This window comes from Asticcacaulis sp. (assembly GCF_051954415.1).
Taxonomy (GTDB): domain Bacteria; phylum Pseudomonadota; class Alphaproteobacteria; order Caulobacterales; family Caulobacteraceae; genus Asticcacaulis.
Genome location: NZ_JBQCHT010000015.1, coordinates 1 through 45,024, shown reverse-complemented (window position 1 = coordinate 45,024; position 45,024 = coordinate 1). Strand labels below are relative to the sequence as shown.

Here is a 45,024-nt window from a genome sequence, read left to right as displayed (position 1 = left end):
GGTCGAACGCTTCTTCAATAAACTCAAGCAATTCAGAGGTATTGCCACTCGCTACGACAAAAACCCTCTGAATTTTCTGGCAGCCGTAAAGATCGTCGCCACCAGAATCTGGATCAAAGCGTTATGAGTCTACGGCCTAGGTTGGCGATGGAATCGAATGATGATGACCAAACCAGTGATGACCTATCTTAACTTCCATTCGACCTTGACGCTTGCAACCAAATAGCCTTCCCTGCGATTGTTAACCACTGGGAGGACTGGTCATGAAGTATCTGCTGACGTCTGCGGCCTGTGTGGCCTTGCTTACCGGGTGCGCCACCACGACAACGCCTTCCGCGCCTGCGGTGGTATTGGGGGGTAACACCGGCGCCTATACCGTGCCGGTCGAGCCTGCGCCGCTGACCCCCGCCATGCCGGCCAAGCCGACGCCGGAAGAGGCCACGGCCTTTATCACCGATGCTGAAGCGAAGCTGGCCGATCTCAACGAATATGATCAGCGCGCGCAATGGCTAGGCGCGACCTTTATCAATTTCGACAGCGAGTGGCTCCAGACCAAGGCCGATGCCGCCCTGAACGAGGCCACGGTCAAATACGCCATGGAATCGGCGCAGTATAATGATGTCGATGCCGATCCGGTGACGCGCCGCAAGCTGGATCTGTTGCGGATTTCGCAAACCCTGCCGGCGGCGGCCGAGCCCGGCGCCGCGGAGGAATTGTCGGCCGTAGCCGCCAAGCTGGGCGCCACCTATTCGACCGGCAAGTTCATCTGGAAGGGCAAGACCTATAATCTCGACGACGCCTCGGACGTAATGGCGAAATCGCGCGATCCGCTGACCACCCGCGCCATGTGGGAAGGCTGGATGAGCATAGCCGCGCCGATGAAGGACGATTATGCCAAGCTGACGGAACTTTCCAACAAGGGCGCGCAAGGGCTGGGCTTCAAGGATACCGGCGCCCTGTGGCGTTCCGGCTATGATATGGACCCGGACGCCTTCGCCGCCGAGACCGACAAGCTGTGGACCCAGGTCGCGCCCTTCTACAAGAACCTGCACTGCTATACGCGCCGCAAGCTGAATGAAAAATACGGCGATGCCGTCCAGCCGAAGACCGGCCCGATCCGCGCCGACCTGCTCGGCAATATGTGGGCGCAGGACTGGTCGAACATCTATGATGTGGTGGCGCCGAAAGGGATAAAATCCAGCTACAGCCTCGACAAGCTGCTGGTGAAGAAGAAGTACGACCCGTTGAAAATGGTCCATACGGGCGAGAACTTCTATACCTCGCTGGGCTTCAAGGGGCTGCCGTCGACCTTCTGGGAGCGGTCGCAATTTACCCGGCCGCGCGACCGCGAGGTGGTCTGCCATGCCTCGGCCTGGGATGTCGATAATAACGAAGACCTGCGCATCAAGATGTGTACCCAGGTCAATGGCGAGGACTTCTATACGGTCCACCACGAACTGGGGCATAACTTCTATCAGCGCGCCTATATGGACCAGCCCTTCCTGTTCAAGAACGGCGCCAATGACGGCTTCCACGAAGCGATCGGTGATTTCATCGGCCTGTCTTCGGTGACGCCGACCTATCTCAAGCAGATCGGCTTGCTGGATAAGGTGCCGGGTGAATCCGAGGATATCCCCTACCTGCTCAAGATGGCGCTGCAAAAGGTGGCCTTCCTGCCGTTCGGGCTGGAAATCGACCGCTGGCGCTGGGAAGTTTTCTCCGGTCAGATCACCGAGGCGCAGTATAATCAGCGCTGGTGGGAACTGGTGCGCAAATATCAGGGCATCCAGGCGCCGGGTCCGCGGCCGGAATCGGCCTTCGATCCGGGCGGCAAGTATCATGTGGCGGCCAGTGTGCCTTACACGCGCTATTTCCTGGCCGATATCCTGCAATTCCAGTTCCAACGCGCGGCGTGCGAACAGGCTGGCTGGAAGGGGCCGCTGCATCGCTGCTCGATCTATGGCGAACGCGCGGTGGGTGAGAAGCTGAACGCCATGCTGGAAATGGGGCAATCCAAGCCCTGGCCGGACGCCCTGGAAACCTTTACCGGCCAGCGGGAGATGGATGCCACGGCGATCATGGATTACTTCGCGCCGCTGAATGCCTGGCTGGAAGAGCAGAACAAGGACCAGCAATGCGGCTGGGATGGTGAGATATAGTTATGGGGTTTGGGGCCTGCGGCCCCAAGTCTTCTCTCTTTCCAAAGAAAAACCCGGTCCTAAAGACCGGGTTTTTCTTTGGAACAAGGTTAGGTTTGTGGGGGCGCGGACCCCACGCCCCGTAAGCTACGATCTCTGCCAGACTTGCGCGTTTTTAAAAGCTTGATGGAGAGGATGAGTTAGAAACGTGATCTGCGGGTCATCATAGCTTAGAACATTAACCAGATGATTTTCGGTTAGTATTTCAAAATGCTTTAATGGGCGTTCGCCAAAAATATCGTAGGGGCAACTGATTTTTTCTACTGCTTCCAACAAGTTTGATCGTTCATATTTTCGAATTTTCTTTCCAGTAAAAATCGCATCAGGTTCAATTAATCCATGTGACTCATTTATGATCGCATAGAAAACATAAGTCTCGAAAGAGACTTCAAAGTGCTGGCTTTTTTCTGTTACTTCTACTGCTCTGCAAGGTGCGTTTATGTTGGGATCGACAACGGTATCATCTGATAAGCACCCCGATGAAAGTGAAATACTTAATACATTGGAGTCAGGTTCGGATATCCCATTCAAAAAGAGGCTAAACGCTGTTTCCAAATTTTCGACAATCGGATCGCTCATGCCAGCTTGATCTCCCGCAGCCGCTGCATCAGGAAATCCTGCGCCGTGATCGGCTCCGCACCCAAATCCGGATGCTCGGCCGTGATGCAGTTCGGCAGGGTTTCGATCACATAGGGCGGCTCGAAATGCAGGAAGAAGGGCGTCGAATAACGCGCGAAATCCTTGCGCGCTTCGCCCGGATTGATCACCCGGTGCTGGGTGGACGGCAGAACGCCATTGGTCAGGCGCGACAGCATGTCGCCGATATTGCAGACAATGCAATCGGCCGGTGGGGTGATCGGCAGCCACTGGCCGTCACGATCAAGCAGTTGCAGGCCAGGCTCTTCGGCCCCCAGCAGCAGAGTAATGACATTGATGTCGCCATGCGCCCCGGCGCGGACAGACTCACCCGGCGTCGTCACCGGCGGATAGTGCAGCAGGCGCAGGACGCTGTTGCCCGCCTTCACCGGCGCCTCGAAGAAATCCGCGTCGAGCTTCAGATAGACGGCGATGGCACGCAGCACCTTCTTGCCCAGGGCGTCGAGCGCTTCATAGAGTGCATAGGTACTGGCGTGGAAGTCGGCGATCTCCTGCGGCCAGACATTCGGCGGCATATATTCCGTGTACGGATGACTGGCCGGAAGCTCGCGTCCGATATGCCAGAATTCCTTCAGGTCGTGGTGCGTCGCCCCTTTGGCGGTTTCGATGCCGAAGGGCGTATAGCCGCGCGCCCCGCCGATGCCGGTCTTGTATTTCCGCTTGGTTTCCTCCGGCAGGGCGAAAAAGGCTTTGGTGGCCGAAAGCGCACGTTCCAGCAGAGCCGGATCAAGCCCATGACCGCCCAGAACCGCAAAGCCATAGCGCTCGAAGGCCGCACCTAAACTTTCAGAAAACGCCGCGAAATCAGTCCCGTAAAGCGCCAGAGGCACGGGCGGTATGGCGGAAACGGGCGGCATAACGGAATCGGGCATGTCGGATACTTTGCGGGGAGGAAATCTAAGGCTCTTCTTAATCCGCAACTGCCTTTTCAGGCAATTCGTTTCTTGGCTTCCGTTTCGTTCCATTGGGATCAAAACAGAAGCCAAGAATTGATTGCGACGCGCATCTTTATCCAAAAAGTGCGTGACACTTTTTGGGATGCGCTCAAAATCCCACAACCGAGAATAAGCGCGTCGGCAGGGGTGATTTTTGCCACAAACTCGGTTATGACCCTTGAAGTTGCCGCGACTCGCAAGAGACCGTGGTGTTTTGTTTCGGCTATAAGGCAAAGTTCAGTGTTTTCGGGTACGGGCGCGGGGCGCCACATGCGGAAATGGGTGATGGGCACGGCGGCGCTGCTGGCGGCTGTCACGACACTTCTGTGTGTCCTGCCGCACCTGGCCGCCGCCCAGGACTCATCCTCCGCCAACCAGTCCCTGTCTGATCTGGTCGACAGCGATCTCCAGCCGGTCAATTCCACCAAGGCGCTGAAAACGTCCGAACAGTCGGTGGTGCGCGTACTGGTCGTCTATCGCGGCTATGGCGGCGTGCCGCTCGATACGGTCGGCATGGGCTCCGGATTCGTGGTCGCACCCGGTTATATCGTCACCAATTACCATGTGGTCGAGGTGCCGCCTGAGGCGTCGAGCGCCGATATCTATATCGTGCCGCATAAGGACTCCGGCGCTACCTACCAGCCGGTGCAACTGGTAAAGAAGTGGGTGGAAGGCGACCTGGCCCTGCTGGCGGCGCCCGGCCTTAAGGTGCCGCCGCTCAAGCTCTATCTGACGCCTTATAAAAACGAACGCGTCGTCACCATGGGCTACCCGGACGTGACGGATCACCTGTTGAACCGCTCCGGCACCGCCCTGCTGGAGCCGGCCGATGCCTATGTGACGCAAGGCTCCATCGCGCTGTTTGCCTCCACCAATCCGGATGGCAGCCGCGTCGAGACCCTGTTCCACACCGCGCCGATCAATCACGGTAATTCCGGCGGGCCGCTGCTCAATGAATGCGGCCAGGTGGTGGGCGTCAATACCTGGACGGCGCCCTCTTCCGTTTCGACCGCGGGCAATCTCGATGTCTCTGCCGGCCAGTATGTCGCCACGCATGTCTCAGCGCTGAATAGCTTCCTGAGCTCGGCCAGCGTCACTCCCACCGTAGTGACCACGCCCTGTTATGCCAAGAGCGAGGACGAGATCGTCAAGGACGACGCCCTGTCGCGTGTGCTTGCCGCCGCCGCCGAAGCCCAGGTTCAGCGCCTGGCCGAGCAGAAGAAGGCCGAGGCCGACCGCGCCGCTATGGAAATCTGGCAACTGGGCGCCATGATCGTGCTGTCCGTGCTGGTCCTGATCCTGATTGGCCTGATTATCCGCCGCGAAATCCGTCACCGTACCGAGATTCACAATAAGGAGCCTTTGGCGCCGACCGCTTTTGACGAACCCGCCAAGCCGGAAAAGGTAAAGCCGCCGAAGCCGGAAAAGGCAAAGGCGGAATGGGTGCCGCATGACCGCGTCAAGCTGCCCGGCATCAAGCATCCGATCCCCTGGGGCTGGATCGCGCTGGCCCTGATCATCATCGTGGCCGTGGTTGGCTTCCTGATCAAGGAACGCGAGATCGACAGCCGCCTGAGCAAGCCGAAGGTGGCCGCGCCCGTGGCGACCGCCGCCATCCAGCATATGTCGTGCGATGTCGACAAATCGATGTCCGCCAACCCGTTGCCGGATGCCGGCCATATCGAATTCGATTTCGACCTGGTTCATGCCTGCGTCAATGGCCGCACGCCCTATGAACGCCAGGCCGACGGCAACCTGCTGCGTTTCACCACGGGGGATGCCAATCCGGTGGCGGCGCGCATGGAACTGACGGCCGACGGCACCCTGTTCACGCGCTATGATTACCGCATCGATCCTGCGCAGTATAAGACCTTCGTGGCCCAAAAGGCCGCGCTCGGTTCGCTGCGCTGTTCGGCCAATGCCGATGCCGGGGCCTTGGCGGCACTGGGTGAAAACCTGGCCCGCATCCGGACTCTGTCCCAGTCCTACCTGACCATGGCGCCGGAAACCAAGACAGTCTGGCGCTGCAAGGCGGTTTAGGTTAATGGCGTCACACAGCCGCCTTCATCCTGTGTTCAGATGGCGATCAGTAAAGCTTAATCCGCGATCTTTTAAAGACTTGAGTGCTTTACAGGTTTCTAATGAGATCGCGCGGTGTTTCATTCAACCTCCTTATCCCGGCTATGTCATGGATAGGAGGCTGCCCTGATTTTCAGGCCCGGAAAGGGATGGTAATCAGGCCACTAATTCATCTGAGGAGTTTATTCATGCGTCGTTTTAATCTGTCCGGTCGTAAAATGATCCTGGCCCTGACCGGTGTGGCCTTCCTGATGGCCGGCTGTACCACGGTCGATACCAGCAATGGCGTCAGGACCAGCAGCAATACCAAGTCGGGCGCGCTGATCGGCGCCGGCGCCGGTGCGGTGCTCGGTGCCCTGTCCAACAAGAATGACCGCCGCAAGAATGCTGTCATCGGTGCCGGTATCGGTGCACTGGCTGGCGCGGGCGTGGGCGCCTATATGGACCGCCAGAACAAGGATCTGCGCGCCAAGCTGGAAGGCCGCGGCGTCTATATCACCCGTTCGGGCGATAATATCATCCTGAACATGCCGGGTGATGTCACCTTCTCGTCGGGCAGTGCTGACCTGTCGTCCAGCTTTATGCCAGTGCTGAATGACGTCGGCGTCATCCTCAACCAGTACCCCTCGACCTATATCGACGTGGTCGGCCATGCCGACAGCACCGGTAACGCCGCCAGCAATATGGAGCTTTCCGAGCGCCGGGCCAATGCCGTGGCGGGTTATCTGGTCGGCCAGAAGGTTAAGGCCGAGCGCATATATATTGCCGGCGCCGGCGACACCCAGCCGATCGCCAGCAACGCCACGCCGGAAGGTCGTGCCAAGAACCGCCGCGTCGAAATCACCCTGCGCCCGGTGGAATAGCTTAGCATAGCTCAAGCGCCGGACTAGGCGCCCCCCATGGCTTGCCTCGCAAAGGCTCGGGCGGGCGGTCGCCCTTGCCGCGCAAGCGCGGAGCACTTTGTTTACCTTCTCCTTTGAAGGAATATCAAGGTTAGTCCTGTAAGACAGGCGGCATGGATAAACCGTGCCGCCTGTTCTTATTGGGCGCCGAGGTTGATGTGATCACCCCGGCCGATGTCATGGATTTCGTCGGTCGTAAGGTGGCCGCGAAAGCGCGCGCCATCGTGGCCAATCACAATCTGCACAGCCTGTACCTGTTTCAGCGCCGCGCCGACATGCGCGCCTTTTACGATAAGGCCGACCTGATCGAGATCGATTCCACGCCGATGATCGCCTGGGCTAAACTGATGGGACACAAGGTATCGCGTACCCATCGCTGCACCTATCTCGATTTCCGCGAGGAATTCTGGGCACTGGCGCAAAAGAACGGCTGGCGGGTCTATCATGTGGGTGGTGAAGCGGCGCACAATGCGGCTTCCAAGGCGGCAATCCTGGCCCGCTATCCGCAGGTGCATCTCGACCTGCACACCGGCTTTTTCGATATCAATGGCCCGGCCAATGCGCTGCTGCTGGCCGATCTCAGGGACAAGAAGCCGGATGTTCTGCTGGTCGGGATGGGAATGCCGCGTCAGGAAACCTGGATACTCAACAATCTCGATCATATGCCTGACTGCGTCATCCTGCCGGTGGGGGCGGCCTTCGATTACGAGGCCGGCGTCGTGTATACCCCGCCGCGCTGGACCGGTCGGCTGGGTATCGAGTGGCTCGTCAGGTTCTTTCACGAGCCGCAGCGTCTCTTCGAGCGCTACTTCATCGAGCCGTGGTGGCTCATACCGCAGGCCCTTAAAGATGTATGGGCCTTACGCGATGTATGGCGGCTTAGGCGTACTGCCTGATCGATTTTTGATGTTCACCGGGTCTTAATGAGCGGCGGGCAGGGGCCTAGCAATTAGGTGATGTAACCCATGACGCCACTCGATTATCAGGACGAGGCGGAAGATACCGCCGCCGTCCAGCGCGCCCTGCAGGCGGAGCGCCGCCAGACCGACAAAAACCATCCGCTCGAAAAGCCGCACAAGGCCATGCAGGCTGGCGCACGCAAATACCCGGAGCCGCCCCTGCCGGATCAGACGCTGGACAAGCCGGGCAGCGAATCTGATATGGCGCTAAAGCCCTTATACGACGCCCCCTTCTATAAAGGTTCCGGAAAACTGGAAGGAAAAGTGGCGCTGATCACCGGTGGTGATTCCGGCATTGGCCGGGCCGTGGCCATCCTCTATGCCCGCGAAGGCGCGGATGTCGCCATTGTCTTCCTTGATGAGCATGAGGATGCCGAACTGACGCGCAGCCTGGTGGAAGCCGAAGGGCGGCGCTGCCTGCTGATTTCGGGCGATGTGTCGGATCGGACCTTTGCCCGCGAGGCCGTAGCGCAGACCGTGGCCATGCTCGGCAAGCTGGACGTGCTCGTCAACAATGCCGCCTTCCAGCTTCACGCCCGGTTTGAAGACATCAGTGAAGAACAATTCGACAGGACGTTGAAAACCAATCTCTACGGTTATTTCCAGATGGCCCAGGCGGCGGTCGAGCATCTGCCCTATGGCGGGGCGATCGTGAATACCGGCTCGGTGACCGGCATCGAGGGCAGCCCTTCCCTGGTTGATTATTCGATGACCAAGGGCGGCATTCACGCCTTCACGCGCGCGCTGTCCGGTCAGTTGCTCGAACGCGGTATCCGCGTCAATGCGGTGGCGCCGGGACCGGTGTGGACGCCGCTCAATCCGGCCGACAAGACGCCGGATGAGGTATCCCAATTCGGTGCCCAGACGGCGATGAAGCGCCCGGCCCAGCCGGAGGAACTGGCCCCGGCCTATGTCTTCCTCGCCTCGGCGCAGATGTCCTCTTATATCACGGGCGAAATATTGCCTGTGGTTGGCGGTTACTAAGCTCGCCCTGATGGTCTGCAAATAGCCGTCTTTTTGCGCGCTCTTCCTCGTGTACCTCAGTACACTTCGCGTCGAGTGCTCAAAAGCCAACTATTTTCGCCACATCATGCCGGCTTAGCCGTAACGGGGCAATTAGAAGCAGTTAACCTGCATTAAGAAACATGCTTAACGCCCCTTTAACCGGCTGAAGGCAACATGCGGGCCACGGACGGGTAATGTCCGGATTACCAATCGCAGGGCTGCATGACCGACCTTATTCATCGTGATTTTTCACCACAGACCGATCCGGTCAAGAACAAGGTCGTGCTGATCACCGGCGGCACCGGTTCCTTCGGCCGGCGCATGGTTCAGACCCTGCTGGAGCACTATGATCCGCGCAAGGTGATCATCCTGTCGCGCGATGAACTCAAACAGTATGAGATGAAGAACGAACTGGAGGAGCGCTTCGACAAGCTGCAACTCTCCAAACTGCGTTTCTTCCTGGGCGATGTGCGCGACCGTGAACGCCTGGTCATGGCTTTCCGCGGGGTCGATATCGTCATCCATGCCGCCGCGCTGAAACAGGTGCCGGCGGCGGAATATAACCCTTCGGAGTGTATCGCCACCAATATCAACGGCGCGGAAAATGTTGTGGCCGCCGCTTTCGCCACGCATGTCAAACAGGTGGTGGCGCTTTCGACCGACAAGGCGTGTTCGCCGATCAATCTCTATGGCGCGACCAAGCTGGCTTCGGACAAGATTTTCGTCGCTGCCAATAACATGTCGGGCGATATCGGCACACGTTTCTGCGTGGTGCGTTATGGCAACGTCGTCGGCTCGCGCGGTTCAGTGGTGCCGTTCTTCAAACGTCTGCTGGAAAAGGGCGCGACCGAACTGCCGATCACCGATCCGCGCATGACCCGTTTCTGGATCTCGCTCGATCAGGGCGTGGCCTTTGTGCTGTCCTGCATGGAACTGACGCAAGGCGGCGAGATTTTCGTACCGAAGATCCCGGCGACGCTCGTCACCGACCTGGCCACCGCCATGGCGCCGAAGGCGAAGCAGGCGGTCATCGGCATCCGCCCCGGCGAAAAGCTGCACGAAATGATGATCTCGGCTGATGATGCCCGCTCGACCTATGAACTGGACGATCGTTACGTCATTGAGCCGGAATTCGCCGAATATACCCGCAAGAGCTTTGCCAAGGTGCGCGGTATCAAGAAGGTGCCGGAAGGTTTTTCCTATGCCTCGGATAACAATGAGGAGCGTCTGGACGCGGACGGCATCAGGGCTATGATGCAGGCGTACTTAGGATGACAGTTGGTTCTCTTTGTCCTCACCAGTTTACAGAGAGCCATTGCATATGGCTTTCGACAGTAAGATTTTTCTTCCCCCTCTCCCAGCGTAGCGGGGAGAGGACGGGAAGCAAGCCGCGAAAGCGGCGCGGGTGACCGGGTGAGGGGCTTCTTCTCAACTCATGGCGGCTCTAGGGCACCACAGCCCCTCACCCGATCGACTTCGGAAGCTCGTCTCTCGTCCTCTCCCCATATTCATGGGGAGAGGGGGGAGCTACAGACGATAGCGTAAAAAGGCGATAATATGACCTTTCTCCCCTATGGCCGCCAGTCGATCAGCGAGGCCGATATCGAGGCCGTGGTCGAGACCCTGCGGTCCGATTTCCTGACCACGGGGCCAATGGTCGAACGCTTTGAAACGGCCCTTGCCGAGACGGTCGGCGCCAAGGAAGCGGTGGTGGTTGCCAATGGCACGGCGGCCCTGCATCTGGCCGTCATGAGCGAGGAACTGTCGCCGCGCTGTGCCGTCATTGTGCCGGCCATTACCTTTGCTGCCTCCGCCAATTGCGTGGCCTATTGCGGCGCGTCGGTGATCTTCGCCGATGTCGATCCGGTCACCGGCCTGATGACTGATGAGACTTTCGATGACGCGCTGAAGATTCTGGAGCGCGATTATCACGGCCATCGCCTGGGCGGGGTCATTCCGGTCCATTATGCCGGCCGGCCGGTTGATCTTTCACATATTCGGGAAGTGTGCGAGGAGCATGGCTCCTTTGTTATCGAGGACGCCTGCCACGCCATCGGCACGGTGGGGCCGCAAGGGCCGGTCGGTTCATGCCAGAGCTCGACGGCTGCCTGCTTTTCCTTCCATCCGGTCAAGACCCTGACCACCGGTGAGGGCGGAGCCATCACCACCAATGATCCGGTGCTGGCGCGTCGGCTGCGGGCCTTGCGTTCGCACGGAATTGAGCGTGATCCGGCGCACTTTGTCGGCCTGCGTTACGATGGTGAGGGGGATGAAGGCCCATGGGTCTATGAGCAGCAGTGCCTGGGTTATAATTACCGTCTGCCGGACATCAATTGCGCTCTTGGCCTGTCGCAATTGAAGCGCCTGCCGGAATTTGCCGCCCGGCGCAAGGCGCTGGTGGCGGCCTATCAGGCGGCGCTGGCTTCAGCGAATATTCCGGTAAACTGGAAATATTCCGAGTATGATACCGTCTTCCATCTGTTTGCGGTGAATATCGATTTTGCTGTCCTTGGTACGACCCGCACTACCGTCATGGCCGGTTTGCGCGAGCGCGGCATCGGCACGCAGGTGCATTACGCGCCGGTCAATCGTCAGCCATACTGGCAGACCCGCGCGCTTGCCCAGCGCGAGCTGCCGGGCGCCGACCGCTTCTATCAGAACACACTCTCTTTACCGCTCTATGCTGATATGGCGGATGACGACCCCGCGAGGGTCATTCAAGCCCTGAGCGAAGTATTATGAGTCTTGAAGTCACGATTGCCGGCCGCAAGATCGGCGCTGATCACGAGCCCTATATTATCTGCGAACTGTCGGGCAATCATAACGGCTCGCTCGATCGCGCACTGAAGATGATCGATGCCGCCGCCGATACCGGCTGTGACGCCATCAAGCTTCAAACCTATACCGCCGACACCATCACCATGAAATCCGACCGGCCGGAATTCCAGCTCAAGGGCGGACTGTGGGACGGCTATTCGCTCTATGATCTCTATCAGGAAGCCCATACGCCCTGGGACTGGCATCCGGCGCTTTTCGAGCGGGCGAAACAGCGTGGCGTGCCACTGTTTTCTTCGCCGTTTGATAATACGGCGGTGGACCTTCTGGAAAGCTTAGGGGCGCCGGCCTACAAGATCGCCTCGTTCGAACTGGTCGATCTGCCGCTGGTCGCCTATGTGGCGCAGCAGGGCAAGCCGATGATCATGTCCACCGGCATGGCCAATGCCAGTGAAATCGACGCGGCGGTACAGACCGCGCGCAAGTTCGGCTCCGGCGAAATCATCCTGCTGCATTGCGTCTCGGAATACCCGGCCAATATCGCCGATGCCAACGTCCGCACCGTGCCGGACCTCGGCAATAAGTTCGGCTGCGTGTCCGGTCTGTCTGATCATACCTTTGGTACTGCCGCGTCGGTCGCATCGGTAGCGCTGGGCGGCTGCGTGATCGAGAAACATTTTACCCTGGCTCGCGCCGATGGCGGACCGGATTCCGGCTTCTCGCTGGAACCAGCGGAATTCACGGCCCTGGTGCGTGACTGCAAGGATGCCTGGAAGGCGCTCGGCCGCGTCCATTACGAGACGCTTGGCACGGAGCAGGGCTCAAAAACCTTCCGCCGTTCGCTCTATGTGGTGAAGGATATCAAGGCCGGCGAGGTGCTGACGAATGACAATATCCGCTCAATCCGTCCGGGGCTGGGCCTGTCGCCCTCGCAGCTTTGGAACGTCATCGGCAAGACCGCCAGCCGCGATCTGGCGCGCGGCGAACCGTTGGCAATGGATATGATTGCATAGTCTCCTCCCTATCGCTTGCGATGGGGAGGTGTCAGCGCAAAGCCCGAAGGGCTGGTGTCGCTGACGGAGGGGCGCTTTTCCGGAACCTGCCATAACGCACCCGCTTCAATTTCTGAGCCGCGCCCCTCCGTCATTTGCTCCGCAAATGCCACCTCCCCATTTGAGAAATGGGGAGGAGAGCGTACCCCCACGTCCCGGCCTGCGAATCGGCATAGGCCTGGTGGATTTCCTGCACCGTATTCATCACAAATGGGCCATGCGCCACGATTGGCTCGTTGATCGTGTCGGCATGACCGAACAGCACCACGCTGTCCTTCACCGCCTCGATATCGATCAGACCGCCATTGCCGAACTCGACCAGATTCCAGTGCGGCACATCGGTGCCATTGACCGCCAGATCGCCGCGCACGACATAGAGAAACACATCGCGGCCTTCGAGATTATCAAAACTGATCCGCCCGCCGGCCTTCATTTCCAGCGTCGACATGAACACGCTGGTGAGCGACTCAATCGGCCCATCCAGTCCGCGCCAGTGACCGGAGATCAGGTTGAGCGTCACGCCATCGGCCTCACTGGTCGGGATTTCGCGCTTCTGCACGCCGGTATAGCGCGGCGCGGTCATTTTCAGCCGCGCCGGCAGATTGATCCATAGCTGCAAGATTTCCATCGGCCCGCCTGAGCGCTTGAAGGCTTCCGGCGAGACCTCCTCATGCACAAGCCCGCTGCCGGCCGTCATCCACTGCACGCCGCCGGCGTGGATGATGCTCTCATGGCCGCCGGTGTCGCGGTGGGCCAGATCGCCTTCCAGGATGAAGGTGACGGTTTCAAAGCCGCGATGCGGATGCGGGCCAAAGGGCAGCCCGCGATTATTCGGCGCATAGGTTTGCGGGCCGTGGTGATTGAGGAAGAGAAAGGCGCCAATATTGTTCAGTTGCCGCGAAGGCACCGGCCGGCGTGTCACCAGGTCGCCGATATCGTCACGATAGGCGCTGTGCAGGGCGATGACGGGTTTCATTTCGGACATTTCACGCGCTCCTTGGCTACACGCAGGCTTGAACCTCTGAGGTCATGCGGTCAAGCTTTTGGCCATGCACCGAACATAATTTTGAGGTAAAGAAGAGCCCACAGAGCGGAGTAAAGCGTCGATGAAATCCCTGATCACAAACACATGTCTGATTGCGGGCGCGGGCCTGATGCTGGCCCAGCCGGTGCTGGCGCAAACAAACGACAGGCAAGGCGACACTCTGCGGCCCTATAGCCAGCAGGAACTGCGCCGCGCCTATGAGCAGGGACGGGCTGATCAGGCGCGCGATAGTGGGTATCCGGCGCCGGTGCGCGAAGGCCGCGAACCCGTAGGTTATTGCTATCAGCGCCAGGCCAGCGCCCGCGCCACCGGCACCATTGTCGGCGCCGTGCTGGGCGGGGTGGTCGGCAACGGCCTGTCCAACCGCTGGAACCGCGGCGGCAATACCATCGGCGGCGCCATGGTGGGCGGTCTGCTCGGTAATGCCGTCGGGTCGGATAGCGTCCAGTGCTACCAGAACGCCTACTATGCCTATGATGATGGCTATTACGCGCCGCCGCCCCCGCCGCGCGGCTATGTCACTGTCTTTTTCTCCAGCAGCCCCGGCTATCGCTATGGCTACCATCATTATCGCGGCCGCCCTTACGGCTATGGGCGTCACTGGTAAGATATGATAAGGCGAGGTCATGGATACCCTGACCTCGCCGATTTCTCTGGCCCTTTTCTGGCTCGATTACGCCGCCGTGGCCGTCTTCGCCATGACCGGCGCACTGGCGGCGGCGCGCAAGAAACATGATATCGTCACCTTCGGCTTCTTCGCCGCCATCACCGGTGTTGGCGGCGGCACCATGCGTGATCTGCTGATCGGTGCGCCGGTGTTTTGGGTGCAGCGGCCGGGCTATGTCATGGCCTGCCTGGCGGCGGCGATAGGCGTATGGTTCTTCGCCAAACGCGGCTGGCGCTTCCGCGCGCTTTTGTGGCTCGATGCCGTGGGGCTGGCGGCTTATGCGGTGGTAGGGACCGGCAAGGCGATGGGGTTGGGCGTCCATCCTTTCACCGCAGTCATCATGGGGGTGCTGACCTCATGCTTCGGCGGCATTATCCGTGATGTGCTGGCGGGTGAGCCGAACCTGCTGCTGAGCCGAGAAATCTACATCACGGCGGCGTTATTGGGTGCAGCCGTCTTTGCCGGCCTGAAACTGATGGGGGGCGATTTCTGGCTGGCGGCGATCATCGGCTTTCTCGCCGCCTTTGCCCTGCGCGCCTGCGCTATCAAATACAATCTGCGTCTGCCGGGGTTTGCTCAGGGCGGCGGCGAGACGGAGTATTAACCCGCTTTCGGTTTGGCGACTTTTGCTGCCACCTTGGCTTTATTTTCAGATTCTTTTGGAGCAGATTCCAGACACTCGAACTGGGTACAGGCATCACGAAACGACTGCGGCGTATTGGCTTTTCCGAAACCATAAACCTTGAAACCACCTTGTCGTAGACGTAAGGCCAGTGGTGTGAAATCGCTATCGGAAGAAACAATACAGAAGCTGTCGACAAGGTACGTCTGCGCCATGTCGAGTGCGTCAATGACCATGGCGATGTCTGTGGCATTCTTTCCTGATGCACAGGCGGGCTGCTGTTTTATCTGCAGGGCATAACGCGCACGGGATTCCTGCCAGTTGGTAACATTGGATTCACGGCAATAAACATTGCGCACATTTGCCGTGCCCAATACGCTGAGCTTTCGCCAGGCGGTAATAGCTAACTGCGGGGGTATATTATCACCATCGATATAGACGGCCAGCTTTTGCGGTGTTTGTGTCATAGCAACAAACTACCACAGATTGCCTAACCGCCCTTTAAAACCCTATAGGTGACTTCGGCGACTTCCCAATCTTCTGGCGTATCGATATCCACCACCTGGGTGCGCGGCAGGATAACGGGCGCTGAAATGGGCGAGAAGGCGATCTCGCCGTTCAGCCAGGCATCACGCCAGCCCCAGTAGAACTGCGCGGCGTCATGATAGGCGGGTTCCAGATCCTGCGAGCGCTTGGTCAGGTTTTCCGGCCAGAACATATCGACGCTACCGTCGGGTGTCTGGCGCAGGGCGCGCTGGATCGGGAAGGGGAACGAGGTGACGCTGAAAGCAAAGCGCTTGCCTTGCAGTTTTTCCCAGCCTTCTTTCAGGCGTTCCGGATCGATCAGGGGGGCGGTGGCATAGATGCAGCAGGCGGCGTCATAAGTTATGCCGTGTTCCGCAAACCATTGCAGGGCGTGGATTACCACGGCGCCGGTGCCGGCATGATCATTGGCCAGGTCTGCCGGACGCATAAAGGGAATATCGGCGCCGAAGGATCGCGCCACCTCGGCGATCTCTTCATCATCGGTGGAGACGACCACGCTGTCGAACAGGCCGGACTCTAAAGCCGCCCGGATCGAATAGCTGATCATCGGCCGGCCGAAGAAGGGCTTGATATTCTTGCGCGGAATGCGTTTCGAGCCGCCGCGCGCCGGGATGATGGCGACGCGCTTCATGGCTTTAAAGGCCGACCAGGACCGCCAGGTCGTTCAGGGTTTTGGCGCCCTTGAGCTGTTCGCCATCGACAATCTGATCCATGTCGCTGTCGACCATGGCCACGAAGGAGATGACCGACAGGCTATCCCAGTTGCCGACATCGCTGATCAGTTCGTCGCCGGTCAGGCCCGCCGGATCGGCTTCGAGGATTTCGGCGACGGCGGCGAAGAAGGCGGGCTTATCCATGGTGTGCTCCTGATATACTGGCCTTAAGGAAATCCCGATTCCGTCAATATTCCCTTAAATTCTTGATGCGCAGGTTGTGATTGGTGGCGCCAAAGCGAATCACCGATAAGCGTTGCGTAATCGAGGAAGCGGTCATGACCGAAGCGACAATGAAAGGCGTCAGTATTCGCGGTATTCGCGCCTGCGTGCCGGCCGAGACGCGCGATCTGGCCGCTGAAAACCTGATCCCCGATGAAGCCGAACGCGAACGCCTGATCGGCTCGATCGGTGTGCGCTCGCGTCACATCGCCCGCCCGGATATCCTGACCTCCGACCTGTGCCAGAAGGCCGCCGATGGCCTGCTCGACGAACTCGGCTGGGCGCGCGATAGCATCGATGTTCTGATCATGGTGACGCAGAGCGCGGATTACGTCATTCCGGCCACGGCCTGCGCCCTGCAATCGCGGCTGGGGCTTGGCTCGTGCTTGGCATTTGATATCAATCTCGGCTGTTCGGGCTATGCCTATGGTCTGTGGACCGCCGCCTCGCTTATGCAGACGCTGAAGGTTTCTGGCCGTCCGGCGCGCGCATTGGTCCTGGCCGGTGATGTCTCGACGTCCAAGCTGCTGGAAGGTGACCGGGCGACGATTCCGCTATTTGGCGATGCCGGTTCGGCCACGGCGCTGGAAATTGATCCGAAGGCGGATGAGATGTTTGGCGTCTTCGGCACGGACGGTTCCGGCGCGGCCCATATCATGGTTGAAGCCGGTGGTTTGAAGCATCCATTGCTGCCGCCTAAAGAGCCGCACCCGCCGGAAAAGGCCGAGGCACTGTACCGCAAGTCGCGCCTGCATCTGAACGGTACCGAGGTCTTCAATTTCACCCTGAAAAATGTCCCGACGCTGGTGAAGGGCATATTGGAAACGGCCAACACGACGATCGATGAGGTCGACTATGTCCTGTTCCATCAGGCCAATGTCTTCATGCTCAATCACCTGCGCAAGAAGTCGGGGCTGCCGGAAGACAAGGTGCCGATCGCCATGGAGACCTATGGCAATACCTCCTCGGCCTCGATCCCGCTGACCATCGCCGCCAAACTGGCCGACAAGTTCGATAGACCGCAAAGTCTGGTGATGATGGGCTTTGGCGTCGGCTGGTCGTGGAGCGCCATCAAGATGACGGTCGGGCCGATACCGGCGCCGCAGGTCGTGGAACTGGCCTGATGTACCAGGAACGGCTTGGCCAGATACCGGCGGATCATTACTGGCGCGAGGATGTGCTCGCCGCCGAAATCGATCATGTCTTCAGGCCGTCCTGGCTGTGCGTCGGCTTTGTGCATGACCTGCAAAACGACAAGGATTTCATCACGGCGCAGATCGGCCCGCATTCAATCGTGGTGCAGAATTTCGGCGGCGCGTTGAAAGCGTTCCGCAATGTCTGTTCGCACCGCTTCTCGAAGATCCAGTGCGGCAAGGGCAATCGCGTCCTGCAATGCCCCTATCACGGCTGGACCTATGACGGGGCAGGCAAGCCGATCGGCATTCCGCTCAATAATCAGAGCTTCGGTTTCGATGAAACGGACAAGACCCGGCTGGCGCTGGAAGCCTATGAACTGGAAACCGTCGGCCATTTCGTCTTTGTGCGGATGAAACCGGGCGGGCCCTCGCTGGCCGAGTTTCTCGGCAGCTTTTATGATGATCTGAAACACGTCAGCGACATCTGTCCGGATCAGTTCGAGCAGGAAAGCTATGACTGGGCGGCCAACTGGAAGCTGGGCATGGACAATGCCGCAGAGGGCTATCACGTACCGCTGGTCCATGCCGACAGCTTCGGACTGATCCTCAGCATCGACCTGAAGATTTCGACTGATGGCGACCACAGCCGCTATGTCGGCAATCTTAAGGAGCGTTCGCTGAAATGGTGGGGCCAGGTAGCGAAAAGTATCAAACTGGAGGCATCAGAGCGCTATCCGCAATATGGCAACTTCCTGATCTTCCCTAATATTGTCGTCACTTTTTCGGCCGGCGCCTTCCTGACCTTCCAGACCTTCGAGCCGACTGGCCCGCAGACCTTGCGAATCCATTCGACCTCGTGGCTGGCGAAGAACAATGGCCGGGCGGCGCGCGGCATGGTGATTGATTCTTTGAAAAGTTTCTCTGAACAGGTGCGCAATGAGGACCGCGATATCTGCGCCACCGCGCAACTGGGCACCCGCGATGCACCGCCGCAGCGTCCGCCGGTGCTGGGTGAACTGGAAGGACGCATCGCGCATTTTCAGAAGGCGTATGCCAAGCGCATGAAGGGCGTCATATGACCGGTTTCAACCCCATGTCTTTGGCTGGCCGTACTATCCTGATTACCGGCGCCACCAGTGGCATAGGCAGGGCGACGGCCATCTATCTGTCGAAACTAGGTGCGCGTGTGGTTGCTTCCGGCCGCAACCAAGCGCGCCTGGATGAAACCCTGGCGGCGCTCGAAGGCGACGTCCATATCGGCCGCCTGTTCGATCTGGCTGACCTTGACGCCATAGTGCCGTGGCTGAAGGCACTATGTGCCGAAATTGGTCCTTTAAACGGCATCGCCCATTGCGCCGGCGTACAGGCCACCCGACCGATCCAGGCAGTGAAGCCCGATTTCGTCATGGATGTGCTGACGCAAAATCTTGGCGCGGCCCTGATGCTGGCGCAAGGCTTTCGCCTCAAGGCGTGTCATGGCTCACCGGCTTCCTTGGTCTACTGCTCGTCTTCTGCCGCGTTGAAAACCGCACCCGGCAATGTGGTCTATGCGGCTTCCAAGGGCGGTATTGTTTCGGCGGTGAAGGGGCTGGGTGTCGAACTGGTGCGCGATGGCGTAAGGGTCAATGCCGTGGCCCCGGCCATGGTCGATACGCCGATGTCGGACCAGTTTCGCACCATCCTCTCCGAAGAGAATTTCCAACGCGTGGTCGATATGCACCCGCTGGGCCTGGGCCGGCCGGATGACGTTGCCGCCGCCATCGCCTTCCTGCTGGCCGACACCTCGCGCTGGATCACCGGCTCGATATTATCCGTAGACGGAGGGTTTCTGGCGTGAATGCGGTTTCGCCGATCAAGCCCTCGCGCAAGATATCGCTGTCGATCAGCGAAACACATAGCCATGGGGCGCTCGGCTATCTCGAAATGGGCAATCCGGCGGGCGAAACCGTGGTTTTCGTCCATGGTTTCGGCGCCGACCTCCTGACCTGGCAATTCTGCCTGGTGCCGCTGGTGGCGAAATATCGTCTGCTCGCGCTGGACCTGCCGGGACATGGTCGAAGCACGCCCGATGTCGGGGCGGCGGACCTGGCGTTTATGATCCACTGGCTGGATGAAGCTTTTGGTGTGCTGGGCGTGAAGCAAGCGCATGTGATCGGCCATTCCATGGGGGCCAAAATCGCGTTGGGCTTCGCTGTCAGCCATGCGTCGCGCGTGAAATCCCTGTCGCTGATTTCACCGGCCGGCCTGGGCGGCGCGTTTCATCACGAAACATTGGACGCCTTCCTCAATCAGGGTGACGCCGAAGCCTTGGCCCGTCATCTGCTGGGGCCAAAAGGGCAGTCGCTGGGCGCGTCCCTGACGGCCTCGCTATCGAATGCCGTCGCCGATCCGGGGCGCAATGACGCCTTGAAAGCGCTACTCGGTAATGCGAAAATCTATGGTCTGGCGCTTTCGCCCGAAGGGTTCGACTGGTCTCGCGTGGTCTGCCCTGTCCAGATATTGTGGGGCGATCATGACCGACTGATCCCCATGCCTGAGGCGCATCGTCTGCCCCCGTCCGCGCCGGTTCATCTCATTGAAGGCGCCGGCCACTTGCCGCATATGGAGGCACCCGCCGCCGTTATTGCACATCTCAAGGACTTTCTGCCGTGACCGCTCTCGACCTCATCCGTGAAGAACTGACGCAAATCCTGATCGACAAGGGCGCGGCCACCGGCGATATCACTGCCGATACGCCGCTGCTCAATGGGCCGCTAGATATCGACAGCCTCGATCTGGCGACGCTCGTTGTCATTCTGGAGGAAAAGACCGGTCTGACGCCCTTTGCTGAGGGGTTTGTCCTCTTCCACACGGCCGGCGAACTGGCGGCGCTTTTCGGTGATGGTCATGACTGACGCGTCGCGCAAATGGGTGCTGGTGAGTGGAGTCAGCCGCGGCCTGGGCCTGGGCCTGGCGCGCGACCTGCTGGCTCAGGGTTACGGCGTGGCCGGATGCAGCACGACCTTTGGCGACGATTTGCAGGCGCTGAAGGCGGTTCATGGCGAGTGGTTTTTCTGGCAGGACGTCGATATGGCCGATACGGCGGCGATCGAAGCCTTCGTTTTGGCGGCGGTGAAATCCTTTGAAGGCCATCGTCTGTGGGGCGTGGTCAATAATGCCGGCATGTCGGTCGAGGGCATCCTCTCGACGCTTCCGGTCAGCGATGTCGAAAAGGTTTTGCAGGTCAACCTGACCGGGGCGATCTGCCTGGCACGGTCGGCCCTGCGCCAGATGATGAAGACGCGCAAGCCGGGCCGCATTATCAATATATCCTCCATCACCGGCCTGCGCGGTTATACCGGCCTGACCGCTTATGCGGCGTCGAAAGCCGGGCTGGATGGGTTTTCGCGGGCCTTGTCGCGTGAGGTCGGTCGCGTCGGCATTACTGTCAATTCGGTGGCGCCCGGCTATATGAAAACACGGCTTTCCGAAGGACTGGATGACAGGCAGCTCGATCAGATCGTCCGGCGCACGCCGCTGGGCCGGCTGTGCGAAGTGGCGGATATCGTCCACCTGGTCCGCTTCCTGCTGTCGGAAGAGGCCGGTTTCATTACCGGTCAGACCCTGGTGGTCGATGGGGGGCTTACCTCGTAATGGTCAGCTTTACCGCCCGTGCGCCGAAGCTTTGCGGCATCGTTACCGCCCTGCCGCAGGCCGTCAGTGAAAACGCCGACCTGGCGACCAGCTTCGGCGCGGAAACCATGGCCAAGATCATCGCTGCCACAGGGATCGAGCGCCGGCCGGTGGCCGATCGTCATACGGTCAGCCAGTTGGGCGTGGCAGCGGCGGAAGTCCTGCTCGAAAAGCTCAACTGGGCGCGCGAAACCATTGGCCTGCTGATCGTGGTGACGCAAACGCCTGACTACCCGCTGCCAAGCACAGCCTGCGTCATGCAGAATGCCCTCGGACTGGCGAAAGAGACGGCGGCTTTCGACCTGGGCCTGGGCTGTTCGGGTTATGTTTACGGGCTTTCGGTCGCCAACGCCCTGATGCAGTCGGGTGGCATTTTCCGGGCCTTGCTGGTGACCGGCGATATCACCACCCACATGATTTCCGACAGCAACCGTTCTCTGGCGCCGCTGTTTGGTGATGGCGTGGCGGTGACCGCGCTGGAATTGTCCGAAGGCGGATTAATTTCTTTTGACCTTGGCTCCGATGGCTCCGGCGCGCCTTACCTGATCTCGAAAACCGGCGGCCTCGCCGAGCCGGGGGTGGCTGAACTCTTTATGGACGGCACCCAGGTCATGGCCTTTTCTCTGAAACAGGTGGCGCCGTCGATCGAGCGTGCCCTGGCCTCGGCGGGACGGACGATCGCGGACGTTGATCATGTGATCCTGCATCAGGCCAATGCCATGATGATCCGGACCCTGGGCCACAAGATCAAGGCGCGCGACGATCAGATGGTCTATGCCGTGCGCGATTTCGGCAATACGTCTTCAGCGTCGATCCCGCTGGCCATCTGCGATCACCTGAACCGGATACGGCCCCAGCCGAATATGTCCTTTCTGTTGTGCGGCTTCGGTGTTGGCTGGTCCTGGGCCACGGCGGTCTGGCAGACCGAAGCGCCGGCCTGTCACGATATTATCCGGGTGGCGTAGATGCGCCTCTTCATCCGCACCGAAGCCTCATCGCAGATCGGCATGGGCCATTTCATGCGCTGTTTCGCCATTGCTCAGGAAGCAAGGGCGCAGGGCATTGAGGTGACGTTTCTGCTCAATGAGTTGGGCGCGGCAGTGAGCGCGCGGTTGGTGCAGATTGGTGCGAAGGGCGTGGCCATTGATGGCGCCCTGGGCAGCACGGCCGATTTCATGGCCCGGGGCGCGGTGGGCCTGATGGGGGAGGACTGGGTGCTGATCGACAGCTATGCGGCAAGCGAAGACTATATCTCGCTGCAGAGAAAAGCGGCGCGGGTGGCTGTAATTGATGATCTCAATGCGTTGGAACAGTTCGATTGCGATCTGCTTATCAATCCCGCTCAGGCGGCACGGCCGGTTGAATACGAACGCAAAACGAAGGCAAGGCTGCTGTTGGGGCCGGATTATGCCCTGATCCGCAGGGAGTTTCTTGAGGCGGGAAGCGCCGGTGGAGCGGCGATTACGGTCATGTTCGGCGGCAGCGATCCGACACAACTGACCGCGCGCTGCGCCGAAGCCGTTCATGCGGCACTGCTGGACATTGATATTCGTCTGATTGCCGGCCCGGCCAATCAGCATACGGATGATCTGGTCAGGCTGGCTCAAAACCGCGAACATATTCAGGTGTTTGCCTCGCCCGAAAGCGTAGCCGATGTGTTAGCCGGCAGTGCCCTTGTGATCACGGCGGCTGGCGGCAGTGTCGGTGAGGTGGCGGCCATGGGGCTGCCCGCCCTGGTTCTGGTGGTTTACGACAATCAGGCGGCTGCGCTAAAGGCCTGTCCTTTCCCGGTGATCGATGCCCGCGCGGGTCTGCCCGATGATCTGGGCGCGCGCGTCAAGACGCTGATGGATGATCCGGCCGCCCGCGCGGATATTGCGCGCAAGGGTCATGCCGTGGTCGATGGGCTGGGACCGAAACGTATCGTGGAGGCTTTGCGCCGTGTATGATTTCCTGTCCTATCGCCGGATCACGCCGGATGATGCCCGTCTGTTGCTGGACTGGCGGACGGCGCCGCATATCACAAAATATATGCTGACCGATGTGCCCTACGATATCGCGCGCCAGGTTGCGTGGATCGAGCGCTGCAATGCGCGCGAAGATTACCAGCACTGCATCATCCGGATCGAAGGCCGCGATGTCGGCTATGCCTCGATTACGGTGACCGACCAGCAATCCGGCATTGGTGAAATCGGTGTCTATATCGGTGATGCCGAGGCACCTAAGGAACTGACCATCTACAATTTCGTCGGCACGCTCAATCATGCCTTCTTCACTATGGGGCTGCACAAGATCGTCAATCATGTGGTGGCGTGGAATGACCGCACGGTGCGCCTGCAAGCCTTCAATGGTTATCGCGCGGTCGGGGTGCTAAAGGATCATACCCTTAAGGACGGCATCCGTCACGACCTGCATATTTTCGAGCAATCGGCGGCGCACTGGGCGGAATTTCGCAGGAAATTTAAAGATAACCGTAACTGGTGGGGCGAAGAGACCGTATATAGGGGTTGAAGGAGATATCTGATGACCAAATCTGCCCTTGGCTTTGATCTCACCCCGCCGACCGATGCGCAAAAGCAGGAACTGGCCGCGCGGCTCGATCCGGAAGCCCGCCGTATCCTGCTCAATGCCGGCACCGAGCCGGCCTTCTGCGGCAAGTTCGATGAATATGAAGAAGAAGGCGCCTATGTCTGCAATCTGTGCGACCTGCCGTTGTTCGACAGCCATGCCAAGTTCCATTCCGGTTCGGGCTGGCCGAGCTTCTATCAGGGCATAGATAAGGATCACATCCGCAATATTGTCGACCGTTCGCACGGCATGTCCCGGATCGAAATCCGCTGCGCGCGTTGTGACTCACACCTGGGCCACGTGTTTGAAGACGGCCCGCGCCCGACCGGCCTGCGCTATTGCCTCAATTCGGTGGCGATGGAATTCATTCCTGAAGGCCAGCCCCTGCCGGATCGCCTGCACCGCGGGGCACCAGAGGGCGAAGTGCTTACCTTACCGTCCGCGTAAGGAAGAAATTCACGATTTTACCGCATGATGCACCCCTTCACAGTGGGGCGCAAATGCAGAAGCTATTGCACGGAGTGATGAATCTGAAGGCCCGGACCCTGTTCGGGCTGGTATTTGCGGCGGGTTTTGGCCTGCTTCTGGCGATCCTTATTCTGCTGCATTCCTCGCTCGGCATGGTCGCTGAGAAGACCAATGAACTGGATACGCGCCGCGCCGAGGAAACCGCGCAGGCCGCCATTACCACCACCATCGACAATCTCACCGCCACACTGACCGACAATGCCGTATGGAATGGCGGCCAGGAGGAAATCTACAACAAGGGCATTGAGCCGGACTGGCTCTATTCGACCTGGGGCAACAAGGCCAGCGACCGGAACGCCTATGATGGGGCATTTGTGCTGGATTCGGATTATCGGATTCTGTGGGGCTATATCGATGGCAAGCCCTATCCCGGCGGCAGCCTTGCGCGCTTCGGCGCCGGCTTCAATACCCTGGTCAAGGCGGATCCGTCGCAGATTTCGTCAGGCGAACGTGTAGTGGTCGGCCTCTCCGAAACCTGGAAGGGGCCGGCCATTGTCGGCATCAGCCTGATCCGCCGTTCGGATTCCGGCATTGCCAGTCTGGGCACGACCCGGCGCTATCTGGTGATGACCCGCCACCTGACCCCGGCCCTCCTGAAACCCATCGGTACGACCTTCGGACTGGCCAATCTGCGCCTTGCGGCTTCCGGCGAAGCCGTGGCCCCGGCGAAAAGGCTGCGCAGCGCCGCCGGTGATATCGGTCAATTGACCTGGAGCGCGCGCAAGCCCGGCATGGAAGCGGCCCGCGCCGCCGCCTGGGGCATCCGCAAGGTGGGCCTGGTCACGGCTCTGCTCATCCTGCTGTTCACCGCCGCCAGCGCCTTCGGACTGTATCGCCTGTCCAAGAGCGAAAAGCTGGCGCGCAGTTTCGCCCTGACCGACGGGCTGAGCGGCCTGCCCAATCGTCGCGCCCTGTTTGAACTGGTCCAGAAGGCGAAATCCGGCCGTGGCCCGGTGCATAAGACCGTGGTCTATCTCGACCTCGACGGTTTCAAGGAAGTCAACGACATCTATGGCCATGCCACCGGCGACAAGCTGATCATGATCGTGGCGGCCATGCTGAAGGGCATCATGCCCGAAGGCGCTTTGCTGGCGCGCATGGGGGGCGACGAATTCGCCATGGTGCTGACCGGGCCGGAGGCCATGAAGCCGTGCCTCGATTTTGCCAGAGCCATTCTGGATTTCTTCGCCAAACCGGTGCGGATCGGTGAGCGCAGTTTGCAGGTGGGCGCCAGTATCGGCATCGCCGCGGCGGATATCAAAACGGTGCGCAGCCAGGAACTTTTCCGTCGCGCCGATATGGCGATGTATGAATCGAAAAGCGCCGGCAAGAACCGCATCACGCTTTATGACGCTGAGCTGGATGCCGAGCGCCTGCGCAAGGCCGCCATCGAGGCCGGTATCCGCAAGGGGCTGGAGGCGGACGAGTTCGATGTCGTCTACCAACCGATTGTCGAGGCGCGCAGCGGCACGATCAGCAGCGTAGAGGCCCTGGTGCGCTGGCCGCGCCGCCCGGAAGGCGCGCTGATGCCGGATCAGTTTATTGATGTCGCGGAGGCCAGTGGGCTGATTCATCCGCTCGGCCAGTTTGTGCTGAAAAAAGCGTGCAATGACCTGCGCGATGTGCCGGGCCTGCGCCTGAGCGTCAACCTGTCGCCGGCGCAGTTCCGTGATCCGGAGCTTGAGATCAAGGTGGCGAAAACCCTGGAAGAAACCGGCTTCCCGACCGACCGCCTCGAACTGGAAGTGACCGAAGGCTATCTGATCGAAAATCCGGCGCGGGCTGTGGCCGCCATCGGTAATCTCAAGGCGCTGGGGGTTTCCATGGCGCTCGATGATTTTGGCACGGGTTATTCGAGCATCGGCTATCTGAAGCGCTATGATTTCGACAAGATCAAGATCGACAAGTCGATGGCTGGCACGGTGGACCGCGATCCGCAGGCGGCGGCGCTGGTGGCCGGCACGGTGGCGATTGCCCAGGCGCTGAATATCTCGGTCACAGCCGAAGGTGTCGAAACCGAAGACCAGGCGCGTCTGCTCAGACTAGCGGGCTGTCAGTATCTGCAGGGCTATCTCTACAGCCGCCCGAAACCGCTGGCGGAGGTTATACAACGGCGCGAAACCGCAGCCGAAACCTCGGTGGCCTAGCTGTCGGCCGGCGCCGGATCATACATGATTTTCACCAGATCGGTATGGGGCGTGCCGTCCTTGATCGCTTTCAGCAGTGCCGTGGCGTGCCGGGCGCCCTCGCCGCCGTGCGGATTTTCAGCGATGACCTGAAGGACATCGGCGGCATCCGACACCCGATCTTTCTGGATCAGCAGGTAGACCGCCTGGAAGGCGAAAGCTGACACCGCGGGTTCAAGATTATAGGCCTGGATGGCGGCATTGAGGGCATTGTCATCCGGATAGCCGAGCTGGTCATAGCCGGCCAGGGACAGGTAATAGAGGGCGGAGGCATTGAGCGGATCGGCCTTATAGGCCGCGCCCAGCGCCTTGCGCGCCTTTTTCAGGACGCCGGACAAGTCGGCTTCATTTGTCGCATCGGAGATAGCGAGGCGATAATAAGCTTCTCCCAGCCGGAAGGCGGCTTCTGCATCGGCCGGATGCGCGGCTGTATAAGGCGTCAGCCAGGCAATGGCTTTTTGCGGATCGCCACCTATGACCTCGGCGCGGGCCAATATCAGTTGCGCCGCGTCGTCATCCGGGAATTTCGCGGCTTCGCGGCGAATGTTGGCGAGAGTCTTCGGAACCTGTTCGGAAGGCAGGCCCGAACTTATGCCGGCGTCGAGCAGAAGCAACTTGTTGAGAGATGCCGGCAGATACGTGGTCTTGATGACCGGCTCGGGCATGTCCTTGATGGCGTAAACCTTGGCCGGCATTTTATGAAAATAATCGTTCAGTTCGAAGGTTAGCTGTTTCATCGACAGGCCAAAACTGGCTTCAAACGCGCTTGCCGGATCTTCGCCCTGGCGATAGGCCTTGAGATAGGCGCGGAACTGCGTCATGCGCTCCGGCGCGGCGAAAATCCAGTGGGTCAGCAGCCAGGATTGAGCGTAATAGGCTTCGGTATCGGCGCTATTGCCCTGCCAGGACGTGGCGCTGCGCAGTAGCTTGTCATAGCGGATCGAGCTGAAGCCGTTCAGGGTGCGGGCGCGATCGCTCCAGAACAGGCCAACGGCGACCTGATCGTCATGCAGGCGCGCTGTGCCGTAATATTCGGCGAAGCCTTCGACAAACCATGGCGGATAGCGTTCCAGGTCGTGTTTGTACATGAAGTCGTGGGCGTATTCGTGAAACAGGATGATCTGGCTGGTGCTTTCCGGCTGATGCAGGGCATCACGGGCCGTCGATACCAGGCGGTCGGGAAAGACGGCCATGGCAGACGTGCCTTCGGTGTCGAAAATGAAGACGCCAGCGGCGCCGGATGGCAAGTCAGGACGAATAGTGGTCAGGGCTGGCCGGCTGGTCAGCAGATAGACCCGGAGCGGCGGCAGGCTTTCCATATCCTGGGAACCGTAGAAGCTGTTCAGAATAAAGCGGTACTGCTCCAGATTGCGCAGGTAGGCTTCTGTCGTTGAGGGGCCCATCTGGCTGTAGACGGTGAAATGCGCCGATTTCGCCTGCACCCAGTCGGCGGCCCGAACTGTAAGTGGTGTCAGAAGGCAGGTCAGAGCAGACAGCCACACTAACAGGCTGCGTGATTTTACAATGGTATGCACGATTTCCCCCAGTCCAGATTGTCTGCGACAATGAGTGTATTTAAGGGAGAGTTGCAATGCCTGTAAAGTGTAACCTGAGGTGGCGCGCGATTGTGAAACCATAAAAAAAGCGGTCCCTTTCGGGACCGCTTTCATTTTATCCGTGTTCGGACGGTTTAGCCGGCGAACTGGTAAGCCGTCTTCACGATCGTGTAGAATTCCTTCGCATAGGCGCCTTGTTCGCGCGGGCCATAGGACGAGCCCTTACGGCCACCGAACGGCACATGGTAATCCACACCGGCGGTCGGCAGGTTGACCATGACCATGCCGGCTTCTGAACGGCGCTTGAAGGTCTCGGCCGACTTCAGCGAGGTGGTGCAGATGCCCGCCGACAGGCCGAATTCGGTGTCGTTGGCCACCTTGATGGCTTCTTCCAGATCCTTGACGCGGATGACCGAGGCGACCGGGCCGAAGACTTCTTCACGGTTGATCGCCATGTCCGGGGTGGTCTTGTCGATCAGGGTGGGGGCGTAATAGTAGCCAGGCGTGCCGAAGGTCAGGTCTTCGCCGCCGGAGAGGACAACGCCGCCTTCGGCCTTGGCCTTGGCGACCGCGTCGCGGGCGATCTGCAGTTGTTCCTGCGACGCGATCGGGCCCATCTGGACGCCGTCAGCGCGCGAGTCACCGACCTTGATGGCCCTGGCGGCCTTGGCCAGTTCTTCGACGAACTTGTCGGCGATGCCTTCGGTGACGATGATGCGCGACGACGCCGTGCAGCGATGGCCGGTCGAGAAGAAGGACGAGTTCAGCACCGAATTGACGGCGACGTTCAGGTCGGCGTCATCGAGTACGACGACGGGGTTCTTGCCGCCCATTTCGGCCTGGATGCGCTTGCCCTTAGCGACGGCCTGGTCACGGACGCGGGTGCCGGTTGGGACCGAACCGGTGAAGGAGATGGCGTCGCAGCCGTCGATCAGCAGCGGGCCGGCGACGGAGCCACGGGCGAAGATCACGTTCAGCACGCCCTTGGGCAGGCCGGCGCGGTTGAGGATGTCGGCCAGTTCCCAGGCGCAGCCGGGCGTGAGTTCGGCCGGCTTGCAGACGACCGTGTTGCCGAACGCTATCGCAGGAGCCATCTTCCAGGCCGGGATGGCGATGGGGAAGTTCCACGGGCAGATCAGGCCGATGACGCCGACCGGCTCGCGGGTGATTTCCACCTTGACGCCCGGACGGACGGAATCGAGCACTTCACCGTGGGCGCGCAGGGCTTCGCCGGCAAAGAACTTGAAGATGTGGCCGGCGCGGGTGACTTCGCCGATACCTTCCGGCAGGGTCTTGCCTTCTTCGCGCGACAGAAGCGCGCCAAGCTCGGCCTTGCGGGCCAGGATTTCGGTGCCGGCATTGTCAAGCACGTCGAAGCGCTGTTGCGGTGTCGAGAACTGCCAGGTCTTGAAGGCTTCGCGGGCGGCGTCAATGGCGGCCTTGACCTCGGCTTCGCCGGCGGTTGAATAGGTGCCGATGATGTCGTTAGTGTCGGAGGGGTTGATATTGTTGAAGGTCTTGTCGATGACGACCCATTCGCCGTTGATCAGATTGCCTTTAGTGGTCATGGCCGAAGCTCTCCTGAGGGATGTGTGTGGCATTATTAAAAGCACTGGGACGGCTCTATAGGCCGTTATGTTAGCGCTCACAAGGGGGTGTTGTGCGCCTCTATATAGTCAGACAATAGGGCTTTGTCACCGGCGCGGGCCGAAGATTCTGAAAATATCATGTGCTCGACCTGAGCGCCCGCAACCACCGGCAGGGCGGCAAGCCGGTCGGTCATGCGCCGCGCTTCTCCCGGCGTCAAGCCCGTCAGGCGGAAGCGATACTGAAATGTATCGGCGAAGCGCGATTGTTTATATCTGGTGAAGGGCCTCTTGATTTGCGCCTCAATATTCAGGGGTTCAAGCGCGGTCAGGGTGATGATGTGATGCAGATGCCCCGCCAACTCAGCGGTCATCCGATCATCGGGTTCGGTAAAAAGGGTGCGCGCGTTCAAGGTCTGGTCCTCTTAGGAACAGGAGTCTCGAAAGGGAGGTGAAGACAGTCCCGTTTCGTTGCCGGACATCGGCCGCATCGCCTTATGGAAGGCTGCCACCTTGCCGGGGAAGGCAGGTTGGCGCGGACCGTATTTCTTTTTGGCCTGCTCTTGATGCGCTGCCTCTATATCGCCGCTCCGTGACGGCTTCAAGTAAAATCGTATACGTTTTTATTGGCGGCCATTTATTGAAACCTTGGGAAACGCCTTTTGAGGTGCATTGCTTTTATATGCTGGTAAAGCGCATGTGACGCCGAAATCCGGCGCGGCAGTTATTGAGGCGTGTTCCCATGGCTATTCCGTTTATCGACCTCGGCATCCAGCGCGAACGTATCGGCGCGAAGATCGAGGACGCCGTTCTCAAGGTGATCAAGCACGGCGCCTATATCATGGGACCAGAAGTCAAGGCGTTCGAGGCTGATATGTCGGCCTTCGCCAAATCGAAGCACACCCTTTCCTGCGCCAATGGCACCGACGCCATCGAACTGATCCTGCTGGGTTTAGGCGTGGGCAAAGGCGATGCCGTCTTCGTGCCGGCCTTTACTTTTGTGGCCACCGCCGAAGTGGTGCCGATGACCGGCGCCGAGCCGGTGTTTGTTGATATCCAGGCCGACACCTACAATATCGATCCGGTGAAGCTGGAAGCTGCCATTGAGGCCGTGATTAAGGAAGGCCGCCTGAAGCCCGCCGCCATCATCGCCGTCGACCTGTTCGGCCAGCCGGCCGACTATCCGGCCCTGTCGGTTATCGCTAAAAAGTATGGCATCCACCTGATCAGCGACTCGGCCCAAGGGTTCGGCGGCACGATCAATGGCAAGCAATCGCTGGAATGGGCGGTGGCCACCGCCACCAGCTTCTATCCGGCCAAGCCGCTCGGCTGCTATGGTGATGGTGGCGCGGTGGTGACCAATGACGATGCCCTGCTGGAGCGCCTGATCTCGTTCCGCGTCCACGGCGGCGCCACGCCGACCGACGCGGCGACGATGAACTACACGCATGAAGCCAAGTATCTGAACGTCCGTATCGGCATGAACTCGCGCCTTGATACCATCCAGGCGGCGGTGCTGGTCGAGAAACTGGCCATCTTCGGCGAGGAAATCGCGCTGCGCCAGAAAGTTGCCGCCCGCTATAATGACCTGCTCGGCGGCAAGGTGATTTCGGTGCCCCACGTCAAGGAGGGCTATGTCTCGACCTGGGCGCAATATACCATCGAGCACGAGAACCGCGACGGCCTGCAAGCGCACCTGCGGGAAAAGGGTGTGCCCTCGGCGGTCTATTATCCGATCCCGCTGCATCAGCAGCCGGGCTACAGCATGTTCACCTCGGGCACCGGGGATCTGGCGGTCTCGGAGGCCAAGTCGAAGACCGTCATCAGCCTGCCGTTCAGCCCGTATCTGGATGAAGCGACGCAGGATGAAATTGTCGCCGCAGTGCTATCGTTCAAGGGGTAAATGACAGATTGCTGTCTCTGGCGGGCAATATGACGGCCGGAAGCGGTATTTTGTCGTGTGGTCGTAAAATTTCTCAAATTTTGCAGGCGCGCGGGAAAAATTTGTCTTTTAATCCCGACAATCTTCCGCTATGGACAAAAAATACCCTCTATCTCGCGTGTGCAAACACACGGACATTGTCCGTGCCCGGACTGCGGTGTGTTGGGTAAAGCTTTGAATTTCTAAGGATGTGACATGGCAATCTGGCAGGTCAGTGCAGCGGCGGCAACGGCAGAGGCGGCGAAGCCCGTTCTGCTGGCGCATCAGGCTGCGCTCAACCTGAATGGCGGCGATGCCGGCTGGATGATTGTCGCCACCTGCCTGGTCCTGTTCATGACCCTGCCGGGCCTGGCGCTGTTCTACGGCGGCATGGTGCGCAAGAAGAACCTGCTGTCGGTGCTGGCCCAGTCGGTCGCCGTGTCGGTGATCGCCTCGGTGATCTGGATCTTCATCGGCTACAGCCTGGCCTTCGGTGTCGGCGGTGGCGCGGATGGCAGCTTCCTCAACAAGATCATCGGTGGTTTCGATATTGCCCTGCTGAACGGCGTCCGGCTCGATACGGCCTACAAGGCCGCCCCGAACCTGCCGGAATATCTGTGGGTCGCCTACCAGATGACCTTCGCCATCATCACTCCGGCCCTGATCATGGGTTCGATCGTCGAGCGCATGAAGTTTTCGGCCTTCTGCGTCTTCATGGCCCTGTGGAGCGTGCTGGTCTATGCCCCGGTGGCGCACTGGGTCTGGGGTGGCGGCTTCCTTGGCCAGATGGGCGTGCTCGATTTCGCCGGCGGCGCGGTGGTTCACGTCAATTCCGGTGTCGCCGGCCTGGTCGCCTGTCTGGTGATCGGCAAGCGCAAGGGCTTCGGCCGCGACAACATGGCGCCGCATAACCTGGGCTATACCATGATCGGCGCCTCGATGCTGCTGGTCGGCTGGATCGGCTTCAATGCCGGTTCGGAATGGGCGGCCGACAGCCGCGCTTCGGTGGCCATGCTCAATACCATCGTCGCCGCCATGACCGGTGCCATCGGCTGGATCATTCCGGAATGGTTCGAGCGCAAGCAGCCGACCCTGCTCGGCATGGTTTCGGGTCTTATCGCCGGCCTGGTGGCTATTACCCCGGCGGCAGGTTTCGTCACGCCGGGCGGCGCCCTGCTGATGGGCCTGATCACTGGTCCGATCTGCTATCTCGGCTCGACCTACGTCAAGAACATGTTCCGCTACGACGACAGCCTGGATGCCTTCGGCGTCCATGCCGTGGGTGGTTTTACCGGCGCGCTCCTGACAGCGGTCTTCGCCAATACAGACATAAATCCGGCCGGCGCCGGCGCCAGCGTGCTCAAACAGTTGCTCGGCCTCGTGGTGGTCATCGGCTGGAGCGCGGTGCTTACATTCCTCATCCTCATGGTCTGCAAATACACAACAGGCCTTCGCGTAACAGAGGAAGAGGAGATCGAGGGCCTCGATCAATCACAGCACGGGGAGACCCTGCACGGATAATCAGAAGGCTGAAAAGCCGGATTGAAATTCCCCCTCGTGATTGATTTCAGGCCCACCCCACGCGGGGCGGCCACGGGATCAGCCGAGGGGGTTTGCATGTCAGGGTATAGATGTGCAGAAGAACAACCTCCGAAACGCTCGCGTTTCGGCAAGGCCAAGTGGCCGCCCGAGCTGATGCGAGGGAAGCCATGCGGCGATTGAGCTACAAGTATCTAATGATACCATCGCGGCAAATATGTCATCTGTGGTAAAAAACCTGACAGACCTTTGCCTGATATAAGATTTGAACTTTTCTTTGCCGGGGTTTTGCGTTTTAGCACCCTCTGTTGAGAGTATCGGGCCTTAGCGGGTCGCTTCGAGTAAGAAGGTAGTGAGATGGATACGAACCGTTTCGTGATTGAAGTCAAAAAGACGCCGGCGAAGTCCGATGCGAAGACACGCACCGGCAACTTCAATGAAATCTATGCCGACTTCACACCGACACAGGCGTCGCACCAGGCGTCGCGCTGCGCGCAGTGCGGCGTGCCCTTCTGTCAGCATGGCTGCCCGCTGTCGAACAACATCCCCGACTGGCTGCGCCTGACCGCCGAAGGCCGTCCGCAGGAAGCCTGGGAACTGTCATCGGCCACCTCCACCCTGCCGGAAATCTGCGGCCGCATCTGCCCGCAGGATCGTCTGTGTGAAGGCTCCTGCGTGCTGGAGCAATCCGGCTGGCAAAACGTCACCATCGGTTCGGTGGAACGCTATCTCGGCGACATGGCATTTGAAAACGGCTGGATCGAGCCGATCAAGCCGGAAGTCGAACGTGCCCAATCGATCGGCATCATCGGCGCCGGTCCGGCTGGCATTGCCGCCGCCGATCGTCTGCGTACCCTGGGTTACAAGGTCACCATCTATGATCGTTATGATCGCGCCGGCGGCCTCTTGGTCTACGGCATCCCGTCCTTCAAGCTGGAAAAGCACGTCGTGGCCCGCCGCACTGATCGCCTCGCCGCTTCGGGCGTCGAATATGTGCTGAACTGCGATATCGGCAATGATGTCAGCTTCGAGGAACTGCGTGAAAAGCACGATGCCATCCTGATCGCCACCGGCGTCTACAAGGGCCGCGCCTTAAGCGTGCCTGGCTGCGGCTCAAAGGGCGTGGTCGCCGCGCTCGACTACCTCACCATGTCGAACCGCCAGGGCTTCGGTTACGAAGTCGAGCCGGCCGCCGAGGCGCATCTCGATGCCAAGGGCAAGACCGTTGTGGTCATCGGTGGCGGCGATACCGCCATGGACTGCGTGCGCACCGCCATCCGCCAGGGCGCCAGGTCGGTCTCCTGCGTCTATCGTCGTGACCGCGCCAATATGCCGGGTTCCGACCGTGAAGTGGCCAATGCCGAGGAAGAAGGCGTCCGCTTCGAGTGGCTGTCGGCCCCCAAGGCCGTGCTGGGAGACGCCGAAACGGTCACCGGCCTGAAGATCCAGCGGATGCGCCTGACCACGCCGGACGCGCAGGGCCGCCAGGGTATCGAGGATATCGCCGGCGCCGAATCCGACCTGCCGGCCGACCTGATCATCGAGGCCCTCGGCTTCGAGCCGGAAAACATGCCGGTGATGTTCAACGAGCCCAGGCTCGAAGTGACACGCTGGGGCACGATCAAGGTCCACGCCGGCGAGTTCCGCACCATGGTCGATGGCGTCTTCGCGGCGGGCGATATCGTCCGCGGTGCGTCGCTGGTCGTCTGGGCCGTGCGCGAAGGCCAGGATGCGGCCGCCGACATTCATCATTATCTGCAAACCGAACTCCTTGTCCCGGCGAATGCCAACGAAGAGCTCCAACTGGGAGCCGCGGAATAACATGACCAAATTCGATTCTTACAAGCACTACCAGGATCAGCGCGCCCGCCTTATCGAGGCCCACGCCTATGATCCGGCGTCAGAAATCTCCGCCTGTGGCGTTGGTGTCGTCTGTTCGATCGACGGCTCGCAAAAGCGCGAAGTCGTCGAACTGGCCGTCAAGGCGCTGAAGGCCCTGTTCCACCGCGGCGCGGTCGATGCCGACGGCAAGTCGGGCGATGGCGCGGGCATCATGATCAATGTGCCGCAGGCTTTCTTCCGCAAGCAGGTCGAAAATATCGGCCACAAGCCGCGTTCCGGCCCGATCCTCGTCGGACAGGTCTTCCTGCCGCGCACCGATCTGGGCGCCCAGGAAACTGCGCGAACCATTGTCGAATCCGAAATCCTGCGTTCCGGCTTTTATCTCTATGGCTGGCGCCAGCCGCCGGTGGACGTGACGCAACTGGGCGAACGCGCCTCGGCCACGCGCCCTGAAATCGAACAGATCATGATGGCCGCGCCGGAAGGTCTGGAAGGGGAGGCACTGGAACGCGCTATGTTCCTCTGCCGCCGCCGCATCGAAAAGCGCGTCGACGAAGCCAATCTCGGTGATTTCTATCTGTGTTCCTTCTCGGCCAAGACCCTGATCTACAAGGGTATGTTCCGCGCTGAGTCGGTCGATGACTTCTATCTCGACCTGAAGGATCCGGACTTCACCTCGTCGGTCGCCATCTTCCACCAGCGCTTCTCGACCAACACCTTCCCCGAATGGCGCCTGGCCCAGCCCTTCCGGATGCTGGCGCACAACGGCGAAATCAACACCCTGCGCGGCAACATCAACTGGATGAAGTCGCACGAGATCCGCATGGCCGCCACCACCTTCGGCGACCAGGCGTCCGACGTGAAACCGGTGATCCAGCCGCGCGGCTCAGATTCTGCCGCGCTCGATAACGTCTTCGAGCTGCTGGTCCGCGCCGGCCGCTCCGCGCCGATGGCCAAGGCCCTGCTGATCCCGGAAGCCACCGCCAAGGACGCCACGGTCTCCGAAGCCAACAAGGCGCTTTACGCCTATTGCAACGCCGTGATGGAGCCGTGGGACGGTCCCGCCGCCATCTGCGCTACCGATGGCCGCTGGGTCATCGCCGGCAAGGACCGCAATGGCCTGCGCCCCTTACGCGTCACCGAAACCAAGGACGGCCTGCTGATCGTCGGCTCCGAAGCCGGCATGACCGGCGTTGCCGAGGAACGCGTGGCGCGCCGCATCCACATCGCGCCGGGCCGCATGATCGCGGTCGATCTCGAAGGCGGCAAGCTCTACGGCGAGGATGAGATCATCGACGCCCTGGCCCAGAAGCATGACTACAAGGGCTGGCTGGAAAACATGGTCGAGCTGGAACCGCTGATCATGCCGGGGCCGGAGCCACGCGCCTATCACGGTGAGGAACTGCACCGCCGCCAGATCGCCGCCGGCTTCACGCTGGAAGACCTCGATACCGTGCTCGACGCCATGGTGAAGGACGGCAAGGAAGCCATCGGTTCCATGGGTGACGATACGCCGCTGGCCGTGCTTTCCGAGCAGTGGCGTCCGCTGGCCCACTATTTCCGCCAGAACTTCGCCCAGGTCACCAATCCACCGATCGACCCGTTGCGTGAGTCGCAGGGCATGTCGCTCAAGACGCGCTTCAAGAACCTCGGTAATATCCTGGCCGAGGACGAGGCCCAGACCGATGTCTTCGTTCTGGAAAGCCCGTTCCTCAGCACCCTGATGTACGAACGCATGGTGACGTTCGAGAATGTCGGCCATGTTGCCAAGCTGGACTGCACCTTTGCGGTGCCGGCAGAAGAGGCATTGCCTGGTGCCGGTCTCAAGGCCGCCCTGGAGCGCCTGCGTGACGAAGCCGTCAAGGCCGTCAGCGAGGACAAGGCCAGCATGATCGTCCTCAGCGACGAGGCGCTGTCCGCCGAACTAATGGGCGTGCCTATGATCCTGGCCGCCGCCGCCGTTCACTCGCGGCTGGTGCAAAAGGGCCTGCGTTCCTTCGTGTCGATCATCGTCCGCACCTCCGAAGCCATGGACCCGCACACCTTCGCGGTGCTGGTCGGCGTCGGTGCCACAGCGATCAACCCCTATCTGACGCTGGAAATCCTTCAGGAACGCCTGGCCCAGGGCCGTTACGAAGGCTTCAACGAGCACAAGGCGTTCTCAAACTACAAGAAGGCCATCGAGGCCGGCCTGATGAAGATTCTGGCCAAGAAGGGCATTTCGGTCATCTCCTCCTATCGCGGTGGTTATGAATTCGAGGCGCTCGGCCTGTCGCGCGCCCTGGTGGCGGAATACTTCCCCGGCGTGACCTCGCGCATTTCCGGCATCGGCCTCAGCGGCATCGAACAGAAGCTGGCGAAGCTGCACCTCAATGCCTGGGCGAAAAAGCCGGTCACCCCGATCGGCGGCTTCTACAAGATGCGCGCCGCCGGCGAGACCCACTACTACCAGCCGAAGCTGATCCACCTGTTGCAGGACGCCACGACGCGTGACGATTACGAGGTCTTCAAGAAGTACTCGGCCCTGATCGCCGGCATGTCCAAGACCGCCCCCACCAGCCCGCGCGATCTGCTCGCCTGGGAATCGAAGGCCGCTCCGATCGCCATCGAGGAAGTGGAATCGGTCAACGAAATCCGCAAGCGTTTCGTCACGCCGGGCATGTCGCTGGGCGCGCTCAGCCCCGAAGCTCACGAGACCCTGAACATCGCCATGAATCGCATCGGTGCCCGTTCGGTGTCGGGTGAGGGCGGTGAAGACCCGGAACGCTATCACCGCCGTCCGAACGGCGACAATCCGAACTCGCAGATCAAGCAGATCGCTTCCGGCCGTTTCGGCGTCACCGCGGAATATCTCAATCAGTGCCGCGAAATCGAAATCAAGGTGGCCCAGGGCGCCAAGCCCGGCGAAGGCGGGCAACTCCCCGGCTTCAAGGTCACCGAGTTCATCGCCCGTATGCGTCACTCGACGCCGGGCGTGGGCCTGATCTCGCCGCCGCCGCACCATGACATCTATTCGATCGAAGACCTGGCCCAGTTGATCTACGACCTGAAGCAGATCAATCCGCGTGCCCGCGTCACCGTCAAGCTGGTGTCTCAGTCGGGCATCGGCGCGGTCGCGGCCGGCGTGGCGAAGGCCAAGGCTGACGCCATTCTGGTGGCCGGCAATGTCGGCGGCACCGGCGCTTCGCCCCTGACCTCGGTCAAGTTTGCCGGCCTGCCGTTCGAACTCGGCCTGTCGGAAGCCCATCAGGTGCTGACGCTCAACAATCTGCGTGGCCAGATCCGTCTGCGCGCTGATGGTGGTATGCGCACCGGCCGTGACATCGTCATCGCCGCCATGCTCGGCGCCGATGAATTCGGTATCGGCACGGCCTCGCTGGTCGCCATGGGCTGCCTGATGGTGCGCCAGTGCCAGTCGAACACCTGCCCGGTCGGGGTCTGCGTGCAGGACGAACGCCTGCGCGCCAAGTTTACCGGCACGCCGGACAAGGTGATCAACCTCTTCACCTTCATCGCCCGCGAAGTGCGTGAAATCCTGGCCTCGCTCGGCCTGCGCTCGCTGGGTGAAGCCACGGGCCGCACCGACCTGCTCCAGCAGGTGTCGCGCGGCGGGGCACATCTCGACGACCTCGACCTGAACCCGCTGCTGGTCCGCGTTGATCTCGATCCGGGCGCCACCATCACGCGATATGACGAGATCAACGAAGTGGCCGATACGCTCGACGCCCAGATCGTGCGTGATGCCGCCTACATGCTGGAACGTAAGGAAAAGATGCAACTGACCTACGATGTGCGCAATACCATGCGCGCCGTCGGCACCCGCACCTCGTCCCATATCGTCAGCAAGTATGGCAACACGCTCGATGAAGGCCACCTCAAGCTCGAACTGCTGGGCTCGGTCGGCCAGTCGCTCGGCGCCTTCGCCGTCAAGGGTCTGACCATCAACCTGATCGGCGAGGCCAACGATTATGTCGGCAAGGGCCTTTCCGGCGCCACCATCGTCGTTCGTCCCAAGGTCTGGCAGGAGAACCAGGCCCTGGCCGGCAACACCATCCTCTATGGCGCGACCTCCGGCCAGCTTTATATCGCAGGCACGGTCGGCGAGCGCTTTGCGGTCCGTAACTCGGGTGCGACCACCGTGGTCGAAGGCGTCGGCGCGCATGGCTGCGAATACATGACCGGCGGTGAAGTCGTCATTCTCGGTAAGGCCGGCGCCAATTTCGGCGCGGGCATGACCGGTGGGGTCGCCTATGTCTACGATCCGGACCAGACCTTCGCCCAGTATATCAACCCCGAAGGCATCACACTGCGCACCGTTCCGGATGAAAATGTGGCCCGCCTGAAGGAACTGATCACCACCCACCTCGAAAAGACCCTGTCGCCGCGCGCCCAGGCCATTCTCGATGACTGGGACAACAGCCTGAAAGCCTTCGTTGAGGTCATGCCCAATGAGATACTGGCCATACAGGCCGCCGCGGAAGCCAAGCGCGCTTAAGCGGTTCTGGTGGACTGCAAATCATCATCTGGCGAGATACGTTCTTACGTATCGTTTTCACGATACTAGGAATGCGGTGCTCACGTACTTAAGTACGCTGCGCTCCGCGTTTCGCCAGCTAATAATTTTCGTCTCACCATACCGGCTTAAGTGATTGGTTGGAAGGCGGCCCCAAGCATGAAGTGCGGGGCCGCTTTTTTGTATGATGTTATACGCGCCCCTAACCATATATTAGGCATTACCCGCTCTAATGGTATACGTTTAGAGTGCAAGGGGCGAGTTATGGCGAGACAGGTGCTGATACTGGAAGACAGCCGGACCCAGGCGATCATTATCAGTAAAATGTTCCAGCGCGCCGGCTACGAGGCCGTCTGCGTGACCGATATGTCGGAAGCGCTGGCCCAGCTCAGCGCGCAAACTTTTGACCTGCTGGTGCTGGATGTCTTCATCGAGAGCCACAACACGCTCGACGATCTCGATATCTACCGCGAACATGCCCCGGATGTGCCGATCGCCATCATGACGGCCGGCCAGGTCAATAATCCCGATGCCGGCGCCACGGCGCTCAATAAGGCGCGTCGCGCCCGTGTGAAATTCCTTCTGCCCAAGCCATTTTACTTCGATGACGTGAAACAGGTCTGCGGCGATGTCGATGCCTACTGGGCGCAGACTGAACGCGCCGGTGCCGCGGCGGTTGCCGAATAAGACAGCCCGCCATGTCCCCGCGTACCCCCCTTCGCCGTCCGGACCCCGACGGTGACCTGTCCCGCCTCATGGACCTGATGCAGCATTCCGAAACCCTGGTCGGCCTGCTGCACAGCTTCTACCTGAAACTCGATACCCGCCGGTCGCAGGATTTTCAGGCGATCGCCGATTCCATCGCCCAGGCGCGCGCCGAAATCAGCGACCTGAACCCCCATGGCGCCTTCTCCGATGCCGGCGCCGAACTGGCGGCGATCACCCAGGATACCGAAAGCGCCACCAACACCATCATGACGGCGGCGGAAACCGTGATGGCGCTCGATGCCGCCGATCCGCAACTGGCGGGACGCATCACCGACGAGGTGATGAAGATGTTCGAAGCCTGCGCCTTCCAGGATATTACCGGCCAGCGCATCTCCAAAATCGTGCGGCTGCTGAATCAGATCGAAGCGCGGGTGGCCGACTTGGCCGCCGTGGTCGGCATCGGCGAGGAAGTGGCCGCAGCCGAATTGACCGCGGCTGAAATCCGGGCACAGAACCTGTTGCTCAACGGGCCGGCGCTGGACGGTCCGGAAACGAACCAGGTAGATATCGACGCCCTTTTTGCTTAATGCGCTCAGAGGCCGCGCAGGCTCGCCGCATTGGCGGCGGCGTGCGGTCGCACGCTGTGTGTTGCGATGAGGCAAGCCTATCACAACCCGAATTACGCCTTACGACATGAAAACCAAATTGTGATTTCACCGCCAGGTTGCGGTAGCATAGTCTGCGCGGAGCCACCGCAAGCCGGGGTGCGATTCGGACTTTTGTTTTGACGCACTTTTAAGTCCAAAAGTGCTGGTGAGAGGGCCAATGAGCGCAATGAACAGCCTTCGCGGTGACGCCCAGGATGGCCTTCGCGTGGCCAAACCGAAAATCCTGATCGTTGACGATCGCTGGGAAAACCTGCTCGCCACCGAGGCCCTGCTGAAGCCTCTGGGTGCTGCCATCGCCACGGTTGATTCCGGCGAAAAGGCGCTCGACCTGGTGCTGAAGGAGGACTTCGCCATCGTCCTGCTTGACGTCCAGATGCCGGTCATGGATGGGTTCGAGACCGCCCGCCTGATGAAAACGCGGCCATCGATGCAGACGGTGCCGATTATCTTTGTGACGGCCATCAGCAAGGAAGACCATTTCGCCACCGAGGCCGCCGAGATCGGCGCCGTCGATTACATCTTCAAACCGATCAATTCCGATATCCTGAAAAGCAAGGTCAAGGTCTATCTCGACCTTTACACCCAGCGACAGCAGATACTGCAACTCAACGCCAATCTGCGCCAGTCGAACGAGGAACTGGAGCGGTTCGCCTATGTCTGTTCGCACGACATGCAGGAGCCGGTGCGCATGATGAATGCCTATGCCGGCCTGCTGGCCGAGGGCGTGGCCGGGCAACTCGACGACACCGCCCTGGGCTATGCCGAATACATCCGCGACAATGCCGTCCGTGTACAGACGATGATCCGCGACATCCTGGGTTTTTCGCGCATCGGCCGCGAAGAAGTGAAGCTGGAGATGGTGGATTGCCAAAAGGTCTTTGACGGGCTGATGCCCGATTTCGCCGATATCGTTGCTGAAAAGCAGGCGCGGGTGACCGCCGCCAGCCTGCCGGTGATCAGGACCAGCCCCACCCTGGTGCGGGTATTGCTGCAAAACCTGATCGGTAATGCGCTGAAATTCCAGGATGGCAGCCGAACGCCGGAAATCACCGTTTCGGCGCGCAGGGAAGGCAAGGCCGAGAGAGGATTCTGGCGTTTCGATGTGGCGGATAATGGCATCGGCATCGATCCGGTATTCCACGAACGCATCTTCCAGGTCTTCCAGCGCCTGCATAGCTTCGACGACTATATCGGCACGGGCATCGGGCTTTCGACCTGCCGCAAGTTCGTTCGGCTGTGCGGCGGTGACATCAGCCTGCGCTCCAAGCCGGGCGAGGGCAGCGTGTTCAGCTTTACCCTGCCGGATAAGGGTGAATAGACCACATTGAATATTTATTGCGGAAACCGGACCTTTCGCCCGACTGCATAATCCGGAGAGTCGTGATGAAGCCCAATCGCCTGATATTTCCGCTCGCCGTGGCCGGCGGCGCTTTCCTGGCCCTGACCGCCTGCGCCAGCCTTGTGTCCGGAGGCCCCGTTGGCAACCCGGCGGTGCCGCAGCCGGCCAAGCCGGTCGACACCACGCGCTACATCGGCCTGTGGTACGAGATCGGCCGCTATGAGAACCGCTTCGAGACGGACTGCGAAGGCGTGACCGCCGAATACCGCAAGCGCGACGACGGCGGGATCGATGTCATCAACACCTGCCGCAAGGGCAGCGTGACGGGTCCAGTCAAGACGGCGCACGGCAAGGCCAAAATTGTGCCCGGCAGCGATAATGCCAAGCTCAAGGTTTCCTTCTTTGGCCCGTTTTATGTCGGCGATTACTGGGTGCTCGACCATGCGGATGATTATTCATGGTCGATCGTCGGCGAGCCTTCCGGTCGTTATCTGTGGCTACTCAGCCGCACCGCCCAGCCTGACGAATTGACGCGCAATACTATCGAGGCCCGTACTCGTGCGCTTGGCTATGACTGGTCCATGGTGCGGATGACACAGCATCAATAAGGGTTGCGGGTATGGAACTGCCGCGTTAACACTTTGACCCTGTTCATGCCTAAGGGGTCTTTCATGTCATTCATTCGCCTGAGTACGCACCTGAGTTTTGCGGCCGCGCTGCTGGCCGGCACTGCTATCCCCGCCCATGTGTTCGCGGCGCCGACCGCGCTGGATAATGAGGTCACAGCCTATCTCAAGCCACTGCCGCTGACCCTGACCACGCCGCAAGCCGTCAACGCGCGCTGCGACGCGACCCTGGCCCTGGCGGCGAAGGCGGAGACCGCGCTGGAGGCCCGCACCGGTCAGGCGACCATTGCCGATGACTTCGCGGCCTTTGACAGCCTGTCGCTGATCCTGTCCGATGGCGGCAGCGAGATGTATCTTATTTCGGAAACCAGCCCGCTCAAGCCGGTGCGCGACGCGGCGCAAGACTGTATCCCGAAGCTGTCCGATCTTGGCACCAGGGTCTCGCTGTCGCGTCCGATCTATGATCGTCTGGCTGCCATCCCGGCGAATGGGCTGGATGAGAAGACCGGCTTCACCCTGAACAAGATGCTGACCAATTACAAGCTGTCCGGCGTCGACAAGGATGAGGCAACGCGTGCCAGGGTGACGCAGCTCCAGAAGGAGATCACCGAAACCGGCCTGAAGTTCGCCGAGAACATACGTGATGACAAGGGCGATATTCCCCTGAAGCCGGAGGAACTCAAGGGCCTGCCGCAGGACTATATCGATGCCCACAAGCCGGGCACCGACGGCCTGGTGCATCTGACCTTCGCCTATCCCGACGTGTTCCCGATCCTCGACTATGCCGATATCCGCGAGACGCGCCGCAAGGTCAGTTCGGCCTTCAATAATCGCGGCTGGCCGGCCAATGAGGCGGTGCTGAAAACCCTGCTGGAAAAGCGCTATGAACTGGCGCAGGTGCTGGGCTATCCTGATTACGCAACGCTCGTTACTTCCGACAAGATGATCGGCAATCCCCAGCGGGCGGCGCAGTTCCTCGATGATGTTAATGGCGCCGCCAAACCGGGCGCCGATGCCGATTACGCCGAACTGCTGGCCTTCGCCAAAACCGTTGACCCCACCATCACTGACCTTCAGCGCTGGGACCGCAGCTATTTCGAGAACAAACTGCGCAAGGCCAGGTACGACGTCGATTCCGCCGAGGTGCGCCAGTATTTCACGCTCGACAAGGCGCGCATGGGCATCTTCAAGCTGGTCGGCGATCTGTTTAACGCCGACATCCGCCCATGGAACACGCCGGTCTGGGATCCGTCGGTTACCGCCTGGGAGCTGTATGATAACAACAAACTGGTTGGCCGTTTCTATCTCGATATGAGCCCGCGCGACGGCAAGTATAATCATGCCGCCCAGTTCCCGATCCGCACCGGCATCGAAGGGCGTCAGATTCCGGTCGGCGCCCTGATCTGCAACTTCCCGGCCTCGGGCCCGATGGACCACGAGGATGTCACCACCTTCCTGCATGAGTTCGGCCACCTGCTGCACGCCATGTATTCCGGCCATACCGAATACGGTGTGCAATCCATGGGCAATCTGCAATGGGATTTCATCGAGGCGCCGTCGCAACTGCTCGAAGAATGGACCTGGAATTACGACACTCTGAAAGGCTTCGCCTCGAACGACAAGGGTGAGCCGATCCCCGAAGATCTGGTGCATAAGATGAATGCCGGCCGTCATTTCGGTGAGCCGGGCATGTGGAAGACGCAACTGGCCTATTCGGCTATCTCGCTCAACTTCTATAATCGCAAGCCGGATTTCGACCTCAGCACGCAGTTCGATGATCAACTCAGCCGCTATGCGCTTTATCCGCCGGTGGCGGGCACGCACCCCTATGCCAGCTTCGGCCATCTCGATGGTTACTCGGCGATCTACTACACCTATGTCTGGTCGAAGGCGATCGCGCTCGATCTCTTCACGCGCTTCGAGGCCGACGGCATCCGCAACAAGGAGACCGCCCTGCGTTACCGCAAGCTGGTGCTGGAGCCGGGCGGTTCGGAAGACGCCAATGCGCTGATCCAGGACTTCCTTGGTCGTCCATTAAGCCTCGATGCCTTCAAGGCCGAATTGCAGAAGAAGTGAGGGCAATCATTAAATCGGGAGGGGACGATGAACGGACTTTTACTTAGGGCGTAAACCCATAAACGGGATTCCCATTTAGAACTGATCGTGATTCAAGGCTTCCGGTGAACAGGGAGCCTTTTTCATGACGCGTCGCCGCTACGAGTTGACCGATACAGAATGGGATGTCATCGCGCCTTTGTT

39 protein-coding genes, 1 pseudogene and 1 riboswitch are annotated in these 45,024 nt (G+C 60.2%); of the genes and pseudogenes, 31 read left to right on the top strand and 9 right to left on the bottom strand.

The genetic code is table 11. The features are described from left to right. A pseudogene (locus ACTHND_RS05275) lies at positions 1-127 on the top strand (IS5/IS1182 family transposase); the annotation flags it as partial. Between the two features lie 136 nt (positions 128-263). Continuing rightward, positions 264-2,159, top strand: a complete 1,896-nt coding sequence (locus ACTHND_RS05270) for a M2 family metallopeptidase (protein WP_440176473.1) — start codon at positions 264-266, stop codon at positions 2,157-2,159. Positions 2,160-2,285: 126 nt separating this feature from the next. On the opposite strand, the gene ACTHND_RS05265 is transcribed toward ACTHND_RS05270, so the two are convergent. Together ACTHND_RS05265 and ACTHND_RS05260 are read right to left on the bottom strand one after the other, a co-directional pair. Next, positions 2,286-2,777 carry a hypothetical protein gene (locus tag ACTHND_RS05265; protein ID WP_440176471.1) on the bottom strand — a complete coding sequence of 164 codons (492 nt, stop codon included), beginning with the start codon at positions 2,775-2,777 and terminating at the stop codon, positions 2,286-2,288. Continuing rightward, on the bottom strand, positions 2,774-3,727 hold the full coding sequence (locus ACTHND_RS05260; RefSeq protein WP_440176469.1) for an isopenicillin N synthase family dioxygenase: 954 nt from the start codon (positions 3,725-3,727) through the stop codon (positions 2,774-2,776). The genes ACTHND_RS05265 and ACTHND_RS05260 overlap by 4 nt, the downstream gene beginning before the upstream one ends. A gap of 333 nt (positions 3,728-4,060) precedes the next feature. On the opposite strand from ACTHND_RS05260, the gene ACTHND_RS05255 reads away from it, so the two are divergent. The 7 genes from ACTHND_RS05255 to pseI all read left to right on the top strand — a co-directional run bounded on the left by ACTHND_RS05255 (position 4,061) and on the right by pseI (position 12,523). Then, positions 4,061-5,830 (top strand): S1C family serine protease, encoded by a 1,770-nt coding sequence (locus ACTHND_RS05255; RefSeq protein WP_440176467.1) that lies wholly within the window; start codon positions 4,061-4,063, stop codon positions 5,828-5,830. A 227-nt stretch (positions 5,831-6,057) separates the two neighbouring features. Continuing rightward, a complete protein-coding gene (locus ACTHND_RS05250) occupies positions 6,058-6,732 on the top strand; it encodes an OmpA family protein (protein WP_440176465.1) in 675 nt (224 codons plus the stop codon). Positions 6,733-6,884: 152 nt separating this feature from the next. Beyond that, positions 6,885-7,667 (top strand): WecB/TagA/CpsF family glycosyltransferase, encoded by a 783-nt coding sequence (locus ACTHND_RS05245; RefSeq protein WP_440176464.1) that lies wholly within the window; start codon positions 6,885-6,887, stop codon positions 7,665-7,667. Positions 7,668-7,736: 69 nt separating this feature from the next. Beyond that, positions 7,737-8,714, top strand: a complete 978-nt coding sequence (locus ACTHND_RS05240) for an SDR family oxidoreductase (protein WP_440176462.1) — start codon at positions 7,737-7,739, stop codon at positions 8,712-8,714. A 243-nt stretch (positions 8,715-8,957) separates the two neighbouring features. After that, positions 8,958-10,010 carry a UDP-N-acetylglucosamine 4,6-dehydratase (inverting) gene (pseB, locus tag ACTHND_RS05235; RefSeq protein ID WP_440176460.1) on the top strand — a complete coding sequence of 351 codons (1,053 nt, stop codon included), beginning with the start codon at positions 8,958-8,960 and terminating at the stop codon, positions 10,008-10,010. Positions 10,011-10,292: 282 nt separating this feature from the next. Beyond that, entirely contained in the window at positions 10,293-11,477 is a 1,185-nt protein-coding gene (pseC, locus tag ACTHND_RS05230; protein WP_440176458.1) for a UDP-4-amino-4,6-dideoxy-N-acetyl-beta-L-altrosamine transaminase, read from the top strand. After that, positions 11,474-12,523, top strand: coding sequence for a pseudaminic acid synthase (pseI, locus tag ACTHND_RS05225; RefSeq protein WP_440176456.1), 1,050 nt, complete (start codon positions 11,474-11,476; stop codon positions 12,521-12,523). The genes pseC and pseI overlap by 4 nt, the downstream gene beginning before the upstream one ends. 130 nt (positions 12,524-12,653) lie before the next feature. Here the strand turns inward: pseI and ACTHND_RS05220 are convergent, their stop codons facing one another. Next, positions 12,654-13,547 (bottom strand): pirin family protein, encoded by an 894-nt coding sequence (locus ACTHND_RS05220; protein ID WP_440176454.1) that lies wholly within the window; start codon positions 13,545-13,547, stop codon positions 12,654-12,656. A gap of 121 nt (positions 13,548-13,668) precedes the next feature. On the opposite strand from ACTHND_RS05220, the gene ACTHND_RS05215 reads away from it, so the two are divergent. After that, entirely contained in the window at positions 13,669-14,214 is a 546-nt protein-coding gene (locus tag ACTHND_RS05215) for a glycine zipper 2TM domain-containing protein (RefSeq protein ID WP_440176452.1), read from the top strand. Positions 14,215-14,233: 19 nt separating this feature from the next. Continuing rightward, positions 14,234-14,878: a trimeric intracellular cation channel family protein gene (locus tag ACTHND_RS05210; RefSeq protein WP_440176450.1), complete on the top strand. Its 645-nt coding sequence runs from the start codon at positions 14,234-14,236 to the stop codon at positions 14,876-14,878. On the opposite strand, the gene ACTHND_RS05205 is transcribed toward ACTHND_RS05210, so the two are convergent. The 3 genes from ACTHND_RS05205 to ACTHND_RS05195 are packed head-to-tail and all read right to left on the bottom strand — an operon-like array spanning position 14,875 to position 16,299. Then, positions 14,875-15,363 (bottom strand): NYN domain-containing protein, encoded by a 489-nt coding sequence (locus ACTHND_RS05205; RefSeq protein ID WP_440176448.1) that lies wholly within the window; start codon positions 15,361-15,363, stop codon positions 14,875-14,877. The genes ACTHND_RS05210 and ACTHND_RS05205 overlap by 4 nt on opposite strands. 23 nt (positions 15,364-15,386) lie before the next feature. Continuing rightward, positions 15,387-16,073 carry a pseudaminic acid cytidylyltransferase gene (gene pseF, locus ACTHND_RS05200; RefSeq protein WP_440176446.1) on the bottom strand — a complete coding sequence of 229 codons (687 nt, stop codon included), beginning with the start codon at positions 16,071-16,073 and terminating at the stop codon, positions 15,387-15,389. A gap of 4 nt (positions 16,074-16,077) precedes the next feature. After that, positions 16,078-16,299: a phosphopantetheine-binding protein gene (locus ACTHND_RS05195; RefSeq protein WP_440176444.1), complete on the bottom strand. Its 222-nt coding sequence runs from the start codon at positions 16,297-16,299 to the stop codon at positions 16,078-16,080. Between the two features lie 134 nt (positions 16,300-16,433). Between ACTHND_RS05195 and ACTHND_RS05190 the strand changes: the two genes are divergently transcribed. The 11 genes from ACTHND_RS05190 to ACTHND_RS05140 all read left to right on the top strand — a co-directional run bounded on the left by ACTHND_RS05190 (position 16,434) and on the right by ACTHND_RS05140 (position 26,428). Next, the gene (locus ACTHND_RS05190; protein WP_440176442.1) at positions 16,434-17,501 is read left to right on the top strand and encodes a 3-oxoacyl-ACP synthase III family protein; all 1,068 of its coding nucleotides are present in this window, start codon (positions 16,434-16,436) and stop codon (positions 17,499-17,501) included. Continuing rightward, positions 17,438-18,592 (top strand): aromatic ring-hydroxylating oxygenase subunit alpha, encoded by a 1,155-nt coding sequence (locus tag ACTHND_RS05185; RefSeq protein WP_440176440.1) that lies wholly within the window; start codon positions 17,438-17,440, stop codon positions 18,590-18,592. Before ACTHND_RS05190 ends, ACTHND_RS05185 begins: the two co-directional genes overlap by 64 nt. Next, on the top strand, positions 18,589-19,350 hold the full coding sequence (locus ACTHND_RS05180) for an SDR family NAD(P)-dependent oxidoreductase (RefSeq protein ID WP_440176438.1): 762 nt from the start codon (positions 18,589-18,591) through the stop codon (positions 19,348-19,350). The genes ACTHND_RS05185 and ACTHND_RS05180 overlap by 4 nt, the downstream gene beginning before the upstream one ends. Next, entirely contained in the window at positions 19,347-20,165 is an 819-nt protein-coding gene (locus tag ACTHND_RS05175; RefSeq protein ID WP_440176436.1) for an alpha/beta fold hydrolase, read from the top strand. The genes ACTHND_RS05180 and ACTHND_RS05175 overlap by 4 nt, the downstream gene beginning before the upstream one ends. After that, entirely contained in the window at positions 20,162-20,407 is a 246-nt protein-coding gene (locus ACTHND_RS05170; RefSeq protein WP_440176434.1) for a phosphopantetheine-binding protein, read from the top strand. Before ACTHND_RS05175 ends, ACTHND_RS05170 begins: the two co-directional genes overlap by 4 nt. Continuing rightward, entirely contained in the window at positions 20,400-21,146 is a 747-nt protein-coding gene (locus ACTHND_RS05165) for an SDR family NAD(P)-dependent oxidoreductase (RefSeq protein WP_440176432.1), read from the top strand. The genes ACTHND_RS05170 and ACTHND_RS05165 overlap by 8 nt, the downstream gene beginning before the upstream one ends. Then, positions 21,146-22,150 carry a ketoacyl-ACP synthase III gene (locus ACTHND_RS05160; protein WP_440176430.1) on the top strand — a complete coding sequence of 335 codons (1,005 nt, stop codon included), beginning with the start codon at positions 21,146-21,148 and terminating at the stop codon, positions 22,148-22,150. The genes ACTHND_RS05165 and ACTHND_RS05160 overlap by 1 nt, the downstream gene beginning before the upstream one ends. Next, positions 22,151-23,134: a UDP-2,4-diacetamido-2,4,6-trideoxy-beta-L-altropyranose hydrolase gene (gene pseG, locus ACTHND_RS05155; protein WP_440176428.1), complete on the top strand. Its 984-nt coding sequence runs from the start codon at positions 22,151-22,153 to the stop codon at positions 23,132-23,134. Beyond that, positions 23,127-23,696, top strand: coding sequence for a GNAT family N-acetyltransferase (locus ACTHND_RS05150; RefSeq protein ID WP_440176426.1), 570 nt, complete (start codon positions 23,127-23,129; stop codon positions 23,694-23,696). Before pseG ends, ACTHND_RS05150 begins: the two co-directional genes overlap by 8 nt. A gap of 12 nt (positions 23,697-23,708) precedes the next feature. Next, positions 23,709-24,200 (top strand): peptide-methionine (R)-S-oxide reductase MsrB, encoded by a 492-nt coding sequence (msrB, locus tag ACTHND_RS05145; protein ID WP_440176424.1) that lies wholly within the window; start codon positions 23,709-23,711, stop codon positions 24,198-24,200. Between the two features lie 77 nt (positions 24,201-24,277). Beyond that, the gene (locus ACTHND_RS05140) at positions 24,278-26,428 is read left to right on the top strand and encodes a bifunctional diguanylate cyclase/phosphodiesterase (RefSeq protein ID WP_440176422.1); all 2,151 of its coding nucleotides are present in this window, start codon (positions 24,278-24,280) and stop codon (positions 26,426-26,428) included. On the opposite strand, the gene ACTHND_RS05135 is transcribed toward ACTHND_RS05140, so the two are convergent. The 3 genes from ACTHND_RS05135 to ACTHND_RS05125 form a co-directional block, all read right to left on the bottom strand. Further along, complete coding sequence (locus ACTHND_RS05135; RefSeq protein ID WP_440176420.1) at positions 26,425-28,002, bottom strand: hypothetical protein; 1,578 nt, start codon at positions 28,000-28,002, stop codon at positions 26,425-26,427. The genes ACTHND_RS05140 and ACTHND_RS05135 overlap by 4 nt on opposite strands. Before the next feature lie 155 nt (positions 28,003-28,157). Further along, entirely contained in the window at positions 28,158-29,591 is a 1,434-nt protein-coding gene (locus ACTHND_RS05130; protein WP_440176418.1) for an aldehyde dehydrogenase family protein, read from the bottom strand. A 77-nt stretch (positions 29,592-29,668) separates the two neighbouring features. Next, positions 29,669-30,022: a hypothetical protein gene (locus ACTHND_RS05125; protein WP_440176416.1), complete on the bottom strand. Its 354-nt coding sequence runs from the start codon at positions 30,020-30,022 to the stop codon at positions 29,669-29,671. A gap of 44 nt (positions 30,023-30,066) precedes the next feature. Then, positions 30,067-30,184, bottom strand: a riboswitch (SAM-I-IV-variant riboswitch). A 167-nt stretch (positions 30,185-30,351) separates the two neighbouring features. Between ACTHND_RS05125 and ACTHND_RS05120 the strand changes: the two genes are divergently transcribed. The 9 genes from ACTHND_RS05120 to ACTHND_RS05080 all read left to right on the top strand — a co-directional run bounded on the left by ACTHND_RS05120 (position 30,352) and on the right by ACTHND_RS05080 (position 44,841). Further along, positions 30,352-31,512 (top strand): DegT/DnrJ/EryC1/StrS family aminotransferase, encoded by a 1,161-nt coding sequence (locus ACTHND_RS05120; protein ID WP_440176414.1) that lies wholly within the window; start codon positions 30,352-30,354, stop codon positions 31,510-31,512. A gap of 234 nt (positions 31,513-31,746) precedes the next feature. Next, positions 31,747-33,051 (top strand): ammonium transporter, encoded by a 1,305-nt coding sequence (locus ACTHND_RS05115; protein ID WP_440176412.1) that lies wholly within the window; start codon positions 31,747-31,749, stop codon positions 33,049-33,051. Between the two features lie 375 nt (positions 33,052-33,426). Further along, entirely contained in the window at positions 33,427-34,890 is a 1,464-nt protein-coding gene (locus ACTHND_RS05110) for an NAD(P)-dependent oxidoreductase (RefSeq protein ID WP_440176410.1), read from the top strand. Position 34,891: 1 nt separating this feature from the next. Next, positions 34,892-39,406, top strand: a complete 4,515-nt coding sequence (gene gltB / locus ACTHND_RS05105; protein ID WP_440176408.1) for a glutamate synthase large subunit — start codon at positions 34,892-34,894, stop codon at positions 39,404-39,406. A gap of 282 nt (positions 39,407-39,688) precedes the next feature. Beyond that, positions 39,689-40,111: a response regulator gene (locus ACTHND_RS05100; protein ID WP_440176406.1), complete on the top strand. Its 423-nt coding sequence runs from the start codon at positions 39,689-39,691 to the stop codon at positions 40,109-40,111. An 11-nt stretch (positions 40,112-40,122) separates the two neighbouring features. After that, entirely contained in the window at positions 40,123-40,719 is a 597-nt protein-coding gene (locus ACTHND_RS05095; RefSeq protein WP_440176404.1) for a protein phosphatase CheZ, read from the top strand. A gap of 238 nt (positions 40,720-40,957) precedes the next feature. After that, the gene (locus ACTHND_RS05090; protein ID WP_440176402.1) at positions 40,958-42,118 is read left to right on the top strand and encodes a sensor histidine kinase; all 1,161 of its coding nucleotides are present in this window, start codon (positions 40,958-40,960) and stop codon (positions 42,116-42,118) included. A gap of 65 nt (positions 42,119-42,183) precedes the next feature. Then, a complete protein-coding gene (locus ACTHND_RS05085) occupies positions 42,184-42,747 on the top strand; it encodes a lipocalin family protein (protein WP_440176399.1) in 564 nt (187 codons plus the stop codon). A gap of 63 nt (positions 42,748-42,810) precedes the next feature. Next, positions 42,811-44,841: a M3 family metallopeptidase gene (locus tag ACTHND_RS05080; RefSeq protein WP_440176397.1), complete on the top strand. Its 2,031-nt coding sequence runs from the start codon at positions 42,811-42,813 to the stop codon at positions 44,839-44,841. Positions 44,842-45,024: the final 183 nt, after the last annotated feature.

Coding starts and splice junctions, on each gene's coding strand:
- ACTHND_RS05100 (WP_440176406.1), top strand. CDS start 39,689: ATGGCGAGACAGGTGCTGATACTGGAAGACAGCCGGACCCAGGCGATC.
- ACTHND_RS05205 (WP_440176448.1), bottom strand. CDS start 15,363: ATGACACAAACACCGCAAAAGCTGGCCGTCTATATCGATGGTGATAAT.
- ACTHND_RS05160 (WP_440176430.1), top strand. CDS start 21,146: ATGGTCAGCTTTACCGCCCGTGCGCCGAAGCTTTGCGGCATCGTTACC.
- ACTHND_RS05215 (WP_440176452.1), top strand. CDS start 13,669: ATGAAATCCCTGATCACAAACACATGTCTGATTGCGGGCGCGGGCCTG.
- pseC (WP_440176458.1), top strand. CDS start 10,293: ATGACCTTTCTCCCCTATGGCCGCCAGTCGATCAGCGAGGCCGATATC.
- ACTHND_RS05165 (WP_440176432.1), top strand. CDS start 20,400: ATGACTGACGCGTCGCGCAAATGGGTGCTGGTGAGTGGAGTCAGCCGC.
- ACTHND_RS05180 (WP_440176438.1), top strand. CDS start 18,589: ATGACCGGTTTCAACCCCATGTCTTTGGCTGGCCGTACTATCCTGATT.
- ACTHND_RS05090 (WP_440176402.1), top strand. CDS start 40,958: ATGAGCGCAATGAACAGCCTTCGCGGTGACGCCCAGGATGGCCTTCGC.
- ACTHND_RS05250 (WP_440176465.1), top strand. CDS start 6,058: ATGCGTCGTTTTAATCTGTCCGGTCGTAAAATGATCCTGGCCCTGACC.
- ACTHND_RS05130 (WP_440176418.1), bottom strand. CDS start 29,591: ATGACCACTAAAGGCAATCTGATCAACGGCGAATGGGTCGTCATCGAC.
- pseG (WP_440176428.1), top strand. CDS start 22,151: ATGCGCCTCTTCATCCGCACCGAAGCCTCATCGCAGATCGGCATGGGC.
- ACTHND_RS05190 (WP_440176442.1), top strand. CDS start 16,434: ATGACCGAAGCGACAATGAAAGGCGTCAGTATTCGCGGTATTCGCGCC.
- ACTHND_RS05220 (WP_440176454.1), bottom strand. CDS start 13,547: ATGTCCGAAATGAAACCCGTCATCGCCCTGCACAGCGCCTATCGTGAC.
- ACTHND_RS05195 (WP_440176444.1), bottom strand. CDS start 16,299: ATGGATAAGCCCGCCTTCTTCGCCGCCGTCGCCGAAATCCTCGAAGCC.
- ACTHND_RS05095 (WP_440176404.1), top strand. CDS start 40,123: ATGTCCCCGCGTACCCCCCTTCGCCGTCCGGACCCCGACGGTGACCTG.
- ACTHND_RS05210 (WP_440176450.1), top strand. CDS start 14,234: ATGGATACCCTGACCTCGCCGATTTCTCTGGCCCTTTTCTGGCTCGAT.
- pseF (WP_440176446.1), bottom strand. CDS start 16,073: ATGAAGCGCGTCGCCATCATCCCGGCGCGCGGCGGCTCGAAACGCATT.
- pseI (WP_440176456.1), top strand. CDS start 11,474: ATGAGTCTTGAAGTCACGATTGCCGGCCGCAAGATCGGCGCTGATCAC.
- ACTHND_RS05120 (WP_440176414.1), top strand. CDS start 30,352: ATGGCTATTCCGTTTATCGACCTCGGCATCCAGCGCGAACGTATCGGC.
- ACTHND_RS05240 (WP_440176462.1), top strand. CDS start 7,737: ATGACGCCACTCGATTATCAGGACGAGGCGGAAGATACCGCCGCCGTC.
- ACTHND_RS05140 (WP_440176422.1), top strand. CDS start 24,278: ATGAATCTGAAGGCCCGGACCCTGTTCGGGCTGGTATTTGCGGCGGGT.
- ACTHND_RS05115 (WP_440176412.1), top strand. CDS start 31,747: ATGGCAATCTGGCAGGTCAGTGCAGCGGCGGCAACGGCAGAGGCGGCG.
- ACTHND_RS05085 (WP_440176399.1), top strand. CDS start 42,184: ATGAAGCCCAATCGCCTGATATTTCCGCTCGCCGTGGCCGGCGGCGCT.
- ACTHND_RS05255 (WP_440176467.1), top strand. CDS start 4,061: ATGCGGAAATGGGTGATGGGCACGGCGGCGCTGCTGGCGGCTGTCACG.
- ACTHND_RS05265 (WP_440176471.1), bottom strand. CDS start 2,777: ATGAGCGATCCGATTGTCGAAAATTTGGAAACAGCGTTTAGCCTCTTT.
- gltB (WP_440176408.1), top strand. CDS start 34,892: ATGACCAAATTCGATTCTTACAAGCACTACCAGGATCAGCGCGCCCGC.
- ACTHND_RS05260 (WP_440176469.1), bottom strand. CDS start 3,727: ATGCCCGATTCCGTTATGCCGCCCGTTTCCGCCATACCGCCCGTGCCT.
- ACTHND_RS05245 (WP_440176464.1), top strand. CDS start 6,885: ATGGATAAACCGTGCCGCCTGTTCTTATTGGGCGCCGAGGTTGATGTG.
- ACTHND_RS05080 (WP_440176397.1), top strand. CDS start 42,811: ATGTCATTCATTCGCCTGAGTACGCACCTGAGTTTTGCGGCCGCGCTG.
- pseB (WP_440176460.1), top strand. CDS start 8,958: ATGACCGACCTTATTCATCGTGATTTTTCACCACAGACCGATCCGGTC.
- ACTHND_RS05270 (WP_440176473.1), top strand. CDS start 264: ATGAAGTATCTGCTGACGTCTGCGGCCTGTGTGGCCTTGCTTACCGGG.
- ACTHND_RS05110 (WP_440176410.1), top strand. CDS start 33,427: ATGGATACGAACCGTTTCGTGATTGAAGTCAAAAAGACGCCGGCGAAG.
- msrB (WP_440176424.1), top strand. CDS start 23,709: ATGACCAAATCTGCCCTTGGCTTTGATCTCACCCCGCCGACCGATGCG.